The 54702-nt window shown below is 69.3% G+C and carries 54 protein-coding genes and 2 tRNA genes (1 of these 56 only partly in view); 41 read left to right on the top strand and 15 right to left on the bottom strand.

Annotated features, from left to right (window positions below; all coding sequences use genetic code 11):
* Nucleotides 1–201, bottom strand: the 5' end (the start) of a protein-coding gene (locus CK240_RS12425) for an IS1380-like element ISPme1 family transposase (protein WP_012112698.1). 1155 nt of this gene lie to the left of the window's left edge; the window shows 201 of its 1356 coding nt (coding positions 1–201); its start codon is at nt 199–201; its stop codon lies beyond the left edge, outside the window.
* Nucleotides 202–288: 87 nt separating this feature from the next.
* Between CK240_RS12425 and CK240_RS12420 the strand changes: the two genes are divergently transcribed.
* The 8 genes from CK240_RS12420 to CK240_RS12385 all read left to right on the top strand — a co-directional run bounded on the left by CK240_RS12420 (nt 289) and on the right by CK240_RS12385 (nt 8005).
* The gene (locus tag CK240_RS12420; protein ID WP_240517403.1) at nt 289–1173 is read left to right on the top strand and encodes a type 1 periplasmic-binding domain-containing protein; all 885 of its coding nucleotides are present in this window, start codon (nt 289–291) and stop codon (nt 1171–1173) included.
* A complete protein-coding gene (locus CK240_RS12415) occupies nt 1173–2534 on the top strand; it encodes an AAA family ATPase (protein WP_095640659.1) in 1362 nt (453 codons plus the stop codon). The genes CK240_RS12420 and CK240_RS12415 overlap by 1 nt, the downstream gene beginning before the upstream one ends.
* The gene (locus CK240_RS12410) at nt 2531–3043 is read left to right on the top strand and encodes a head-tail connector protein (RefSeq protein WP_095640658.1); all 513 of its coding nucleotides are present in this window, start codon (nt 2531–2533) and stop codon (nt 3041–3043) included. The genes CK240_RS12415 and CK240_RS12410 overlap by 4 nt, the downstream gene beginning before the upstream one ends.
* A gap of 131 nt (nt 3044–3174) precedes the next feature.
* Nucleotides 3175–4791, top strand: a complete 1617-nt coding sequence (locus CK240_RS12405; RefSeq protein ID WP_135058838.1) for a terminase large subunit domain-containing protein — start codon at nt 3175–3177, stop codon at nt 4789–4791.
* Complete coding sequence (locus tag CK240_RS12400) at nt 4782–5129, top strand: HNH endonuclease (protein WP_095640657.1); 348 nt, start codon at nt 4782–4784, stop codon at nt 5127–5129. Before CK240_RS12405 ends, CK240_RS12400 begins: the two co-directional genes overlap by 10 nt.
* Complete coding sequence (locus CK240_RS12395; RefSeq protein WP_095640656.1) at nt 5122–6372, top strand: phage major capsid protein; 1251 nt, start codon at nt 5122–5124, stop codon at nt 6370–6372. Before CK240_RS12400 ends, CK240_RS12395 begins: the two co-directional genes overlap by 8 nt.
* Nucleotides 6372–6926 carry an HK97 family phage prohead protease gene (locus CK240_RS12390; RefSeq protein ID WP_095640655.1) on the top strand — a complete coding sequence of 185 codons (555 nt, stop codon included), beginning with the start codon at nt 6372–6374 and terminating at the stop codon, nt 6924–6926. Before CK240_RS12395 ends, CK240_RS12390 begins: the two co-directional genes overlap by 1 nt.
* A complete protein-coding gene (locus CK240_RS12385) occupies nt 6926–8005 on the top strand; it encodes a phage portal protein (RefSeq protein WP_095640654.1) in 1080 nt (359 codons plus the stop codon). The genes CK240_RS12390 and CK240_RS12385 overlap by 1 nt, the downstream gene beginning before the upstream one ends.
* A gap of 309 nt (nt 8006–8314) precedes the next feature.
* Here CK240_RS12385 and CK240_RS18285 read toward each other — a convergent pair whose 3' ends face one another.
* Complete coding sequence (locus CK240_RS18285; RefSeq protein WP_135058837.1) at nt 8315–8602, bottom strand: hypothetical protein; 288 nt, start codon at nt 8600–8602, stop codon at nt 8315–8317.
* 188 nt (nt 8603–8790) lie between these two features.
* Here CK240_RS18285 and CK240_RS12380 point away from each other — a divergent pair, with 188 nt between their 5' ends.
* The 3 genes from CK240_RS12380 to CK240_RS12370 are packed head-to-tail and all read left to right on the top strand — an operon-like array spanning nt 8791 to nt 10721.
* A complete protein-coding gene (locus tag CK240_RS12380; protein ID WP_135058836.1) occupies nt 8791–9459 on the top strand; it encodes a hypothetical protein in 669 nt (222 codons plus the stop codon).
* Nucleotides 9460–9462: 3 nt separating this feature from the next.
* A complete protein-coding gene (locus CK240_RS12375; RefSeq protein WP_095640652.1) occupies nt 9463–9648 on the top strand; it encodes a hypothetical protein in 186 nt (61 codons plus the stop codon).
* Nucleotides 9645–10721, top strand: a complete 1077-nt coding sequence (locus CK240_RS12370; protein WP_095640651.1) for a tyrosine-type recombinase/integrase — start codon at nt 9645–9647, stop codon at nt 10719–10721. Before CK240_RS12375 ends, CK240_RS12370 begins: the two co-directional genes overlap by 4 nt.
* A 32-nt stretch (nt 10722–10753) precedes the next feature.
* Here the strand turns inward: CK240_RS12370 and CK240_RS12365 are convergent.
* A tRNA-Lys gene (locus tag CK240_RS12365) sits at nt 10754–10829 on the bottom strand.
* Between the two features lie 96 nt (nt 10830–10925).
* On the opposite strand from CK240_RS12365, the gene dapF reads away from it, so the two are divergent.
* The 9 genes from dapF to CK240_RS12320 all read left to right on the top strand — a co-directional run bounded on the left by dapF (nt 10926) and on the right by CK240_RS12320 (nt 19471).
* Nucleotides 10926–11762, top strand: coding sequence for a diaminopimelate epimerase (gene dapF, locus CK240_RS12360; protein WP_095640650.1), 837 nt, complete (start codon nt 10926–10928; stop codon nt 11760–11762).
* Complete coding sequence (gene mtaB / locus CK240_RS12355; RefSeq protein WP_095640649.1) at nt 11759–13009, top strand: tRNA (N(6)-L-threonylcarbamoyladenosine(37)-C(2))-methylthiotransferase MtaB; 1251 nt, start codon at nt 11759–11761, stop codon at nt 13007–13009. Before dapF ends, mtaB begins: the two co-directional genes overlap by 4 nt.
* 256 nt (nt 13010–13265) lie before the next feature.
* Nucleotides 13266–13790, top strand: a complete 525-nt coding sequence (locus tag CK240_RS12350) for a hypothetical protein (protein WP_095640648.1) — start codon at nt 13266–13268, stop codon at nt 13788–13790.
* Nucleotides 13791–13878: 88 nt separating this feature from the next.
* Nucleotides 13879–14790, top strand: coding sequence for a histone deacetylase family protein (locus CK240_RS12345; protein WP_095640647.1), 912 nt, complete (start codon nt 13879–13881; stop codon nt 14788–14790).
* Entirely contained in the window at nt 14787–15029 is a 243-nt protein-coding gene (locus CK240_RS12340) for an exodeoxyribonuclease VII small subunit (protein WP_095640646.1), read from the top strand. Before CK240_RS12345 ends, CK240_RS12340 begins: the two co-directional genes overlap by 4 nt.
* 2 nt (nt 15030–15031) lie before the next feature.
* Entirely contained in the window at nt 15032–15895 is an 864-nt protein-coding gene (locus CK240_RS12335; RefSeq protein ID WP_095640645.1) for a polyprenyl synthetase family protein, read from the top strand.
* Nucleotides 15896–15942: 47 nt separating this feature from the next.
* Nucleotides 15943–17865, top strand: a complete 1923-nt coding sequence (gene dxs / locus CK240_RS12330) for a 1-deoxy-D-xylulose-5-phosphate synthase (protein WP_095640644.1) — start codon at nt 15943–15945, stop codon at nt 17863–17865.
* 43 nt (nt 17866–17908) lie between these two features.
* Nucleotides 17909–18691 (top strand): hypothetical protein, encoded by a 783-nt coding sequence (locus CK240_RS12325; RefSeq protein ID WP_135058835.1) that lies wholly within the window; start codon nt 17909–17911, stop codon nt 18689–18691.
* A 168-nt stretch (nt 18692–18859) separates the two neighbouring features.
* Nucleotides 18860–19471, top strand: a complete 612-nt coding sequence (locus CK240_RS12320; protein ID WP_095640642.1) for an SH3 domain-containing protein — start codon at nt 18860–18862, stop codon at nt 19469–19471.
* Here CK240_RS12320 and CK240_RS12315 read toward each other — a convergent pair.
* Nucleotides 19461–20327: an SDR family oxidoreductase gene (locus tag CK240_RS12315; protein WP_095640641.1), complete on the bottom strand. Its 867-nt coding sequence runs from the start codon at nt 20325–20327 to the stop codon at nt 19461–19463. The genes CK240_RS12320 and CK240_RS12315 overlap by 11 nt on opposite strands.
* Complete coding sequence (locus CK240_RS12310; RefSeq protein WP_095640640.1) at nt 20324–21313, bottom strand: LLM class flavin-dependent oxidoreductase; 990 nt, start codon at nt 21311–21313, stop codon at nt 20324–20326. Before CK240_RS12310 ends, CK240_RS12315 begins: the two co-directional genes overlap by 4 nt.
* A gap of 79 nt (nt 21314–21392) precedes the next feature.
* Here CK240_RS12310 and CK240_RS12305 point away from each other — a divergent pair, with 79 nt between their 5' ends.
* The 3 genes from CK240_RS12305 (at nt 21393) to CK240_RS12295 (ending at nt 24754) form a co-directional block, all read left to right on the top strand.
* Complete coding sequence (locus CK240_RS12305) at nt 21393–22874, top strand: AMP nucleosidase (RefSeq protein ID WP_095640639.1); 1482 nt, start codon at nt 21393–21395, stop codon at nt 22872–22874.
* A 171-nt stretch (nt 22875–23045) separates the two neighbouring features.
* On the top strand, nt 23046–23348 hold the full coding sequence (locus CK240_RS12300; protein WP_090757072.1) for an HU family DNA-binding protein: 303 nt from the start codon (nt 23046–23048) through the stop codon (nt 23346–23348).
* A gap of 89 nt (nt 23349–23437) precedes the next feature.
* Nucleotides 23438–24754, top strand: coding sequence for an MFS transporter (locus CK240_RS12295; RefSeq protein ID WP_095640638.1), 1317 nt, complete (start codon nt 23438–23440; stop codon nt 24752–24754).
* A gap of 130 nt (nt 24755–24884) precedes the next feature.
* Here CK240_RS12295 and truB read toward each other — a convergent pair whose 3' ends face one another.
* Genes truB through rbfA form a run of 3 tightly spaced genes read right to left on the bottom strand, consistent with a single transcriptional unit; the run spans nt 24885 to nt 26987 of the window.
* Nucleotides 24885–25778, bottom strand: coding sequence for a tRNA pseudouridine(55) synthase TruB (gene truB / locus CK240_RS12290; RefSeq protein ID WP_095640637.1), 894 nt, complete (start codon nt 25776–25778; stop codon nt 24885–24887).
* A gap of 2 nt (nt 25779–25780) precedes the next feature.
* Complete coding sequence (locus tag CK240_RS12285) at nt 25781–26536, bottom strand: phosphodiester glycosidase family protein (protein WP_095640636.1); 756 nt, start codon at nt 26534–26536, stop codon at nt 25781–25783.
* A complete protein-coding gene (rbfA, locus tag CK240_RS12280; RefSeq protein ID WP_095640635.1) occupies nt 26520–26987 on the bottom strand; it encodes a 30S ribosome-binding factor RbfA in 468 nt (155 codons plus the stop codon). Before rbfA ends, CK240_RS12285 begins: the two co-directional genes overlap by 17 nt.
* 68 nt (nt 26988–27055) lie before the next feature.
* Here rbfA and dapB point away from each other — a divergent pair, with 68 nt between their 5' ends.
* Together dapB and CK240_RS12270 are read left to right on the top strand one after the other, a co-directional pair.
* Nucleotides 27056–27874, top strand: a complete 819-nt coding sequence (dapB, locus tag CK240_RS12275; protein WP_095640634.1) for a 4-hydroxy-tetrahydrodipicolinate reductase — start codon at nt 27056–27058, stop codon at nt 27872–27874.
* A 206-nt stretch (nt 27875–28080) separates the two neighbouring features.
* Nucleotides 28081–29376, top strand: a complete 1296-nt coding sequence (locus tag CK240_RS12270) for a D-amino acid dehydrogenase (RefSeq protein ID WP_095640633.1) — start codon at nt 28081–28083, stop codon at nt 29374–29376.
* A gap of 2 nt (nt 29377–29378) precedes the next feature.
* Here the strand turns inward: CK240_RS12270 and CK240_RS12265 are convergent, their stop codons facing one another.
* On the bottom strand, nt 29379–29591 hold the full coding sequence (locus CK240_RS12265) for a DUF1674 domain-containing protein (RefSeq protein ID WP_095640632.1): 213 nt from the start codon (nt 29589–29591) through the stop codon (nt 29379–29381).
* Nucleotides 29592–29647: 56 nt separating this feature from the next.
* Here CK240_RS12265 and CK240_RS12260 point away from each other — a divergent pair, with 56 nt between their 5' ends.
* Nucleotides 29648–31141, top strand: coding sequence for an RsmB/NOP family class I SAM-dependent RNA methyltransferase (locus CK240_RS12260; protein WP_095640631.1), 1494 nt, complete (start codon nt 29648–29650; stop codon nt 31139–31141).
* A 189-nt stretch (nt 31142–31330) separates the two neighbouring features.
* On the opposite strand, the gene CK240_RS12255 is transcribed toward CK240_RS12260, so the two are convergent.
* Together CK240_RS12255 and CK240_RS12250 are read right to left on the bottom strand one after the other, a co-directional pair.
* Nucleotides 31331–32041 (bottom strand): response regulator transcription factor, encoded by a 711-nt coding sequence (locus CK240_RS12255; RefSeq protein ID WP_095640630.1) that lies wholly within the window; start codon nt 32039–32041, stop codon nt 31331–31333.
* Nucleotides 32031–33923 (bottom strand): hybrid sensor histidine kinase/response regulator, encoded by a 1893-nt coding sequence (locus CK240_RS12250; protein WP_095640629.1) that lies wholly within the window; start codon nt 33921–33923, stop codon nt 32031–32033. The genes CK240_RS12255 and CK240_RS12250 overlap by 11 nt, the downstream gene beginning before the upstream one ends.
* A gap of 156 nt (nt 33924–34079) precedes the next feature.
* Between CK240_RS12250 and CK240_RS12245 the strand changes: the two genes are divergently transcribed.
* The 10 genes from CK240_RS12245 to CK240_RS12200 all read left to right on the top strand — a co-directional run bounded on the left by CK240_RS12245 (nt 34080) and on the right by CK240_RS12200 (nt 46737).
* The gene (locus tag CK240_RS12245) at nt 34080–36053 is read left to right on the top strand and encodes a long-chain fatty acid--CoA ligase (protein WP_095640628.1); all 1974 of its coding nucleotides are present in this window, start codon (nt 34080–34082) and stop codon (nt 36051–36053) included.
* A 110-nt stretch (nt 36054–36163) separates the two neighbouring features.
* Complete coding sequence (locus tag CK240_RS12240) at nt 36164–36922, top strand: ABC transporter ATP-binding protein (protein ID WP_240517407.1); 759 nt, start codon at nt 36164–36166, stop codon at nt 36920–36922.
* A 78-nt stretch (nt 36923–37000) separates the two neighbouring features.
* A complete protein-coding gene (locus CK240_RS12235; RefSeq protein WP_095640626.1) occupies nt 37001–37984 on the top strand; it encodes a branched-chain amino acid ABC transporter permease in 984 nt (327 codons plus the stop codon).
* A 92-nt stretch (nt 37985–38076) separates the two neighbouring features.
* Entirely contained in the window at nt 38077–39153 is a 1077-nt protein-coding gene (locus CK240_RS12230) for a branched-chain amino acid ABC transporter permease (protein WP_095640625.1), read from the top strand.
* A gap of 52 nt (nt 39154–39205) precedes the next feature.
* Nucleotides 39206–40489 (top strand): ABC transporter substrate-binding protein, encoded by a 1284-nt coding sequence (locus CK240_RS12225; protein ID WP_095640624.1) that lies wholly within the window; start codon nt 39206–39208, stop codon nt 40487–40489.
* Between the two features lie 52 nt (nt 40490–40541).
* Nucleotides 40542–41390, top strand: coding sequence for an ABC transporter ATP-binding protein (locus CK240_RS12220; protein WP_095640623.1), 849 nt, complete (start codon nt 40542–40544; stop codon nt 41388–41390).
* 11 nt (nt 41391–41401) lie between these two features.
* Nucleotides 41402–42172 carry a methyltransferase gene (locus CK240_RS12215; protein WP_095640622.1) on the top strand — a complete coding sequence of 257 codons (771 nt, stop codon included), beginning with the start codon at nt 41402–41404 and terminating at the stop codon, nt 42170–42172.
* Nucleotides 42169–43386 (top strand): phenylacetate--CoA ligase family protein, encoded by a 1218-nt coding sequence (locus CK240_RS12210; protein WP_095640621.1) that lies wholly within the window; start codon nt 42169–42171, stop codon nt 43384–43386. Before CK240_RS12215 ends, CK240_RS12210 begins: the two co-directional genes overlap by 4 nt.
* 25 nt (nt 43387–43411) lie before the next feature.
* A complete protein-coding gene (locus tag CK240_RS12205) occupies nt 43412–44890 on the top strand; it encodes a peptidoglycan-binding domain-containing protein (protein ID WP_095640620.1) in 1479 nt (492 codons plus the stop codon).
* A gap of 89 nt (nt 44891–44979) precedes the next feature.
* Entirely contained in the window at nt 44980–46737 is a 1758-nt protein-coding gene (locus CK240_RS12200; protein WP_095640619.1) for a peptidoglycan-binding protein, read from the top strand.
* A 64-nt stretch (nt 46738–46801) separates the two neighbouring features.
* Here the strand turns inward: CK240_RS12200 and ykgO are convergent, their stop codons facing one another.
* Both ykgO and CK240_RS12190 read right to left on the bottom strand, forming a co-directional pair.
* On the bottom strand, nt 46802–46927 hold the full coding sequence (gene ykgO / locus CK240_RS12195) for a type B 50S ribosomal protein L36 (RefSeq protein ID WP_090757091.1): 126 nt from the start codon (nt 46925–46927) through the stop codon (nt 46802–46804).
* Nucleotides 46928–47009: 82 nt separating this feature from the next.
* A tRNA-Val gene (locus tag CK240_RS12190) sits at nt 47010–47084 on the bottom strand.
* A gap of 147 nt (nt 47085–47231) precedes the next feature.
* Between CK240_RS12190 and CK240_RS12185 the strand changes: the two genes are divergently transcribed.
* Entirely contained in the window at nt 47232–48107 is an 876-nt protein-coding gene (locus tag CK240_RS12185) for an N-formylglutamate amidohydrolase (RefSeq protein ID WP_338048965.1), read from the top strand.
* On the top strand, nt 48104–48553 hold the full coding sequence (locus CK240_RS12180) for an NUDIX domain-containing protein (RefSeq protein ID WP_240517402.1): 450 nt from the start codon (nt 48104–48106) through the stop codon (nt 48551–48553). The genes CK240_RS12185 and CK240_RS12180 overlap by 4 nt, the downstream gene beginning before the upstream one ends.
* A 5-nt stretch (nt 48554–48558) precedes the next feature.
* On the opposite strand, the gene CK240_RS12175 is transcribed toward CK240_RS12180, so the two are convergent.
* Together CK240_RS12175 and pyrF are read right to left on the bottom strand one after the other, a co-directional pair.
* Complete coding sequence (locus CK240_RS12175) at nt 48559–49296, bottom strand: DUF998 domain-containing protein (RefSeq protein ID WP_095640618.1); 738 nt, start codon at nt 49294–49296, stop codon at nt 48559–48561.
* Nucleotides 49297–49347: 51 nt separating this feature from the next.
* Nucleotides 49348–50031 carry an orotidine-5'-phosphate decarboxylase gene (gene pyrF, locus CK240_RS12170; RefSeq protein WP_095640617.1) on the bottom strand — a complete coding sequence of 228 codons (684 nt, stop codon included), beginning with the start codon at nt 50029–50031 and terminating at the stop codon, nt 49348–49350.
* A gap of 148 nt (nt 50032–50179) precedes the next feature.
* Here pyrF and clpB point away from each other — a divergent pair, with 148 nt between their 5' ends.
* The 3 genes from clpB (at nt 50180) to CK240_RS12155 (ending at nt 54413) form a co-directional block, all read left to right on the top strand.
* The gene (gene clpB / locus CK240_RS12165; RefSeq protein ID WP_095640616.1) at nt 50180–52804 is read left to right on the top strand and encodes an ATP-dependent chaperone ClpB; all 2625 of its coding nucleotides are present in this window, start codon (nt 50180–50182) and stop codon (nt 52802–52804) included.
* A 119-nt stretch (nt 52805–52923) separates the two neighbouring features.
* Nucleotides 52924–53793: a protein-methionine-sulfoxide reductase catalytic subunit MsrP gene (gene msrP, locus CK240_RS12160; protein WP_095640615.1), complete on the top strand. Its 870-nt coding sequence runs from the start codon at nt 52924–52926 to the stop codon at nt 53791–53793.
* On the top strand, nt 53793–54413 hold the full coding sequence (locus CK240_RS12155; RefSeq protein ID WP_095640614.1) for a protein-methionine-sulfoxide reductase heme-binding subunit MsrQ: 621 nt from the start codon (nt 53793–53795) through the stop codon (nt 54411–54413). Before msrP ends, CK240_RS12155 begins: the two co-directional genes overlap by 1 nt.
* Nucleotides 54414–54702 lie beyond the last annotated feature (289 nt).

The following is a 54702-nucleotide window of genomic DNA, read 5'->3' as shown; positions in this document are numbered from 1 at the left end:
ATGGAGCGTGTTCTTCCCGGTGCGGCTGTCTCGCAGCGCCTCCGACGCCAGATTGGACAGGCCGAGCACGTCATCAAGCTCGCGCATCACCAGCAGGCCACCGTCTGAACTGATCTGCGCACCACGGAACTCCAGACGCACACGGCGGTCGAAATCAACCCGATCTCCCCGCGCCAAGCCCGCACCCTCCAGGTGATCCATGAAACGCGCCCCTCGCAGCCGTCAACGCCATGATTTATATGCGAAATATCACGATTACGACAGCGAAATCAGCGACTTACTTGGAGAATGTGGGTTTATCCGGCCAGCCTGATAAACCCCGCACCGCGTCGTCGCGCCACCTCGGCCGAAATGGAGATCAGGGCGCGGTTCCTGATCGACTATGCCGAGGCGCACGGTCCCGTCACCGTCCGCCAGCTCTTCTATCAGGCCACGGTCGCGGGCCTGCCCGGCATTGAGAAAACCGAAGATGGCTACAACAAGGTGCAGGCGCAGGTGCTGACCCTGCGGCGCGAAGGGCGGATGCCCTATCACTACATTGCGGACGCGACCCGCTACATGCGGAAGCCCCAGACCTTCGACGGCTGGGAGGATGCCCTGCGCGACACCGCCCGGTTCTATCGGAAATCGCTCTGGGCCGAGTCCACGGTGGATGTCGAAATCTGGTTGGAGAAGTCGGCGCTGGCTGGCGTGATCTACCCGGTCACGTCCGAGTTCGACGTGCCGCTGATGCCGACCGGCGGCTTCACGTCCGAGACGTTCGCGCATGGGGCCGTCGAGAGCATGAGGGGCACCGGCAAGACGCTGGTGATCTATGCGCTCTATGACTTCGACCGCAGCGGGCAGGACGCATCCGCTTCGCTGCAAGAGAAGGTCGAGCGGTTCGGCGCGGAATACGGCGTCCCCGTGGACTTCTACCACCTGGGCCTGACCTACGATCAGGTGACGAAAATGCGCCTGCCGACCCGCCCGGCCAAGCGCAACACCAAGGCCGATCAGCGGTGGCCCTACGAGTTCGCGGCCGAGCTGGACGCGATCCCGCCCGACGATCTGCGCGATCTGGTCCGCTGGGCTATCGAGCGGCACCTGCCCGCCGATGAACTGGAGCGGCTGAAAGAAATCGAGGCCGCCGAACGCGACACGCTGATGAAGTTCATCGGGAGGGCCGCGTGATGGGCTTTCATGAAATGGCCGCCATCGACAAGCGCCACCGCGAGGAAGTCGGGTATCGGCCCCGGCCCAATCTGTCCGGCCGGGCGCTGGACCTGGCGGGCGCGATCCGTCCCTCGCACAAGATCAAGCCGGTTCTGGATAGCCGCTATCTGGTCAAGGGCTGGCTGGATCGCGGTGCAGCGTCGGTTCTCTACGGCGACAGCAACGTGGGCAAGACGTTCTTCGCGCTCGACCTGGCGGCCCATGTGGCGGCCGGGGAGGACTGGCACGGACACCGCGTCCCTTCGGGCGAGAAATGGGCCGGGCCGGTGATCTACGTCGCCAGCGAAGGCGGGACCGGGATCAACAATCGCCTGGAGGCGATGCGCCGCACCCAGCCCGAGTTGATGCAGCGCGTGGACGCAAACGGCGACCTCTGCATCCTGTCCGCGCCGATTGACCTCTGCACGGCCGAGGACGCGGCCTATCTGGCCGAGGCGATCAGCGAGGAGTTCGACAACAAGCCGTCTCTGATCGTGGTAGACACGCTGGCCCGCGCGATGGGCAACGGTGACGAGAACACCGCGAAGGACATGGGGCAGTTCGTCCGCAACATCGACCTTCTGCGCGAGGCCACCGGCGCGCATGTCATGGTGATCCACCACAGCGGCAAGGATGCCAGCAGGGGCGCGCGTGGATCGGGGAGCCTTCGGGCCGCAGTCGATACCGAGATCGAGCTGACGCGGGCCGATGGCATCATCATGGCCGAAGCGCGCAAGCAGCGGGACATGGCCTGTGACGGCGTGTTCGCCTTTACGCTCAAGTCTGTGTTCCTCGGAATGGATGATGACGGGGATCGCGTTACCTCGGCCGTGGTCGAGCAGACGGACATTCAGCGGACGGACAAGCGGCAAAGACTGTCCGGCCGTGCCCAAGTCGCGCTCGACACGCTCAAGGAAGTCGTCGCGGACAAAGGGCGGATCATCAAATCGCCCAATCTGCCAAACGTGCCCGTTGTCGAGATGAACGCGTGGCGCGCGGCCTGTGACCGCGTGGGCCTGACGGACAGCGACGATCCGAAGACGCAAGCCCGCATCTTCCGCAGGCACCGCGACACCCTCATGGACAAGGACCGCATCCGCATCTGGGAAAGCTATGTCTGGCTTGCGGACAAGGCGGACAGGCAGCGGACACCTGCGGACAAGTCCGCGACGCAGGCGGACGGACACGGACACCCCCCTATAAGGGGTGTCCCTTGTCCGGCCACGTCCAGCACGTCCCACGACCCGAACCCTTCCCAAGCCAACACACCGCTTCCGCAGGCAGGCGCGCGCATCCCGCTGCCTGACCCAGACACCTTCGACCCGGAGATGTGGCGATGACCTACACCCGCACCCCGACGCTGGCTTCGCCCGTGAGCCTGGACGACGCCAAGCAACACGTCCGCGTCCTGGCTGATGACGACGATCTGCTGATCCAGAAATACGTTCTGGCCGCTGCCCGAGAGATCGAGGCTTATTGCGAGATCGCCCTGACGCGGCAGACGATCAGCCTGACCGTGCTGGCCGAGGGCGAGGCCGACATCATCGCCCTGCCTGTCGGGCCGCTGGCATCGGATGCCGAGGTGACGATCAACGGCGTTCCTGCCGGGACCGTCACCGGGCGCATGTGGCCGAGCATCACCCTGCCCACCGGCACCACCGGCCATGTCGTCATCAGCTACGACGCAGGCTTCGGTGACGACGCCCGCAGCGTCCCCGACGACCTGCAACTGGCGATCATGGAGCAGGCCGCGTTCACCTATGACAACCGGGGCAGCATGGACGTGAAGCCCGGCCTTGTGCCTGCGGCGGCGCGCATCGCGGCCCGATACAAGCGGGTGCGGCTGTGAGCGGATACAAGCCCACCGGCAAGCCACGCGGCAGGCCCCGCAAGGATGGGCTTCCAAGCGGCTCTGTGGCGGCTCTGGAGGCCGACAAGCAAGCGCGGCGTCAGGGACACGCGGCGCGGCGCAAGGCGGCTGTGGGAGTCGCTGCGGCGCTGTCTGGTCCCAATGCCGGGACTTCGGCGGTAGAAGGATACCGGCGTCCACCTGTTCCTTTCCCTCTCCCGAAAAAATCCGGGGAGGATCTGGCCGATCAGGCGATTGCCTTCCTTGAGACGCTGACCGTTCCAGAGGGTCCGAAGGCGGGCGAACCTCTGCAACTGGCCGAGTTCCAGCGCCGGTTCGTGCGCGGCGCCCTGGCTGACGGCGTGATGGTCGCCTGCTTAAGCATCGGAAGGGGCAACTCTAAGACCGCCACTTCGGCGGGCCTCGCCCTGGGCAGCCTCATGGGTGTGTGGGACAGCCAGCCCAAGCGGGAAATCCTGTTCGCCGCCCGGAACCGCGATCAGGCGCGCACCGCCTTCAACTTCGTCACCGGCTTCATCGACGGGTTGCCCGAGGAGGAGCGCGAGCAGTTCATCATCCGGCGCGGGTCCAAGCTGGAAGTCGAGTATCCCGGCAATGGCGGCGGGCTGATCCGGGTTATCCCTGCGGATGGCAAGTCGATCCTGGGCGGCGCCCCCACGCTGGCCCTGATGGATGAAAGAGCGGCTTGGGAACGGGAAAAGGGCGACAACCTCGAAAACGCCATCCTCTCTGGTCTGGGTAAACGTGACGGCCGGGCGCTGATCTTGTCAACTAGCGCGCCTGATGATGCGAACACATTCAGCCGTTGGCTCGATGATCCGCCCCCCGGAACCTACGTGCAGGAACACCGGCCTGCGTTCGGGCTGCCTGCCGATGATCTGCCGTCGCTGCTGGAAGCCAACCCCGGCGCGGTCGAGGGCATCGGCGCATCCCCGGAATGGCTGGTGGCGCAGGCGCGGCGGGCTATCGCTCGAGGCGGCTCTGCCCTGTCGAGCTTCCGCAACCTGAACCGGAACGAGCGGGTCTCGACCGAAGATAGGTCCGTCCTTGTGACGGTGGACGAATGGCTTGCATCCGAGGTGGACCCCGACGACCTGCCCCCGCGTGAGGGACCGTGCATCCTGGGCGTGGACTTGGGCGGTTCGCGGTCCATGTCCGCAGCGGCGTTCTACTGGCCGCAGACGGGCCGCCTGGAGGCTCTGGGCACCTTCCCCGGCAACCCCGGCCTTGCGGATCGCGGCGCGGCTGACGGCGTGTCCGACCGCTATGTGCAGATGCAGGAACGCGGCGAGCTGACGGTGATGGGCGAGGCCACGGTGCCCCCCGGTCCCTGGCTGGCCGAGATCGTCCGCAAGCTCGACGGCATCACCCCGGCCTGCATCGTGGGCGACCGCTTCCGCCATGCCGAGTTTACCGAAGCGATGGACAAGGCGGGCCTGCGTGTCCCGTTCGTCTATCGCGGCTTCGGCTGGAAAGACGGCAGCGAGGACGTTGAACGGTTCCGCAGGGCGCTGTTCGACGGCGAGGTGAAGGGCGTTCCTTCGCTGCTGCTGCGGTCGGCGTTCTCGGACGCCGTCGTTCTCAATGATCCGGCTGGCAACGCCAAGCTGGCGAAGGCCCGGAGCCTCGGCCGCATCGACGCGGCGGCGGCAACGGTGCTGGCGGTGGCGCAGGGTCAGCGGATGCTGGCGGCCCCCACGCGGAAAGCGAGGGTGGCATGGGCCTGAGAGACTACACCCGCCACTCCAAGCGCATCACGCGCGGCCCGCGCTGGAAATCCGTCCGCATGGCTGTGCTGGAGCGCGACGGCTTCAAATGCGTGGACTGCGGCAAGAGCCGGGGCCGCCTGGAGTGCGATCATGTCGTGCCCGTCCGGCTGCGGCCCGATCTGGCCTATGCCCCGGAAAATTGCGCCATGCGCTGTCCTAGCTGTCACTCGGCAAAGACTCGCATCGAGGTCGGGAACCCCCCGCCTTCGTATGACCGCCACGGCTGGCGGAAGGCTGTCAACGACCTGACGGCCGACACCAATCCCCTATCGAGCAAACGAGGACACAATGCTTGATTCTGTGAAGATCGCCCGGCGGCAAAGCGAAATCCGCCAGCAACTCTCGGCCCTGGTCGGCAAGCCCGATCCGAGCGAGGATGAAACCCGCCAGATGGAAGCCCTCGACGGCGAGTATCGCACCAACGAAACCCGCTACAGGGCCGCCCTGACCGCCGAGGACACCGAGCGGCGCGAGGCCGGGGCCGACCTGGACACCCGCGCCGGGCGGCAGTGGGATGATCTGGTCGCAGGCTTCGAGATGCGCCAGATCGTCGCCGCGCTGGAGGAAGGCCGCAGCCTGTCGGGCCAGACGGCCGAGATCGTGTCCGAGATGCGGAGCCATGGCGGCTATCGCGGCTATCCCATTCCGCTGGCGGCGCTGGAACAGCGCGAGCTGGTCGCGGGCACCACCACGAGCGCGGACGTGCCGAAGCCCGTCACGATCCGGCCGCTGATCGACCGCATCTTCCCGGCCAGCGTGGCGTCCCGCCTCGGCGGCGAGGTCATCAACATCACGTCCGGGGCGGTCGCCATTCCCGTCGCCACGGCGGGCGCGATTGCCGGATGGGCACCGACCGAAGGGGCCAACGTGCCGGGTCCGCAGCCGTTCGACTTCGCGGAGCGGATGCTGGAGCCGGATCACACCCTTGGCGTTCACATGCGGATCACCCGCAAGGCGCTCAAGCAGGCGGGCGACGGTCTGGAAGCGGCGATCCGGCGCGACATGAACGCGGCGGTGCAGACCGAGCTGGACCGCGCGATCCTGATGGGCAGCGGGGCCAACGGCGAGCCTTTGGGCATCATCACCGGGGCGGATACCTACGGCATCACCGAGACGGCCGTGGGGGCTGCGGCAAGCTGGGCGGCGTTCCGCGCGGCGGCGGTGGCCTTCATGGACGGCAACCTGGTCAAGTCGCCGGGCGACATTCGGATGGCCTTCGATCCGGCGATCTGGGCGGACCTGGATGACGCGCTGATCGCGGGCACGGCCGTGTCGCAGTGGGACCGGCTGGTGAAGCACGTTCCCGCCGGCCAGATCGCCCTGGCCCCGACGCTGCCCGAGGGCACGGCGGTGCTGACGACGAACACGGGCGGGATTGCCCCGTTTTATGTCGGCATCTGGGGCGGGCTGGACCTGATCCGCGATCCTTACTCGGACGCGCAGTCGGGCACCCTGCGGCTCACGGCGCTGATGACGGCAGATGTGGCCGTGGCGCGCGGGTCGCAACTGGCGATCCTCACGGGCATCGGTGAACCCTGATGCTCTGGGGCGGTCACAACGGCAGCCTGGAGCTGCGAGCCGAGGGCGGGACCACCCGCCTTCACGCCACGTTCCCTTATGGGGCCGAGGCGGAAATCGCGCCGGGGCGGTTCGAGCGGATCGCCCCCCGCGCCTTCGCCGCCCGGATCGAGGCGGGCGAGGATATCCACCTGCTGGCCGGTCACAGCTACGACCGGCCGCTGGCGTCCCGGTCGGCGGGCAACCTGCGGCTGACCGATGGCGATGACGCCTTGACCGTGGAAGCCGAGATCGAGGAAGGCACCACCTGGGCGCGGGACTTCCTGGCGGCTTATCGGGCTGGCCTGATAAAAGGGCTTAGCCCCGGCTTCCGTGTTCCCCGTGGCGGCGAGCGGATCGAGCAACGGGGCGCAGGCGTCCTGCGGACGATCACGGCGGCCGAACTGTTCGAGGTCAGCACGGTGACGCGGCCTGCTTACAGCCAAGCGCAGATCGAGGCGCGGGCCTGGGAGACGCATCAGGACCGCCAGCCGGTTCGCGTCCCCGTCTATGCGCTCAACCGATGGAGGGCATGATGGGGCTGATGAGCTTTTTCCGGCGGAACCCCGTTCCCGCGCGAAACGAGGTCGAAACCCGCGCCGTGGCGATGGGCTACACGGCCGATCTGGTCGCGGCCCGTCATGAATGGCTGTCGGGGCGGTCCAACGTGGCCGAGCTGACGGCGACGGTGCAATCCTGCGTGTTCCTCTGGGAAAGCGGCTTCACCCTGGCGGACGTGAAGGGCACCGACATGTTGGACCGGCGGACGCTGGCGATGATGGCCCGCGCACTGGCTTTGCGGGGTGAGGCGGTGTTCCTGATCCGCGACCGGCTGGTGCCCGTCACCGATTGGGACGTGAAAACCCTGCATGGCGAGCCGCGCGCCTATCGCGTGAGCGTGTCGGAGATCGGCGGCGGCACGTCCCAGACGGTGCTTGCGGGCGAGGTTCTTCACGTCCGCATCGGATCGTCGGCGGTGACGCCCTGGGCCGGGACCGCACCCCTTCACCGGGCGTCCCTCTCGGCCGAGCTGCTGCAAGAGGTCGAGGGCGCCTTGCGCGACGTGTATCGGGACGCCCCCTTGGGGTCGCAGATCGTGCCATTGCCCGAAGGGTCCAGCGAGGACATGGCCGCGATGCGATCCGCCTTCCGGGGCCGCAGGGGGGCCACCCTCGTCATCGAGGGCGTGGCTCAACAGGTCGCAGCCGGAATGCACCCGCAGCTCGGCCAGCGGCCCGAGGGCCTGACCCCTGACCTGCAACGGGCCATGACCACCGAGACGCTGGAGGCCGCGCGAGACGCGATCCTGATGAGCTACGGCGTCCTGCCTGGGCTGCTGAACCGCAGCACGACCGGACCGATGGTCCGAGAGGCGCAACGACACCTCGCGCAACTGGTCCTGCAACCGATGGCGATGCTGGTCGCGGACGAGGCCACGGCGAAGCTCGGGCAGCCGGTCAAGCTGGACGTGGTGCGGCCGATGCAAGCCTTCGATCACGGCGGCAAGGCGCGGGCGTTCGGCGCGATGCTGCAAGCCTATGCCACGGCCAAGGAGGCCGGGCTGGACGGCACCACCCTGCAAGACGCGCTGCAATTCGTGGACTGGCAGGACTGACGAGACAGGGCGCGGGCGTGCCCGGCGGTTATCTTTCCCGCCTATCGCCTGGGACTAGACGGTGAGTGTCCCGCTTCGACATGGCGAAGAACCCCGTCAAGGCGCGGCCCTTGCTTATCCTTCGGGGGCGCGGCGCAGGCTGGCACGACTAGTAACCGGGGCCATCCGCAGCGCGTGTAAGCGCATCGCCCGCGTCAGGGCAGGGGCCGGTTGCAGCGGGATGTTGCGGCCGGCCCCGAACTGTTTGCGCGCGGGCGCGTGGGGCGGACCGTAGCGGGAAGTGCCACTTGCCGACGTTAACACTTCGGATCAGTCGAAGGTGGAGGTCCAGCCCGGTTCGACTTCCTCAACCAAAATGAACACGTCAAAGCCGTTCGCCTCAACGCGCAGTAGTCGCTCGATCACCCTGTAATAGTGATTCCGCCCCTTAGTCTCACCTGACAGCTGGGACCATGAACAGAGAGTATCACCCGGCATGAAGGCGGGCGGATGATCCATCTCATGGAGATCAAACTCATGCAGTGGGGCAGGATCGTAGGCGCCGCCGGGGTTTTTGACATAAACCCGAGTGGAGTATGAGAGCGATTTTGCAGCCATAGGATTGCCTCATCGGTTACTGGCAGGGGTGCGGCTCACTGGAACGAGTCCGAAGACCTCTAGGACGATAGCTTGCGGCTTCGGCCTGAAACAAGCTTGCCACCAGCTTCTTTCGGAAAAAAAGCAAATGGGGTTGCAATGCCGCGTCATTTGTGGAATATACCAATGGAGGGCTTCGGAGGCACAACATGACTACTCCCGGCGAGATGGTGAAGCAGGCGGCAGCCGCCTTGGGAGTGCCCGAGATCACGCTGACGCAGATTGACCGAGAACTTGCCGCGAACGGCCTGCGCGCGAAGGGCGGCCGGGGACGAAGCGCCGCGAAGATGGATTCCGGTGACGTAACCAACCTGCTCATCGGGGCCGCAAGCGGCGCGATCATCAGGGAGACAGCCGAAACGGTGCGGACCTATGCTCACCTTTCCGGCAACCCCGCTCGCAAGTGGGGGCTGGAGGGGTTCTCGCTGCCCACTGTGCAGGCTCTGCCCGAGAATCACACGTTTGGCCAAGCCTTGAACGCCTTTGTCGCAAGCGCGGCCGCTGGCGAGTTCAAAAACGCTTACGACGCATTGCCGAAAAAGGAAGTTCAGGGCCGAGTGATTCCGCAGCTATATCAGGCGGAGTTTAGACTACACGGGCCGTCGCCGCAGGCGGTTATTCGCCTTTTTGTTGGCGGGAAGTTCAACGAAGAACATCACTACAACGCCGGTCCCCAGGAAGGCGACGACATCATGGCGTGGGCCGAGCGGTATCAGCGCGAGTTCGAGCGCAAGGGCTACGGCGACCTTTCGCGCGTCTATTACTTCACTGATAGCACCATCAAGAAGATGGGGCAGTTCCTGCGGGGCGAGGGCTGACGCATGGCCGCCCGTCCCGTCACCATCCCCAAGAACGAGTTGGCAGGCTACGCGCAAGTAATGCGCGAGGCCAACATCGAGCATTGGACGGTATCGGCCGAGCGACCGGACGGAACGCGAATCACCATCACGGCGGGCGCGGCGTCCAGCGGCCCCAACGAAATCGACAAGATGCTGGGGCTGGCATGAGCAAGCGCAATCCCTTCCCCGGTGCGACCATCGTTGACGACCCGCGCGGCGGCAAGCGCATCCGCCTTCGCAAGACAATCAAGGGCCGCAAGATCGACTGCTATCTTCCCGGTCCGTGGGCTTCGCGCTCAATGGTCGAGGCTTACAAGGCGGCGATCACGGGCACGTTCGAGCCGCCTAAGTCGCAGCACTCGCGCGGCACCTTCGACCACACCATTACCGATTACTTGTCGAGCAAATCGTTCTGCGAGCTGCGCGAATCAACCCGCTATCACAAGCGGCTGCGGCTGGACTGGATCAGGGAAAAAATCGGGGCCGCGCGCCTGTCCGATCTGCAACCTTACCATGTCGAACACCTGATGGATCTGAAAGGCGGACCGACTGCGGCGAATCGCCTGCACAAGGAACTGTCCGAAATCTACACCTATGCGCGCAAACGGCTTGGCTTTACCGGCGTTTCCCCGACCGAACAGGTTGACCGCCGCAAGATCAAGTCGGGCGGTTTTCATACTTGGACTGATGAGCAGGTTGCGCAATTTCGCGACTACCACGCCAGCGGCACGGATGCGCGGATGGCGCTTGAACTCATCATCGGCACCGGGGCCGCCCGTCAGGACGCGCGAGCGATGGGGCGCATGAACATCAAGGGCGGCAATATCTGGTATCGCAGGATCAAGACCGGACAGGACGTGGAGCTACCGCTGGAATACCTGCCCGAGCTTGTGGCCGAGCTTCGCCAGCTTCCGCCGACCCAAGCCACGTTCATCCTGAACCGCGACGGCAACCCCTACACGGTCGAGAGTTTCGGCAACTGGTTTGCCGACCAGTGCCGCGATGCCGGGTTGCCGGGCGAGTGCCGCGCGCATGGCCTGCGCAAGTATGGTGCGACCCGTCTTGCGGATCAGGGTGCTTCCGAATTTCAGATCATGGCCTTCCTCGCGCACAAGACCCCGCAAGAGGCGCGGCGCTACGTCCAAGCCGCAAACCGCGTGAAGCTGGCGGCCGGCGCGCTGGCGCTGCTTCCCGGCAACAATGTCCAACACCTTCGCCCGTTGGACAAAGCAGGTGCATAACCCCATGAAAGGAAACGATAAAATGAAAACAGTGGTGAGCCCAACAGGATTCGAACCTGTGACCCACTGATTAAAAGTCAGTTGCTCTACCAACTGAGCTATGGGCCCAACACAGGGCGCCTCATTACGGGGGGCTTCGGGGGTGGTCAAGGGCAAATTTCCGTCCATCTGGCGGAATCGTCGTCGCGGGCGTATATCGCCGCGATGAAACATCAGAATCCGGCCGGGCTCGGCTTCGTGAAGATGCACGGGGCGGGCAACGACTTCGTCATCATCGACTCGCGCGATGCCGCCCGGCGGCGGGTGACGCCTGCGCTGGCGCGGGCGCTGGGCGACCGCAACCGCGGCGTGGGCTTCGACCAACTGGCCGAGATCCGGCCGGACGACGGGGCGGACTACCGGCTGGAGTTCTGGAACGCCGACGGCTCGGAAGCCGGGGCCTGCGGCAATGCCTCGCGCTGCGTGGCCGCGCTGATGATGGCGGACCTCGGCCGCGACCGGCTGCGCTTTTCCACCCGGCGCGGGATGCTGGAAGCCGAGCGCCGCGAGGGCCGGGTCCATGTCAACATGGGCCATCCGCAGCTTCGGTGGGACGAGGTGCCGCTGGCGCATGAGACGGACACGGACCGCCTGCCGCTGGAAGGTGGTCCCGCGGCCGTCGGCATGGGCAACCCCCATTGCGTCTTCTTCGTCCCGGATGCCGGAACGGTGGCGCTGGAAACGCTCGGCCCCCGGATCGAGCATGACGCGCTGTTCCCCGAGCGCACGAATGTCGAATTCGCCTCGCTGACCGGACCCGACCGGCTGCGGATGCGGGTCTGGGAACGCGGCGCGGGCGTGACGCTGGCCTGCGGCTCGGGCGCCTGCGCGACGGCCGTGGCGGCGCACCGGCGCGGGCTGACGGGGCGCAAGGTGGTGCTGGACCTCGACGGCGGCACGCTGGCCGTGGACTGGCGCGAGGACGGGGTCTGGATGACCGGCCCCGTGGCGCGCGTCTTCGAGGGCGTGCTGTCCCCCGACTGGCTGGAGTCCGTCCGATGAGAGCGCCCCCGATCTTCGCCACGCTGGGCTGCCGGCTCAATGCGTACGAGTCCGAGGCCATGGCCGAGATGGCCGAGGCCGCGGGGCTCAGCGGCGCGGTGATCGTCAACACCTGCGCCGTCACCGCCGAGGCGGTCCGCAAGGCGCGGCAGGAAATCCGCCGTCTTGCGCGGGAAAACCCCGGCGCGCCGATCATCGTCACCGGCTGCGCCGCCCAGACAGAACCCGAGACCTTCGCCGCCATGCCCGAGGTCGCCCGGGTCGTCGGCAACCACGAGAAGATGCAGCCCGCGACATGGGCCAGCCTCGCCGCGCCCGACTATGGCACGGAACGGGTGATGGTGGACGACATCATGTCGGTGCGCGAGACGGCGGGCCACCTGATCGACGGCTTCGGCCGCCACCGCGCCTATGTGCAGGTCCAGAACGGCTGCGACCACCGCTGCACCTTCTGCATCATCCCCTACGGCCGGGGGAACTCGCGGTCCGTCCCCGCCGGCGTGGTCGTGGACCAGATCAGGCGGCTGCGCGACCGGGGCTTCAACGAGGTCGTGCTGACCGGCGTGGACCTGACCTCGTGGGGCGCGGACCTGCCGGGGCAGCCGCGGCTGGGCAACCTCGTGCGGCGCATCCTGAAGATGGTGCCCGACCTGCCGCGCCTTCGGATCTCCTCGATCGATTCGATCGAGGCCGACCCCGAACTGATGGAGGCGATCGCCACCGAGCCGCGCCTGATGCCGCACCTGCACCTGAGCCTGCAGCACGGCGACGACCTGATCCTCAAGCGCATGAAACGCCGGCACCTGCGCGACGATGCCATCGCTTTCTGCGAGGAAGCCCGCCGCCTGCGGCCCGGCATCGTCTTCGGCGCCGACATCATCGCGGGCTTTCCGACGGAAACCGAGGTGCATTTCGAGAACTCGGTGAAGCTGGTTCAGGACTGCGGCCTGACCTTCCTGCACGTCTTCCCCTACAGCGCCCGCCAGGGCACCCCGGCCGCGCGGATGCCCCGCGTCCCCGGCCCCGCCATCAAGGACCGCGCCGCGCGCCTGCGGGCGGTGGGCGAGGCGGCGCTGACCGCCCATCTGGCCGCGCAGGTCGGCCGCACCCACCGCGTCCTGACCGAAGGCCCCCGCATCGGCCGGACCGAGCAGTTCACCGAGGTGTCCTTTGCCCGCGACCTGCCCGAGGGCACGCTGCTGGATGTGACGATCGCCGGCCACGACGGCACCCGCCTGGTTGCCTGAGGCGCGCGCGCAGGGCCAGGGCCGTCCTGGCCGAAGCGCCGCATGGGGTATCTGGGTCAGGAAGAAATCCGCCCTTGGTCCCGCGCCCGGCGGCTTCTCTCTGATCCAAGTACCCATGCGGCGGTCCCGCAGGCGCGGCGCCGGCCTTTTCGCCGCGCCTTTCGGCAAAGGGGCGCCGGGTCCCGGGGAATGTCTTGCAGTGAGGCCCTGCCGCACCCATCGTTCTTGATCAGGGTGATGCTCGAGGAGGAGCGCCATGACGACCGCAGGGATCAGGACCATGATCGTCGCCGCAGGCCTTGCCGCAGCTCTTGTGGCGCCGGCCGTGGCGCAGGTCAGCCGGGCCGAGGGGCAGGCCATCGCCCGCAGCCTGGCCGGGCAGGGATATTCGGATGTCAGCATCGACGAGGATGACGGCGAGGTGACCGTCTCGGCCACCCGGGAAGGCGAAAGGCACAGCTTTTCCTGGGACCGGGACGGGGGGCGGCTTGAGCCTGTCGGCGGCGATGACGACGACGGCCGCCCGGACGACGATGGCCGCCGCGGTGCCGAGGCGGAGGATGACGGACCCGGGAACGGCTCCGGGGACGATGGGGACGGCGGCCCCGAAGGCGGCGATGGCGATGACGGCGGCCGCGATGGCGACGACGGCTCTGGCGGGGACGAGGGCGCTGGGGGCAACGACGGCTCCGGCGGCGATGAAGGCCAGGGAGGCGGCAGCGGCGAGGGCGGCGGCGAAAGCGGCGAAAGCGGCGAAGGCGGCAGGGGCGAGGAGGATTGAGCCGGCAGCGCGGCCGTTCCGTTCCTCAGGCCCAAGCTCCGGCAGGCCGCGGTTGCGCGGCCGGGCGGATGGCCGCGGGCCTGCCGGCATGGTGATCCTTTACACTCATCCCGCGTCTGCGCGGCACGTCACGCCGCCCGGCCACCCCGAGCAGCCCGCCCGCCACGGGGCGGTGTTGGAGGGGCTGGCCGGGCTGGACCTCGACCGCCGCGAAGCGCCGCCGGCCGATGCGGCGGATGTGCTGCGCTGTTATCCCGAGCGTTACCTCGCGCGGCTGAAGGCGGCGGTCCCCGCACAAGGGCAGGTGGCGCTGGACCCCGACACCTGGCTGTCGCCCGGCAGCATGGAGGCCGCGCTGCGCGCCGTCGGTGCGGCCTGCGCGGCGGTGGATGCCGTGCTGGCGGGCGAGGACGCCCGCGCCTTTGTCGCCATGCGCCCGCCGGGGCACCATGCGGAACGCGAGACGCCGATGGGCTTCTGCCTGCTCGGCACTGCCGCCATCGCCGCGAAGCGGGGGCTGGACCACCACGGGCTTGACCGGGTGGCGGTGCTGGACTTCGACGTCCACCACGGCAACGGCACGCAGGACCTGCTGTGGGACGAGAGGCGCGCCTTCTTCGCCTCGACCCACCAGATGCCGCTTTATCCGGGCACCGGCCGCGCGTCCGAGACCGGCGCCCATGGGCAGGTGATGAACCTTCCCCTGCCGCCCGGATCGGGCGGGGCACAGGCGCGGACGGCATGGCTGCAGGTCACGGACAGGCTGCGCGCCCATGCCCCGCAGCTTGTCATCGTCTCGGCGGGCTTCGACGCCCATGCGGCCGATCCGCTGGCCTCGCTGGAATGGGACGAGGATGACTTTGCCGCGATCACGGCCATGATCGTGGGCGCGGCGGGCGCGGCCCCGGTGGTCTCGGTCCTGGAAGGGGGCTATGATCTGGCCGCGCTGGGCCGATCCGCCCGCGCCCATGTCACCGCGCTGCAAGGAACCGCCTCATGACCGACGCCGAAATCGACGGGATGTCCTTCGAGGACGCGATGAAGGAACTCGAATCGGTCGTCGGCAAGCTGGAACATGGCGAGGCGACGCTGGAGCAGTCCATCGCCCTTTACGAACGCGGCGCGAAGCTGCGCGCCCATTGCGAGCGCCGCTTGCGCCAGGCCGAGGAACGGGTCGAGAAGATCATGCTCGCCGCCAATGGCGAGCCCGGCGGGACCACCCCGGTCGAAGGGCTGTAAGCATGCAGCAGAGGCTGGAGGAGGTGCAGCGCGCCACAGCGAGCGCCGTCGAGGCTGCGCTTGCGGACCTGCCGCCGGGCGACCTGACGGACGCGATGCGGTACGCCGCCACGGGGGGCAAGCGCGTCCGAGCCTTCCTTGTGCTGGAATCGGCGCGGCTGTTCGGGGTCGAGGACCTGAGCGCGATGCCGGTCGCCGTGGCGGTGGAGCTGCTGCACGCCTACAGCCTCGTCCATGACGACCTGCCGGCGATGGACGACGACGACCTGCGCCGGGGCCAGCCCACCTGCCACATCCGCTGGACCGAGGCGACGGCGATCCTTGCGGGCGACGCCCTGCAGACGCAGGCCTTCGCGCTGCTCTCCAACCCGGTGATCGGCCCGGCCGAGGCGCGCATCGCGCTGGTGGCGCGGCTGGCCGAGGCCTCGGGCGCGCGCGGCATGGTCTGGGGACAGGCGCAGGACATCGCGGCCGAGACGGCGGGGGCTCCGCTGGACCTTGCCGCCATCGAGGCGCTGCAGCACGCCAAGACCGGCGCGCTGATCCGTTTCTCGGCTACGGCGGGGGCGATCATGGGGGGCGCCGATCCCGCCCCGCTGGAGGACTATGCCCGAAATCTCGGGCTGGCCTTCCAGATCGCCGACGACATCCTCGACGTGACCGCCAGCGCGGAACAGACCGGCAAGCGCACCGGCAAGGACGAGGCGGCGGGCAAGGCCACCTTCGTGTCGCTGCTGGGGCTGGAAGAGGCGCGGGCGCGGGCCGCCGAGAGAGTGGCGCGCGCCGAGGCGGCGCTGGAACGCTACGGCGACAGGGCCGGAAACTTGCGGGCCCTGGCGCGTTTCGTTATCCACCGCCAGACCTGAGACCGACCGCCTTTCAGGGGGTCCGCCCGCCCGGAAGGGGCCAGCCCATGACCGACACGCCCGCGCGTCCCGCCACCCCGATCCTCGACCGCGTCGCTTCGCCCGCCGACCTCAAGGCGCTGAGCGACCGCCAGCTGCACCAGCTGGCCGACGAGTTGCGCGCCGAGACGATCAGCGCCGTCAGCGTGACCGGCGGCCACCTGGGCGCCGGGCTGGGGGTGGTGGAGCTGACGGTGGCGCTGCACGCCGTCTGGGACAGCCCGCGCGACAAGATCATCTGGGACGTGGGCCACCAGTGCTATCCCCACAAGATCCTGACCGGCCGGCGCGACCGCATCCGCACCCTGCGGATGGAAGGCGGCCTTTCCGGCTTCACCAAGCGGTCGGAAAGCCCGCATGACCCCTTCGGGGCGGGGCATTCCTCGACCTCGATCAGCGCGGCGCTGGGCTTTGCCGCCGCCCGCGACCTCGGCGGCGATCCGGGCGACGCCATCGCGGTGATCGGCGACGGCGCGATGAGCGGGGGCATGGCCTTCGAGGCGATGAACAACGCGGGCCACATGGGCACGCGGCTGTTCGTGATCCTGAACGACAACGAGATGTCGATCGCGCCGCCGACGGGGGCCCTGTCCACCTATCTGACCCGGCTTTACACCCAGCGGCCCTTGCAGGACCTCAAGGCCGCGGCCAAGGGGGCGGTCAGCCTGCTGCCCTCGCCCATGCAGGAAGGCGCGCGCCGCGCCAAGGAGATGCTGAAGGGCATCACCATCGGCGGCACCCTGTTCGAGGAACTGGGCTTCTCCTACGTGGGCCCGGTGGACGGCCACGACCTCGACCAGCTTCTGCCGCTGCTGAGGACGGTCAAGGCGCGGGCCGACGGGCCGGTCCTGATCCATGTGGTGACAAGAAAGGGCAAGGGCTACGCGCCCGCCGAGAACGCCGCCGACCGGGGCCATGCCCGCGCCAAGTTCGACGTGATCACGGGCGAGCAGGCCAAGGCCAAGTCCAATGCCCCCAGCTACACCAGCGTCTTCGCGAAGTCGCTGATCGCCCAGGCCGAGCGCGACGACCGGATCGTCGCGATCACCGCCGCCATGCCGGACGGGACCGGGCTGAACCTGTTCGCCGACCGCTTCCCGCGCCGCTGCTTCGACGTGGGCATCGCGGAACAGCACGCCGTGACCTTCTCGGCCGGGCTTGCCGCCGGGGGGATGCGGCCCTTCTGCGCGATCTATTCGACCTTCCTGCAGCGCGGCTATGACCAGGTCGTGCACGACGTGGCGGTCCAGCGCCTGCCCGTGCGCTTCGCCATCGACCGCGCGGGTCTGGTCGGCGCCGACGGGGCGACCCATGCCGGCGCCTATGACGTGGCCTTTCTTGCGAACCTGCCCGGCTTCGTCGTCATGGCGGCGGCGGACGAGGCCGAACTGGTCCGCATGGTGGCGACCGCCGCCGCGCTGGACGACCGTCCCTCGGCCTTCCGCTTCCCGCGGGGCGAGGGCACCGGCGTCGAGTTGCCCGAGCGCCCCGAGCCGCTGGAAATCGGCCGCGGCCGCATCGTGGCCGAGGGCGCCCGCGTCGCCATCCTGTCCTTCGGCACGCGTCTGGCCGAAGTCCTGCGCGCGCGCGAATCGCTGGCGGCGCGCGGGCTTGCCCCCACCGTGGCCGATGCCCGCTTCGCCAAGCCGCTCGACCGCGACCTGATCCTGCGGCTGGTGCGCGAGCACGAGGCGCTGATCACCATCGAGGAAGGCGCGGTCGGCGGCTTCGGCAGCCATGTCGCCCAGCTTCTGGCCGAGGAAGGCGTCTTCGACCGTGGCTTGCGCTTCCGCAGCATGGTCCTGCCCGACACCTTCATCGACCACGCGAGCCCCGAGGCGATGTATCGCGCGGCCGCCATGGACGCCCCCCAGATCGAGGCCAAGGTGCTCGACGTGCTGGGGGTGGCGAGACTGGACAGATACGCGTAACCTGTGATTGTGAAGGCGATTGCCGCATGATCATGGTTTGGCGATGAAGATTGCCGTCTGTTTCTTCGGGCTGTCCCGCTCGCTTGCAACGACCCATGAAAGCATCGCCCGGAACGTCATCGAGCCCTGCCGCCGGCGGGGCGAGACGGTCATGCTGGCGCATCTTTACCAACAGGCCCGCATCCAGAGCGCAAGATCCGGCGAGAACGCCGAGCTTGATCCGCACGACTACCGGCTGCTCGAACTCGACGCGGTCACGTTGTGCTTTACGGTGCCGCCGCAACTTGGCGGCATTCTCGAGGATATGAAGCCTCATGGCGACGCCTGGAACAACGACTTCTCAAGCCTGAGCAACCTTATCCGCCAGCTGTATTCCCTGTCGGCGGCCTTCAGGATGGCGCAGTGGCATGACCCGGACATCGTTCTGTTCTGCCGCCCCGACCTGATCTACCACGACAGCCTCGAACCGGTGCTCGAGGCGCTGGTGCAGGAAACGCGCGACATGGTTGCCCTGCCGGACTGGCATCACTGGAAGACGGGCTACAACGACCGCTTCGCCCTGTGCCGGGGCCCCAAGGCGGCGCAGGCCTATGCCGAGCGGCTGAACGTGGTCCATGATTATGTCGCCGCGAAGCGCAAGGCGCTGCATTCGGAACGGCTGCTGCGCTTCGCGCTGGAACGGGCGAAGATCCCGGCGATGGTTTTCCCCCAAAGGGCAAGCCGCGTGCGCGCCGGCGGCCTGCTGGTCGAGGAAGATTTCCGCAAGTCGAAGACCACCAGGCTTCCCTATCTGCAGGCGTCCCTGTCGGAAGCCCCCGCGACCTGAACGGCCCGGGCAGAAGGGCATGGCCCGGGGACCCGCGCCTGCAGCCTGCCGGTGCGGGTCCGGCCCGCTCTCATGCCTGTGTCGGCCCCGGGATTCATTCGTCATGGCGGCCGCGCGGGTGATCGGGCATCCTTCCGGGGGCCGTTGCCCGACTCCCCGAGGTTTTCCATGCGCCCTGCCGCCGCTCTTGCCCTGACGATCTCGCTGGCCGGTCCCGCCGGCGCGCAGACGATCCTGCCCACGCTTTATGACGTGACGGGCGTCAGGGCGAACGATGTGCTGAACATCCGGGCGATGCCCGACGCCTCGTCCTCGATCCTGTCGGAACTGCCGCATGACGCCAAGGGGGTCGAGGTGGTGGATGCGCGCGCCGGCTGGGCACGGGTCAACACCTTCGAACGCTCGGGCTGGGTCAACATGCGCTATCTCAGGGAACGCCCGGATGTGTGGAAGACGGGCGAGATCCCGGGCACGCTGAACTGCCTGGGGACCGAGCCCTTCTGGACGCTGCGGCAGGTCGGGACGAGCATCGTCTACGAGACGCCCGAGCAGTCGCGCCCCCTGCAGCGCCGGGCCGTGGTGGACAACCCCGCCCGGCGCGAGCCCGCCCGCAGCATCATCGCGGGCGACGACAACGGACGGTTGACCGTGGTGCTGACCCCCGGTCAGTGCACGGACGGGATGTCGGACCGCTTCTTCGGCCTGACGGCGACGCTGCTGTTCGAGGGTGCGGGCCAGTCCTCGCGGATGGAGAACGGCTGCTGCCGCATCACGCCCTGACGGAGTCCCCGGCCAGGATCGCGGCCAGCCCGCTGCGGTAATCCGGGTGGATCAGCCGGATGCCGAGCTCGCGCTTGATCCGCGCGTTCGAGACGCGCTTGCTTTCGGCATAGAAGCTGCGGGCCATCGGCGTCATGGCGGCCGTGGCGAAGTCCTCGGCGGGCGGCGGGGGCAGGCCCAGCAGGTGGGCTGCATGTTCCAGCACGTCCTCGGGCGGGGCGGGGTCGTCGTCGCAAAGGTTGTAGATCGCACCCGGATCGGGCTGGGCGATCGAGGCCGCCAGTACCTGCGCGATGTCCTCGGCATGGATGCGGGAAAACACCTGCCCCGGCTTGACGATGCGCCGGGCGGTGCCGTTGCGCACCTTCTCGAAGGGGCCGCGCCCGGGGCCATAGATGCCGGCAAGGCGGAAGATGTGCAGCGGCAGGCCACAGGCTGCGGCCAGCGCCTGCCACCCGGCTTCCGCCGCCACCCGGTCGCGGCCCCGGCGGGTCGAGGGCGCGAGGGGCGAGTCCTCGTCCACCCAGTCCCCCTGCCGGTCGCCATAAACGCCGGTGGTCGAGAGATATCCCAGCCAGCCGGCCGGGCTTGCCGCGATGGCCGCGCCGAAGTCGCGCAGGGCGGGGCATTCGCCCCCGTCCGGCCCGGCGCTGACAAGGATCGCGTCGGCGCGGGCGAGGGCGGCGCGGACCGCGTCCTCCTCGCCGGGCCAGCGCAGCGGCGTGGCGCCTGCCGCCTGGACGCGCGCGGGATCGTCGCGGGTGGTGCCGGTCACGGTCCAGCCTTCGGGCACCAGCCGTCGGGTCAGGAATCCGGCCGAGTAGCCGTGGCCCAGCACCACAAGACGCCGGGTCATGCGCGCGGCAGCCCCAGAACCTCGGCCCCGATCGCGAAGGAGCGGGCCCGCGCCTCGGGGTCCCAGATGTTGCCGGTCAGGATCAGCTCGTCGGGCTTGTAGCGGGCGACCATGGCGTCGATCTGCGCCTTGACCGCCTCGGGGGCGCCGACGGCGCTGACGCTCAGCACCCGGTCCACCATCGACTGGTATTGCGCGGGCACGACCGTGTCGAGGTCGTCCACCGGCGCGGGCAGCTTGCCCGGATTGCCGGTCCGCAGCCGGAAGAACTGGATCTGCGAACTGGTGCGTAGCCGCCGTGCTTCCTCGTCCGTGTCGGCGGCGATCAGGTTCGCCGCCAGCATGAAGCGCGGCTTGTCCCCCCAGGGGCCCGGCTGGAAGCGGTCGCGATACAGCGCCACCGCGTCATCCAGCGCGTCGGGCGCGAAATGCGAGGCAAAGGCATAGGGCAGCCCCAGCGCCGCCGCGAGGCTCGCGCCGTAAAGCGACGAGCCAAGGATCCAGACCGGCACGTTCGTGCCCTGGCCCGGATGCGCGGCCACGGCCGCGCCGGGGCGCTCGGGGCCGAGATAGTGCAGCAGTTCCACCACGTCGTTGGGGAAGTCCTCGTTGCGCGAATGGCCGCGCCGCAGCGCGTGCATCACCGCCCCGTCGCCGCCGGGCGCGCGCCCCAGCCCGAGGTCGATGCGCGGCCCGTGGATGGTGGCCAGTGTCCCGAAGGCCTCGGCCACCGCCAGGGGCGCGTGGTTCGGCAGCATGATGCCCCCCGCCCCCAGGCGGATGGTCCGGGTATGATCGGCGATATGCCCGATCAGCACGGCCGTCGCCGCGCTGGCGATTCCCGGCATGTTGTGATGTTCGGCCAGCCAGTAGCGCTTGTAGCCCTGCGCCTCGGCGGCCCGGGCAAGCGCGACGCTGCTGGCGATCGCAGCCTTTGCGTCCGAGCCCTCGGGCACGGGGGCGAGATCGAGAATAGAGATGTCCATGCCCCCGAGATAGGGCCGCCTCCGCCGTCTTGCCAGTGCCACGGCCCGCTGACACTCTCGGCCTCAAAGGAGCCTGCCCATGGACCAGATATCCCGCCTGCTGCCCGTCGAGACCCCGCCTCCGGTCGAGCGCGAGTATTTCGACGATCCCCACGCGGCCGTGGAGCGCCTGATCCAGCTTTACGACCGCGCGACCGGCTGGCTGCTGGACCGCTTCGTCGGCACGCTGCGGGGGGGACCGCCGCCGGCCGCGCGTTTCCGCGCCTTCTACCCCGAAGTCCGGCTGACCACCTCGAGCCACCAGCAGGCCGATTCCCGGCTGGCCTTCGGGCATGTCACCCTGCCGGGCAGCTATGGGGCGACCATCACGCGGCCCGACCTGTTCCGCGACTACCTGGTCCAGCAGATCGGGCTGCTGATCCGCAACCACGAGGTGCCGGTCTCGGTCGGGGAAAGCGACACCCCCATTCCGGTGCATTTCGCGGTCGCCACCCAAAGCGACCTGAACGTGCCGCAGGAAGGCGTGCTGGACTATTCCCTGCGCGACATCTTCGACGTGCCGGACCTCGTGACGATGAACGACGACATTGTGAACGGGGTGGCCGACGCGCTTGTGGACGGGACGCGCCACCTTGCGCCCTTCACGGCGCAGCGGGTGGATTACTCCCTGGCGCGGCTCGCGCATTACACGGCGACCGCCCCCGACCATTTCCAGAGCTTTGTGCTATTCACCAACTACCAGTTCTACGTGGACGAGTTCGAGGCCTTCGCCCGCAAGGCGCTGGCCGACCCCTCGTCGGGCTACACCTCCTTCGTGGGCCCCGGGAACCACATGATCGAGCGGCCGGACGATGCCTCGGTGCCGGTCGCCAAGACCCCGCAGATGCCGGCCTATCACCTCAAGCGCCCCGACGGGCAGGGGATCACGCTGGTCAACATCGGGGTGGGGCCGTCCAACGCCAAGACCGCGACCGACCACATCGCCGTGCTGCGCCCGCACGCCTGGCTGATGGTCGGCCATTGCGCGGGGCTGCGCAACAGCCAGCGGCTGGGGGATTACGTGCTGGCGCACGCCTATCTGCGGCTGGACCACGTGCTGGACGACGACCTGCCGGTCTGGGTGCCGCTGCCGACCCTGGCCGAGGTGCAGGTGGCGCTGCAGGAGGCCGTGGCCGAGATCACCGAACTGGACGGCTTCGAGCTGAAGCGGATCATGCGGACGGGCACCGTCGCCACCATTGACAACCGCAACTGGGAACTGCGCGACACCCCCGTCCACCGGCTCAGCCTCAGCCGCGCCATCGCGCTGGACATGGAAAGCGCCACCATCGCGGCCAACGGCTTCCGCTTCCGGGTGCCCTACGGCACGCTTCTGTGCGTCAGCGACAAGCCCCTGCATGGCGAGTTGAAGCTGCCCGGCATGGCGACCGACTTCTACCGCACGCAGGTGTCCAGCCACCTGCTGATCGGCATCCGCGCGATGGAAAAGCTGCGGGCCACCCCGGTCGAGCGGCTGCATTCCCGCAAGCTGCGGTCCTTCCACGAGACCGCCTTCCTGTGACCTCGGGTCCGGAAAGGCCGTTTTCGGGCCATCTGCCGCCATCCGGCGCAAGGAAGGACCGAAAAGGGCTTGAAATATTGGGGCAAACGGGCTGTAGCAGGGCCATGCCAGCTTGACTGGCGCCGGACATGCCCGCCCGAACGCGCGCGCCACACGAGGAGACAGGTTCCAATGGCCCAAGCCGCCCCCGCCAAGCCCATGACCAAGACGCAGCTGGTGGCTGCTCTGGCCGAGGAAATGGGCAGCGACAAGAAGACCGCGTCCGCGGCGCTGGACGCGCTGGGCGCGCTGGTTGCCCGCACCGTCGCCGAAGGCGGCGCGCTGACGCTGCCGGGGATCGGCAAGGTCGCCTGCCGCGCCCGCCCCGAGCGGCAGGTCCGCAACCCGCAGACGCAGGAAATGATGACCAAGCCCGCCGACAAGGTGGTCAAGGTCACCATCGCCAAGTCGCTGAAGGACAGCGTCAACGCCTGATCCGCTCAGGACTTTCGGACGAAGAAAGGGGGTCGCGCTTGGGCGCGGCCCCTTTTTGCAAGGAGAAATGGCATCCGGAGGAGTGCAGGATGAACGTCACGGTCGATGAGGCGCTGGCCCAGGCGGGCGCAGGGCGCTTCCAGCGTCGGCTGATGGGGATCTTCGGGCTGGTCTGGGCGGCCGACGCCATGCAGGTGGTGGCGGTGGGCTTCGCCGCGCCCTCGATCGCGGCGAGCTTCGGGGTCGAGATGCGGACCGCGCTGCAAAGCGGGACGCTGTTCTTCCTCGGGATGTTCCTGGGCGCGGCGCTCTTCGGCAGGCTGGCGGACCGGATCGGGCGGCGCAACGTCCTGATGGTGACGGTGGCCTGCGACGCGGTCTTCGGCATCGCCTCGGTCTTCGCACCCGGCTTCGGCTGGCTTCTGGCCTGGCGCTTCCTGACGGGGATGGCCGTGGGTGGCACCCTGCCGGTGGACTACGCGATGATGGCCGAGTTCCTGCCGCCGAAGAACCGCGGCCGCTGGCTGGTCTGGCTGGAAGGCTTCTGGGCGCTGGGCACGCTGGTCGTGGCGCTGACGGCCTGGTTCGCGGCCACCTTTGCGGTCGCCGCACCCTGGAAGCTGATCTACCTCGTGGCGGCGCTGCCTGCCTGCCTCGGGATCTTCCTGCGGCTCTGGGTGCCGGAATCACCCATGTACCTGCTGCACCGGGGGCGCGAGCCCGAGGCCCGCGCCATCCTCGACCGCATCCGCACGGCGAACGGGGCGCCCGCCCTGGCGTCCCAGGCGCGGCTGGTCCTGCCGCCCGCGGCGCCCGTCCCCGCAGGCGGCATCTTCTCTGCGGGACTGGCGCGGACCACGCTGGCGGTGCTGGCGGTGTGGTTCCTGGTCTCGCTCAGCTATTACGGCGTCTTCGTCTGGCTGCCCGGCAAGCTTGCGACCGAGGGCTTCGGCTTCGTGCGCGGCTACGGCTTCCTCGTGATCCTCGCGCTGGCGCAGCTGCCGGGCTATGCGCTGGCGGCCTGGGGGGTCGAGGCCTGGGGGCGGCAGAGGACCCTGCGGATCTTCCTTGTCCTCTCGGCGCTGGGCTGCCTGCTTTTTGTCACCGCCACAACAGGCGGGGTCGTCGCGGGCGCGCTGATGCTGATGAGCTTCGCGCTGCTGGGCACCTGGGGCGCGCTTTATGCCCTGACTCCCGAGGTCTACCCGACGACGCTGCGCGCAACCGGCATGGGCACGGCCGGCGCGCTTGCTCGGCTGGGGGGGCTGGCTGCACCCTCGCTGATGGCGGTGCTGGCCACGCGCGACTTCGACGCCATGATCGGGCTTTTCGCGGCGCTTCTGGTGCTGGCGGCGGTGCTGTCCTTCGGGATCGGGCGGGAAACGCGCGGCGTCTCGATCGCCTGAGGCGGCGCTTGCGTCGTCGCCGCATGGGTATTTGTGTCAGGAAGAAGCCCCCTTGCCGCCAAGGGCCAAGGCAGGTTCTTCCTGATGCAAATACCCATGCCGGCAGTCGCACAGGCGCAGCCCCGCCAGTTCAGGACTGGACGAACACGCGCGAGGGATGGACCTCGCCGCCCATGTAACGGCCGATGGCGAGCGCGCGGCCCCCGTGGCTGACCCAGACCTCGGCCCCGTAATCGGCGGTGCCCAGCACCTGCCCCGGATTGCCGTTCCGCAGCCGAGCCGCGCCCTGATCCGTGGCGCGCATCTCGGGCAGATCCAGCGCCGACTGGATCGGCAGCAGCGCCGTGTCGAGTTCCGCCTGCGCCGCGCGGTCCACCCGGTCGAAGGGGATCGCGCCCCCCACGTCGAAGGGTCCCGACCAGACGCGCCGCAAGCGCTGCACATGGCCGAGGCAGCCCAGCGCACGGCCGAGGTCGCGGGCGATGGCGCGGACATAGCCGCCCTTGCCGCAGACGAGGTGCAGGTCGGCCTGATCCTCGCGCACGGCCGTCAGCGTCAGGTCCTCGACCCACAGCGGGCGGGCGGCCAGCGTGAATTCCTCGCCCTCGCGCGCGAGGTCATAGGCGCGGGCGCCGTCCACCTTGACGGCGGACACCGCCGGGGGAACCTGCAGGATCTCGCCCCGGAAGGCGGGCAGGGCGGCCTCGATGGCCTCGGCCACGGGCCGCGCGTCGGACCGGCGCAGCACCTCGCCCGCCGCGTCGTCGGTCGAGGTCTCGGCGCCCCAGGTCACCGTGAAGTCATAGGCCTTCAGCGCGTCGGTCAGCCAGGGGACGGTCTTCGTGGCCTCGCCCAGCGCGACCGCCAGCAGGCCCGTCGCGTCGGGGTCGAGCGTCCCGGCGTGCCCCGCCTTCTTCGCGTCGAGCGCCCAGCGCACGCGCCCCACCACGTCGGTCGAGCCGACCCCCGCGGGCTTGTCGATCAGAAGCCAGCCCGAGACGTCCCGTCCCTTCTTCCGCGCCATTCTCAGGACCCGCCCACATAGCCGATGATCGGCCCCATCCGCCGGCCCCAGTCCGCGCGGCGAAGCCCCGGCGCATAAAGCCGGCTGATCGAGCCATCGAAATACAGCGCGTTGCGGGCGCCAAGCCCGTCCCGGAAGAAGCGGGCGAACTGGTGAAAGGTCACGGGCGCGTCCGAGATCGCGAACCAGGCCGTCTTCATGTCGCGCGACACGCCGACGCCGTTGCGGATATAGCGGCTGTCGCTTTGGGGCAGGAAGCGCGGGTGCAGCGCGCCGTCGATGACCAGCAGGGGCCCCGACTGCGTCGCCAGCCGGCACTGCGGCTGGACATCGGCGAAGCGGCGGCTTTCGATCACCTGGAAGGGCGCCTTGGCGCCGACGCAGAAGACGCCGTTCGGCAGCAGGCCGAAGTTGCCGTCGCCTCCGGCGGTCACGACCCGGCCCGCTTCCTCGGTGTCGGACCGGAACAGCCCGACCGGCGCATAGTCCGGGTGATACATGCCCGCGTTCATGGCAAAGCCCAGCACCTCGCCCGCCCCCAGCGTCCCGCGCACCGCGCTGAAGTCGCCCAAGGGCTTGCCGTCCGGCCCGTTCAACCACAGCCGCATCCCGTCCTGCCCGTCCGCGGTGACGGTGCAGACGGAATAGCGGGTGCCCTCGAACTCGCGCGTATCGCAGATGTCGGCCATGGCGGGCAGCGTCATCGCCACCAGCGCGCCGACCGCCAGCCCGAGCCGGCGCTTAAGCCTGCCGATCATCGTCCGCGTCGGTCCCGGTGTCACGGGCGAGGTCCGCGCCCTCGTCCCAGTCCTCGTCGCCCTCGACGTCGCGGCGCACCCGCTCGTCGGCGAAGATGCGGCGGGTGTCGTCCATGCGATCGAAGGTCTCGTCCAGCACGAAGCGCAGGTTCGGCGCGTATTTCAGCGACATGTCCTTGGCGACCAGGTGGCGCAGCTCGCGCGTGTTGCGGCGCAGCGCGGCCAGCGCCTCCTGCGCGTCGTGGCCGCCCAGCGGCAGGACATAGGCCGTCGCCACCTTGAGGTCGGGCGAGGTCCGCACCTCGCCCACGGTGATCGAGTGCCGGTTCAGGTCCGGGTCATGCACGTCCCCGCGCAGCAGCACGTCCGAGAGCGTGCGGCGGATCAGTTCGCCCACCCGCAGCTGGCGCTGCGACGGGCCGGGACCGGTGTTGAAGCGATTGGAAGCCATGCGCCCCATCTAGGGGGTCGCAGGCCGCCCCGCAACGGGCTAGACCCGCGGGAAACACGGGGGATGCGATGGGCGCGGAGCAGAACAGGCCGGGGATCGTGGTCGCGGGCGTCTCGGGGCGGATGGGGCGGATGCTGGTGCAGGCGGTGCTGGACTCGCCCGATTGCCGCCTGGTCGGCGCGCTCGAGCGCGAGGGCCATGCCTGGATCGGCCAGGACCTGGGCACCGCGATGGGCGGGGCGCCGCTGGGCCTTGCCGTCACGGATGACGCGGTGGCGGCCATCGCGCAGGCGCAGGGGCTGCTGGACTTCACCTCTCCGGCCGCGACCGTCGCCTATGCGGAGCTGACCGCGCAGGCGCGCGCGGTCCACGTGATCGGCACCACCGGGCTGTCCGAGGATGACCTGACGCGGATCCGGGCCGCCGCCCGGCACGCCCCGATCATCCGCGCCGGCAACATGAGCCTGGGCGTCAACCTGCTGGTCGGCCTGACCCGGCGCGTGGCCGCGGCCCTGGGCGAGGACTGGGACATCGAGATCGTCGAGGCGCACCATCGCCACAAGGTCGATGCGCCTTCGGGCACCGCGCTGATGCTGGGCGAGGCCGCGGCCGAGGGACGCGGCGCCAAGCTGGACGAACTGCGGGTGCCCGCACGCGAGGGGATGACGGGCGCGCGCAGGTCCGGCAGCATCGGCTTTTCGGCCATCCGGGGCGGCGACATCGTGGGCGAGCATGACGTGATCTTCGCCGCACCGGGCGAGCGGGTGGTCCTGCGCCACCTCGCCACCGATCGCGCCATCTTCGCGCGCGGCGCCTTGCGGGCGGCGCTGTGGGGCCAGGACAAGGGTCCGGGCGAATACGACATGGCGGACGTGCTGGGTCTCTGATCTTCTGCCGGGACATCTTGCGGCAGGAACGCGGCCCGGCCGGATAATTTCGGCGCGGTGCTGCGGCGCAGCGCAAGATCGTCTCGCGATGTCTGGTTTCCATCGAACATCCTTGCGGCAAGTGGCCGCAGGGGACGCAAGATCGGCAGCACATTTCCGCCGTTCCGCATGATCCTTCCCCAAATGTCCTTGGGGAAGGTCGGGCCATGAAGATCGTCGTTCTGGGCGCAGGCGTCATCGGGGTGACGAGCGCGTGGTATCTGGCCCGCGCCGGCCATCAGGTCACGGTGGTGGACCGCCAGCCTGCCGCCGCGATGGAAACGTCGTTCGCCAATGCGGGCGAGATCTCGCCGGGCTATTCCACGCCCTGGGCCGCCCCCGGCATCCCGCAGAAGGCGCTGCGCTGGATGTTCCAGCGCCATGCGCCGCTGGTGCTGCACGCCTCGGCCGATCCCAGGCGCGCCAGCTGGATGGCAAAGATGCTGCGCAACTGCACCGCGGACGCCTATGCGGTGAACAAGTCGCGGATGATGCGGATCGCCAATTATTCGCGCGACTGCCTGGGCGCGCTGCGGGCCGAGACGGGCATCCATTACGACGAGCGGACGCGCGGCACGCTGCAGGTCTTCCGCGACGCTTATCAGGTCAAGGCCGTGCAGAAGGACATCGAGGTGTTGCGCGCCGACGGCGTGCCCTTCGAGGTCCTGAACGCCGAGGGCTGCGTCGCGGCCGAGCCGGGGCTGGCCTTCTCGCGCCACCTGCTTGCGGGCGGGCTGCGGCTGCCGAATGACGAGACGGGCGACTGCCACGTCTTCACCCAGCGCCTTGCGGCACTGGCCGAGGCCGAAGGCGTGACATTCCATTACGGGACGGCCATCGAGGGGCTGGAAGGCTCGTCCTCGCGCATCACGGCGGTGCGGACCTCGGCCGGGCGGCTTGTGGCGGATGGCTTCGTGGTGGCGCTGGGCAGCTATTCGCCGGCGCTGGTCGCCCCCTTCGGGATCAGGCCGCCGGTGCATCCGGTCAAGGGCTATTCGCTGACGCTGCCCATTGTGGACGAATCCCGTGCCCCCGTCTCGACGGTGATGGATGAAACCTACAAGGTCGCGATCACCCGCCTGGGCGACCGCATCCGGGTGGGCGGGCTGGCCGAACTGGCTGGCTTCGACCTGTCGCTGTCGCCGCGCCGGCGGGCGACCCTGGCCAAGTCCGTGGGCGAGTTGTTCGGCGGGGCGGGCGACCTCGACCGGGCGAGCTTCTGGACCGGGCTGCGCCCCATGACGCCGGACGGGACGCCCATCGTGGGCGCAAGCCCGGTCGGCAACCTGTGGCTGAACACCGGGCACGGGACGCTCGGCTGGACCATGGCGGCAGGCTCGGGCCGCGTGCTGGCCGACCTGATCAGCGGCCGCACCCCCGAGATCAAGAGCGACGACCTGGGCTACGCCCGCTACGAGCGCCGCAAGCCGCTGCGGCTGGCGGCGGTGCCCCAGGCGGCCTGAGGTCAGAAATCGACCGCGAGGCCCTTGCGTTCATAATCGCCGTAGCGGACGGGCTCGGGCCCGTCGCGGCCCCCGAGTTCGGTCGGCAGGTCCAGTGGTGCGGCGTTGCGGCGGCGCTCCTCGGCCTCGGCCAGCGCGCGGCGGGCGGGCGGGGGCAGGTGGGCCCATTCCGGGCGGTCCTCGGGCGGGACGATGGGATCGGCAGGCTCGGTCATGGAAAACCCCGCGCAGAGTGGATAGGTCTGCCTTTCACCTAGGGACCGTGGGGACGATGGACAAGCGAGACGATCAGCCGAAACCCGGCCCCGAGGCGCGGCCCCTGCGCAGGCAGAGGGCGGTTCCGGCGGAAACGCCGCAGGGGGCGCCGCCCCCGCCGCCTGCGGCGGCCCCCCCGGGGTATTTGGGTCAGGAAGAATCCGCCAGGGAATCATCCGGCAAGGACGCGGGGAAGCGGCGGCGCACGGACCGCAGGCGCCCCGGCGAGGCGGGGCAAGGCCCGTCCCGGAAGGGCAAGCGCCCGGGGCAGGCAGCCACCCCCCATGCGGCGCGGTCCGGGGCGCTGCGGCTTCTGGCGGCGGTGCGAGAGGGCGCCACGCTGGCCGAGGCCGAGGGGACCCTGGGCGAGCTGTCCCCGCCTGAACGCGCCCGCGCCCGCAGGCTCGCCGCTGCGACCCTGCGCCATCGCAGCCGGGCCGAGGCCGTGCTGGCGCCGCTGCTGGTCCGCCGCCCCCGTCCTGAAACGCTGGACCTGCTGCAACTGGCCGTGACCGAGATGCTGGGCCAGGGCGAGGCCCCTCATGGCGCCGTCAACGCCGCCGTGGCGCTGGCGCGCGCGGGCGGCCCCAAGGCCAAGGCTGCCGCCGGAATGGTCAACGCGGTCCTGCGCCGCGCGGCCGAGGCGCAGGCGGTCTGGGATGCCGCGCCCTCGCCGCGCCTGCCGGGCTGGCTGCGCAGCCCCGTCGTCGCCCGCTGGGGCGAGGTCACTGCCCTTGCCATCGAGGCCGCGCATGAACGCGGCGCGCCCCTGGACCTGACGCCCCACGGAGCCACGCCCGGCGAGGCGCTGCCGACCGGCAGCCACCGCCTGCCCGCAGGCACGCAGGTCACGGCTCTGCCGGGCTATGCCGAGGGCCAGTGGTGGGTTCAGGACGCCGCCGCCGCCCTGCCGGTGCGGCTGCTGGCGCCGCAGGCGGGGGAGCTTGTCGCCGATCTTTGCGCCGCGCCGGGCGGCAAGACGATGCAGCTTGCGGCGGCAGGGGCGCGTGTCACCGCCATCGACCTGTCGCCGCAGCGACTCGCGCTGGTGGCCGAGAACCTCGCCCGGGTGGGTCTGTCCGCCGGCATGGTGGCCGCCGACGCGCTGGACTGGCGGCCCGAGGCGCCGCTGGACGCGGTGCTGCTGGATGCGCCCTGTTCGGCCACCGGCACCATCCGCCGCCATCCCGAACTGCCGCTGATCCGCGACGGGGCGATGATCCCAGACCTCGTGCGCCTTCAGGCGCGTCTGATCGACCATGCGCTTTCGCTGCTGAGGCCCGGCGGGAGGCTCGTCTATGCCGTCTGCTCGCTGCACCCGGCAGAAGGCGAGGCGCAACTGGATGCCGCCCTTGCCCGCCATCCGGGGCTGCGGGTCGAGCGGCCCGATCCCGCCCAATGGGATGCGGACTGGATCACCGGGGCGGGCGCCATCCGCACCCGGCCCGATCATTGGCCGGATCTCGGCGGGCTGGACGGGTTCTTCATCGTGCGGCTGATCAGGCCTTGAGCGTCAGGGCAGACCGCGCTTGCGGCTTTATGGCCAGCAGGGGGCTCTTTCCTCTTTGCCCGAATATCGTCCGGGGCTTGCGAGCGCCCGGAAAACGGTCCGGTGGACCGTTTTCAGCGAGCAAGGGGCCGGCAGGCCCGATCGGGGGTGGAAAACCCCTGCTCGCGGCGGTGACGCAAGGCCACCGGCTCAGCTCCACCCGACCTCCGACAGAAAGATATATCCCGCGCCATAGATCGTCTTGATCAGGCGCGGGTTCTTGGGGTCCTCGCCCAGCTTGGTCCGCAGGCGCGAGATCCGAACGTCCATCGCCCGGTCGAAGCTGTCCCCCGCCGTGCCGCCCAGCGATTCAAGCATCTGCGTCCGGCTGATGAGCCTGCGCGGGCTGTCGAGGAACATCCGCAGCATCTCGGCCTCGGCATGGCTCAATGGCGTTTCCGCCCCGTCCGGGCCGGTCAGCAGGTAGCGGTCGAAATCCGCGCTCCACCCCGAAAAGCGGGCGGTCTGGCCGTTGCGGGCGGCCTCGCGCGCGGGCTTGCGCAGGCGGGCGCGGATGCGGGCCACGACCTCGGCCGGGTCGAAGGGCTTGATGACATAATCGTCCGCGCCAAGCTCCAGCCCAGTCACCCGGTCCTGCACCTGCGCGCGGCCCGAGATGATGATGATCGCCGCGCCCGACTGCGTGGCAAGCCTGTGGACCAGCGCCAGCCCGTCGCGGTCGGGCAGGCCGAGGTCGATCAGGCAGGCGTCGGGGGCCATGCGGCGCAGGGCGGCCTCGAATTCGGTCGCGCGCCCGAAGCCGGCGGTGCGGAAGCCCGCCTCCTCCAGCGCGTCGGCCAGCAGGCGGCGGATGTCGGGCTCGTCGTCGAGGATCGCGATCAGCGGCGGGTCACTTGTCATCGGGCAGGCCTGCGAAAAGGGCATTGAGGGCGGCGGCGTCGAAGGGCTTGGTCAGCACGGGATGGCTCAGGCCCTGCCGTTCGGGATCGTCGGGGGGACGGGCGGTCATCAGGATCAGGGGCGGGCCCAGCGCGCCCAGGTCCGCGCCCGAGCCGTCGCCCAGCTGCAGGTCGGACAGGATCACCGACAGCCCCGGCAGGTCCGCCAGGGACCGCGCCTCGGACAGCGAGCCCGCCTCGATCACCTGGTGGCCCATGCCGGTCAGCATCTCGCGCAGCGTTTCGCGGATCAGGTCGTCGTCATCCACCAGCAGCACCAGCCGCCGCGCGACCCGCTGGAAGGGCAGGCGCAGCCGCACCCGCGCGCCGCCGCCCGGCGTGTTGTCCAGGCGCAGCGTGCCGCCCGCCAGCTTGGTCTGGTCGTAGACCATGGGCAGCCCGAGGCCCGAGCCCTGGGCGGCCTTGGTGGTGAAGAAGGGTTCGGTCGCCCGGCCCAGCGCCTCGGGCGAGAAGCCGGGCCCTGAATCGGTGACGGTCAGCTCCAGCCAGCGGCCGCGCACGCGGGCCGACAGGCGGATCGCGCCATGGGTGCTGCCCGAGCCGACGCCGGTGCCGGCAATCGCGTCCCGCGCGTTCAGGATCAGGTTCAGCAGCGAATCCTGCAAGGGCCCGGGGTCCAGCAGCACCGCGCCCCCGGGCAGGTCGCAGTCAAGCTCCAGCGCGATCCCCCGCCCCAGCGAGGGCCGCGCCATTGTCGCCAGCTGCTCCAGCAGCGCGGGCAGGTCCACCGGCTCGGGCGTCAGCCGCCGCGGGCCGGTGATCGTGGCGATGCGGTCCAGCAGCACCGCGCCGCGGCGGGCGGCGGCCAGGGTCCCCTGCACGTCGGCGGCGGCCTCGGGCGGCAGCGCCATCCGCGCAAGCCGGCCCTGAAGCCCCAGGATGATCGTCAGCAGGTTGCCGAAGTCATGCGCGAGGCCCGAGGACATCTGCGCGGCCAGTTCGCGGCGGGCGGCATGGGTCAGCGCCTCGCGGGTGTTCACCTCGGCGGTGACGTCGGTGGACAGCACATAGGCGCCCCGCCCTTCGCGGTCGGGGGTGAAGGCCACCCGGATGCGGCGGCCCGACTCGGCATGAGTGACCTCGATCACCTGCGGCCCCCCCGCCAGCGCGCGGGCCAGGGCAGGGCGGATGCGGTCAAAGGTTTCTCCCAGCACCTCGGCCGCGGTGCGGCCCACGATGTCGGCAGGGGCGCCGGGAAAGACCGTGCCAAGCTGCTGGTTGGAGAAGGTATAGCGGCCCTCGGCGTCCACATGGGCGATATGGGCGGGCACCATGGCCGTGACCTGCCGCGTCCGCGCCTCGGCCTCGGTCAGCACGCGCTTGGCTTCCTCAAGCGCGGCGTTGGTGGCGGCGAGCTGCCGGTTCGCGGCCGACAGCCGCTCGGCATGGCTGAGAAGCTGGCCGGACAGTTCCTCGGACCGTGCGCGCAGCAGCGATTCGGTGCGCTTGATCTCGGTGATGTCGGTATAAACCGCGATCCAGCCGCCCTGCGCCAGCGGCGCGCCTTCGACCGAGATGGTGCGGCCGCTGGCGCGCGTGCGTTCCAGGTAATGCGGCTGAAAGGTGCGGGCCTGCTCGACCCGCAGCCGCACGGCGTCCTCGGGATCGTCCTGATGGCCGTATTCGCCGCGCGCGACCAGATAGGCGATGGTGTCCTGGAAGCTCGCGCCCGGCTGGACCAGGCGGTCGGGCAGGTCGAACATCCGCTGGTACTGCTGGTTCGACAGCGCCAGCCGCAGGTCGGCGTCGAAGATGGAAATCGCCTGCTGAATCAGGTTCAGCCCGGATCGGGTCAGTTCGTCGTGGCTGTCCAGGGGCGTCATCTGCCTATCGCTAGCACCGCAGGGTCCGTCGCGGAAGCCGGTAACAATTCGTTAGGATCGGGCAAAACTCGGGCAAGATTCGGCGGCCAGACAGATTGTCGCGGGCAGAGGGGGAGCTTTGCCTGCAACGGCCGGGTGCCGTAAAAGGGAGTGAGGATGAAAGCAGTCGCTGCGCCCGACGCGGGCCTGCGGTCGATCCCTGCGCTGCTGGCGCGGAACGCCGCAACGCTGGGCAACCGGCCCGCCTATCGGGAAAAGGAATTCGGCATCTGGCAATGCTGGACCTGGTCGCAGGCGCAGGAGGAGATCCGCGCCCTTGCGATGGGCTTCCTGGCGCTGGGTCTGAACCGCGGCGATCACGTCGCCATCATCGGCCGCAACCGCCCCGCGCATTACTGGTCCATGGTCGCCGCCCAGATGTGCGGCGCGGTTCCCGTGCCGCTCTACCAGGACGCGGTGGCCTCCGAGATGGCCTATGTGCTGGGCCATTCCGGCGCCCGCTTCGTCGTCTGCGGCGACCAGGAGCAGGTGGACAAGGTGATCGAGGCCGAGGGCGAGGCCCACACGGTCGAGCAGATCATCTACACCGACAAGCGCGGGATGCGGAAATACGACCATTCCCGCATGAACTGGCTGCGCGACGTGCAGGCCGAGGGCCGCGTCGCCCACCAGCGGTTCGAGGCGGAACTGGACGCCCGCATCGCGGAACTGGACTACGACAGCACCTGCGTGATGCTGTACACCTCGGGCACCACCGGCAAGCCCAAGGGCGTGGTGCTGTCCAGCCGCAACGTCATCGAGACGGCGCGCAATTCCTCGGAATTCGACAAGCTGAAGCCGACCGAGGAGGTGCTGGCCTATCTGCCGATGGCCTGGGTCGGGGACTTCATCTTCTCGGTGGGCCAGGCCTACTGGACCGGCTTCTGCGTGAACTGCCCCGAGGGGGCGCACACCATGATGACCGACCTGCGCGAGATCGGGCCCACCTACTTCTTCGCGCCCCCCCGCGTCTTCGAGGGCCAGCTGACCAACGTCATGATCCGCATGGAGGACGCGGGCCGGGTCAAGAAGTGGCTTTTCGACCACTACATGCGGCTGGCGCGCCGCGTGGGCACCGCCCTGACCGACGGCCGGCCCGTGGGCGCCGTCGACCGGCTGCGCTATGGCCTGGGGAACCTGCTGGTCTTCGGCCCTCTGAAGAACACGCTGGGCTATTCGCGCATCCGCGTAGGCTATACCGCGGGCGAGGCCATCGGGCCGGAAATCTTCGACTTCTACCGCTCGCTGGGCATCAACCTCAAGCAGCTCTACGGCCAGACCGAGGCCACGGTGTTCATCACCCAGCAGCCGGACGGGCAGGTGCGCGCCGATACGGTCGGGGTGGCTTCGCCCGGCGTGGAACTGAAGATCGCCGAGAACGGCGAGGTCTTCTACCGCTCGCCCGGCACCTTCGTCGAATACTACAAGAACCCCGAATCCACCGCCTCGACCAAGGACCGCGAGGGCTGGGTGGCCACGGGCGACGCGGGCTTCTTCGAGCCCGGCTCGGGCCACCTGCGGATCATCGACCGCGCCAAGGACGTGGGCCGCATGGCCGACGGGTCGCTGTTCGCGCCCAAGTACGTGGAAAACAAGCTCAAGTTCTACCCGAACATCCTGGAAGCCGTGGTGCTGGGGAACGGGCGCGATTACTGCACCGCCTTCATCAACATCGACCTGACGGCGGTGGGCAACTGGGCGGAACGCAACAACATCGCCTATGCCTCCTACCAGGAACTCGCCGGCCACCCGCAGGTCTACGAGACGATCCGCAGGCACGTCGAGGAAGTGAACGCCTCGGTCGCGCAGGACCCGATGCTGTCGGGCTGCCAGATCCACCGCTTCCTGATCCTGCACAAGGAACTGGACGCCGACGACGGCGAGATGACCCGCACCCGCAAGGTCAAGCGCGGCGTGATCGCCGAGAAATACGCCGACCTGATCGCCGCTTTGTATGACGGGCGCACCTCGGTCTATACCGAAACCGAGGTCACCTACGAGGACGGCCGCAAGGGCCGGCTCAAGGCCACGCTGCGGATCGAGGACGTCCGCACCACCCCCACGTCCGCGCAGAGGATGGCCGCCGAATGAGCCCGACCTCCCCGACGATCCTGTCCGAACTCGCGCCGCCCCCCGCCGCGCCCGCGCCCGGCACCGATGGCTACATCACCGCCGACGGCCGCAAGATCGGCGGCGTGCTGATGGACCTGCGCCACATCACCCTGCGCTTCGGCGGCGTGACGGCGATCAAGGACATCTCCTTCGACATCCGCGAGGGCGAGATCCGCGCCATCATCGGCCCGAACGGCGCGGGCAAGTCCTCGATGATGAACGTCATGTCGGGCTTCTACGTCCCGCAGGAAGGCGAGGTCTGGTTCCGGGGCGCAAAACGCCCGCCCATGCGGCCCTACCAGGTGGCCCGCCAGGGCTTGGCGCGGACCTTCCAGAACATCGCGCTGTTCGACGGGATGTCGGTTCTGGACAACATCATGACCGGGCGGCTGACGATGATGAAGTCGTCGCTGCTGGAGCAGGCGCTGTGGTGGGGCCGGGCCGAGGCCGAGGAAACCCGCCACCGCGAGCAGGTCGAGAAGATCATCGACTTCCTCGAGATCCAGAATATCCGCAAGACCCCGGTCGGGCGGCTGCCCTATGGCCTCAAGAAGCGGGTGGAACTCGCCCGCGCGCTGGCGGCGGAACCGAAGCTGCTGATGCTGGACGAGCCGATGGCCGGCATGAACGTCGAGGAGAAGGAGGACATGTCCCGCTTCATCCTCGACGTGAACGACGAGTTCGGCACCACCATCGCCCTGATCGAGCATGACATGGGCGTGGTCATGGACCTTTCCGACCGGGTGGTCGTGATGGACTACGGCCGCAAGATCGGGGACGGCACCCCCGACGAGGTGCGCAACAACCAGGAAGTCATCGATGCCTACCTGGGGGTCGCCCATGACTGACCAAGGCCCGCACAAGCCCTGCACGGCCGATGCACAGGTCATGCACATCCCGTGCAGACGCAACCGAGGGACCCGCTGATGGACCAGCTTCTCTACGCCTCCGAGGTCCTGGTGAACGGCCTCATGACCGGGGTCATGTATTCGCTGGTCGCCCTGGGCTTCGTCCTGATCTTCAAAGCCTCGGGCGTCTTCAACTACGCGCAGGGGGTGCTCGCGCTCTTTGCCGCGCTGACGCTGGTCGGCATCCAGCAGGGGCAGGTGCCCTTCGCCCACCTGATCAACGCGATCACCGGCAGCCACATCTCCTCCTTCGGCTGGACCGTGCCCTCGCTGCTGGCGATCCTGCTAACGGCGCTGGTGATGGTGGGCCTTGCCATCCTGATCGAGACGCTGGTGCTCAAGCACCTCGTCGGGCAGGAGCCGATCATCATGTTCATGGCGACGATCGGGCTGGCCTATTTCCTGGAAGGCCTGGGCGACATCATGTGGGGCGCCGACGTCAAGACGCTGGACGTGGGACTGCCGCAGGGGATCTCGGAAACGGCCGAGGCCTGGACGGCGGCGCTGACCGGCTACGGCTTCTTCATCGACCGGCTGGACATCTGGGCCACGGTCATCGCGGCGCTGCTGGTCGCGGCGCTGGTCGCCTTCAGCCAGTACACCAAGCAGGGCCGCGCCATGCGGGCGGTCGCCGACGACCACCAGGCGGCGCTGTCGGTCGGCATCTCGCTGCGCTTCATCTGGGTCATGGTCTGGTCCATCGCGGGCTTCGTGGCGCTGGTCGCGGGGATCATGTGGGGCACCAAGTCGGGCGTGCAGTTCTCGCTGTCGCTGATCGCCCTCAAGGCCCTGCCGGTGCTGATGCTGGGCGGCTTCACCTCGATCCCGGGCGCCATCGTCGGCGGCCTCATCATCGGGGTGGGCGAGAAGCTGTTCGAGTTCTATGTCGGCCCGCTGGTCGGCGGCGCGACCGAGGCTTGGTTCGCCTATGTCCTCGCCCTGATCTTCCTGGTCTTCCGGCCGCAGGGCCTGTTCGGCGAACGGATCATCGAGCGTGTGTGACGCCGCGCCTTCTTCATCTTCTTTGTGGAAATATCCTCCGGGGGTCCGGGGGTGGAAAACCCCCGGTGCGACCGTGACGAAAGGACCGACCGATGCTTTATCGTGAAGCCGGCGACTTCAAGACCAGCTACCGGGACGACAGCCAGACCTTTCCGCTGAAGCTCGACCGGATGGGCTACTGGGTGACGCTGGCGGTGGCCTTCGGGGTGATCCCCTTTGTCATCACCGACTACTGGGCCAATGCCGTGCTGGTGCCCTTCCTCATCTACGCCATCGCCGCGCTGGGGCTGAACATCCTGGTGGGCTATGGCGGGCAGGTGAGCCTCGGGACCGGAGGCTTCATGGCGGTGGGCGCCTATGCGACCTACAAGCTTTCGACCGCCTTCCCGGAAATTTCGCTGCTGATCCACATCCTGCTTGCGGGCGGGATCACGGCGGCGGTCGGCGTGTTCTTCGGCCTGCCGTCGCTTCGCATCAAGGGCTTCTACCTTGCCGTTGCGACGCTGGCCGCGCAGTTCTTCCTTGTCTGGCTCTTCAACAAGGTGCCGTGGTTCTACAACTACTCGGCTTCGGGGCAGATCACCGCGCCTGAACGCACCTTCATGGGCTATGTCATCAGCGGCCCGGCGACCTCGGCCTCGGCGAAATACCTCGTCTGCCTCGTCTTCGCGGTCGGGCTGGCCTGGGTGGCGCGGAACCTCACGCGCGGCACGGCGGGGCGCAAGTGGATGGCGATCCGCGACATGGACATCGCGGCCGAGATCATCGGGGTGAACCCGCTGACCGCCAAGATGAGCGCCTTCGCCGTCTCGTCCTTCTTCATCGGCGTCGCGGGCGCGCTCCTGTTCTCGATCTACCTCGGCGCGGCGGAAGCCAGCGAGACCTTCGGGATCAACAAGTCCTTCCTTGTCCTGTTCATGGTCATCATCGGCGGCCTCGGGTCCATCTTCGGCAGCTTCGCGGGGGCGGCCTTCCTGGTCGTGCTGCCGGTCTTCCTCAAGAACGTGCTGGTGGGCGCGCTCGGCTGGCCCACGGACCTGGCGGCCCATCTCGAACTGATGATCGTGGGCGCGCTGATCGTCTTCTTCCTGATCGTCGAGCCGCACGGGCTGGCCCAGCTCTGGCGGCTGACCAAGGAAAAGCTGCGGCTCTGGCCGTTCCCGCACTAAGCAGACCCGGGCCGAACCCGGCGCAACCAAGAAATCTTCTGGGAGGAACCTGATGAAACTTCGCTTTGCCGCCGCCGTCGCCGCCGCCATGCTGGCCGCCGCGCCCGCCTTGGCCGACCTGACCGTGCCGAACCTCAGCTACCGGACCGGCCCCTATGGCGCGAACGGCAACCAGTATGCCGACGGCTTCAACGACTACTTCACCCTGCTGAACGAGCGTGACGGCGGCATCGGCGGGCAGAAGGTCCTGACGCCGGAATGCGAAACCGCCTACAACACCGAGAAGGGGGTCGAGTGCTACGAGTCGACCAAGGGCTCGGGCGCGCTGGTCTACAACCCCTTCTCGACCGGCATCACCTATCAGCTGATCCCCAAGGTGTCGGCCGACGGAATCCCGATGCTGACGCCGGGCTACGGGCGCACCTCGGCCAAGGACGGCAGCGTGTTCCAGTGGGTGTTCAACCCGCCCGCGAACTACTGGGACGGCGCCTCGGTCATCGTCAAGCACCTGCTGGACGTGAACAACGGCGACCTGAAGGGCAAGACCATCGCGCTGGTTTATCACAACTCGGCCTTCGGCAAGGAGCCGATCCGCACGCTGGAGGAGCTGTCGAAGAAGCACGGCTTCACCCTGACCCAGATCCCCGTCGATCCCCCGGGGCAGGAACAGAAGTCCCAGTGGCTGCAGATCCGCCGCGAAAAGCCCGACCACGTGATCCTGTACGGCTGGGGCGTCATGAACCAGGCCGCCATCCAGGAGGCCGCCAACGTCCGCTATCCGATGGAGAACCTGATCGGCATCTGGTGGGCCGGCGGCGAGGTGGACGTCGAGCCTGCGGGCGCGGCCGCCAACGGCTACAAGTCGGTGACCTTCAACGGCGTCGGGATGGACTATCCCTTCTATGACGAGCTGAAGACCCATGTGCTGGATACCGGCAAGGCCTCGGGCGGCGGCGCGCATGTCGGCAAGGCGATGTATTCGCGCGGCATGTATGCGGCCCTCGTGATCGCGGAAGGCATCAAGAAGGCGCAGGAGCTGGCCGGCACCGCCGAGATCACCCCCGCCCAGATGCGCGACGGGCTGGAAGCGCTGGAGATCACCGAGGCGCGGATGGCGGAACTGGGCCTGCCCGGCTTCGGCCAGCCGATCCAGCTGAGCTGCCAGAACCACGGCGGCACCGGCATGGGCATGATCCAGCAGTGGGACGCTTCGGCCAAGCAGTGGAAGCTGATCACCGACTTCATCCAGCCGGACGAGGAAGTGCTGGCCCCGCTGATCCAGGCCGACGCCCAGGCCTTTGCCGCGGAAAACGCCATCCAGCCGCGCTGCAACTGACGCCATCGCCCCGGCGGTCCGCCGCCGGGGCATCCCCCTTGAGGAGCCCGAGATGCTGGACGCTGCTGCCACCGCCCCCACGACGACCGCCCGCGCGGGCGAGACGCTGCTCGAGGTCAACAACATCGAGGTCATCTACAACCACGTCATCCTTGTGCTGAAGGGCGTCAGCCTGTCGGTCCCCAAGGGCTCGATCACGGCGCTGCTGGGCGGCAACGGCGCGGGCAAGACCACGACGCTGAAGGCGGTGTCGAACCTGCTGAAATCCGAGCGGGGCGAGGTCACCAAGGGCGCGATCACCTATCGCGGCGAGAACGTCACCGACCTGGACCCTGCCGCGCTGGTCAAGAAGGGCGTCATCCAGGTGATGGAGGGCCGCCACTGCTTCGAGCACCTGACGGTCGAGGAAAACCTGCTGACCGGCGCCTATACCCGCACGGACGGCGCGGCGGCGGTCCGGCGCGACCTGGAGATGGTCTACGAATATTTCCCCCGCCTGAAGGAGCGGCGGAAGTCCCAGGCCGGCTATACCTCGGGCGGAGAACAGCAGATGTGCGCCATGGGCCGCGCGCTGATGAGCCGCCCCGAGACGATCCTGCTGGACGAGCCGTCCATGGGCCTTGCCCCGCAGCTGGTCGAGCAGATCTTCCAGATCGTGAAGAAGGTGAACGAGGGCGAGGGCGTGACCTTCCTGCTGGCCGAGCAGAACACCAACGTGGCCCTGCGCTATGCCCATTACGGCTATATCCTGGAAAGCGGCCGGGTGGTGATGGACGGCGAGGCCGCCGCCCTGCGCGAGAACCCCGACGTCAAGGAATTCTACCTCGGCATGGCCGAGGAGGGGCGCAAGTCCTTCCGCGACGTGCGCTCCTATCGCCGCCGCAAGCGCTGGCTGGCCTGAGGGACGGGCTGATGGACGACCACAGCGACGACTGGATCGACGCCGCGCGCCTCGACAGCCCCGGCACGGGCGGGCACCGGTCCTATGTCGGGCCGCCCGACCAGTATGACTTCATGGGCGCGACCCAGTTCCGGCTGCTGACCGGGCTGGGGCTGCGCGAGGACCACCACCTGCTGGACCTCGGCTGCGGCTCGCTGCGGGCGGGGCGGCTTCTGATGTTCTACCTGCGGCCCGGGCGCTATCACGGGATCGAGCCGAACGGCTGGCTGATCGACGACGCGCGCGCCCGCGAGATCGGCGCCGACGCCTTCGCGCTGCGCCGCCCGCGCTTCGACGGCAACGCCGCGATGCGGATGGATGTCTTCGGCCGCGGCTTCGACTTCATCGTGGCGCAGTCGGTGTTTTCCCACACGGGCGGCGAAATGCTGGACCGGGCGCTGGCCAATGCCGCGCCGGTGCTGAACCCGGGCGGGCAGTTCCTGTTCACCGTTCTGGACGAATCCACCCCGGCGTGGCCGGTCCTCGCACCCGGTGCCGGGGCCGAGGGCTGGATCTATCCCGATTGCGTGGGATTTGCGCGCGAGGACGTGCTGGCGCGCTGCGCCCGCGCGGGCCTGTCGGCGGAACCGCTGGACTGGTTCCACCCGCGCCAGCGCTGGTACCGCGCCGTGCCGCAGGGCACGCCCCTTCTGACGCCCGAGCAGCGCGCCCTGCTGGGAACGGGCGCGGTGCTGTTCGATCCCCGTTTTCCGACGGACAATCTGCCGAGGACACCCGCGTGAGCCATTACGACGACCTGGAAATCCGCAGCAGCGACGAGCGCGAGGCCGATCTGGCCGAGGCGCTGGCCCGCGCCGTCTCGAACGCGCAGACGGCGCCCGCGCTGGCGCGCGCCCTGCGCGACGTGGACCCGGCCCGGATCCGCAGCCGCGCCGACCTCGCGCGCCTGCCGGTGATCCGCAAGTCCGAGCTGTCCGAGGCGCAGAAGAAGCGGCCCCCCTTCGGCGGCTATGCCACGCGCCGCCCGCACGAGTTCAACCACGTGTTCCAGTCGCCCGGCCCGATCTACGAGCCGGGCCGGGTGGATGGCGACTGGTGGCGGCTCGGGCGCTTTGCCTTTGCGGCGGGGCTGGGCAGCAGCGACATCCTGCAGAACTGCTTCGGCTATCACCTGACCCCCGCCGGGATGATGTTCGAAAGCGCGGCCCGGGCGGTCGGCGCGGCGGTCCTGCCCGCGGGCACGGGCCAGACCGAACTGCAGGTCCGCGCCGCGGCCGACATCGGCACCACGGCCTATTCGGGGACGCCCGATTACCTGAAGGTGATCCTCGACAAGGCGGACGAGATGGGTGTGGCGCTTGGCTTCACCCGCGCGCTGGTGTCGGGGGGCGCGCTCTTCCCCTCGCTGCGGCAGGGCTATGCCGACCGGGGCATCGCCACGCTGCAATGCTATGCGACCGCCGATGTCGGCCTGATCGCCTATGAATCCGAGGCGATGGAGGGGATGATCGTGGACGAGGGCGTGATCGTCGAGATCGTCCGTCCGGGCACGGGCGACCCGGTGCCGGAGGGCGAGGTGGGCGAGGTGCTGGTGACCACGCTGAACCCCGATTATCCGCTGATCCGCTTCGCCACCGGCGACCTGTCGGCGGTGATGCCGGGGGAAAGCCCCTGCGGGCGCACCAACATGCGGATCAAGGGCTGGATGGGCCGCGCCGACCAGACCGCCAAGATCAAGGGCATGTTCGTCCGCCCCGAGCAGGTCGCGGCCCTGGTCGCCCGCCATCCCGACGTGTCACGCGCCCGTGTCATCGCCGACCGGCGGGATGAAATGGACGTGATGGTCGTGCAACTGGAAACCCTTGAACAGAACCCCGCGCTATACGAAGCGACGGTGCTGGATGCACTGAAGCTCAAGGGCCGGGTCGAGCTGGTTGCCCCTGGATCGCTGCCGAATGACGGCAAGGTGATCGAGGATCGGCGCAGCTACGGCTGAACACGGCCCCAGGAAGGGGAATGACATGGTCGGAAACGGGATGACGGGGCGGTTCGCCGCCCTTGTGGCGGCGGGTATCGTGCTGGGGGCGCCGCTGGGCGCGGTGGCGCAGCAGCCGCCGGTGGTGATGCCGGGCGGCGTGGTCCCAACGGCCGAGGACGAGGCGCTGTGGGGTTCGGCACAGGCCCTGGGCACGGCCGAGGCTTATCGCGACTACCTGACGCGCTTCCCCGCCGGCGCCCATGTGCCCGAGGCGCGGGCGCGGCTGGGCCAGCTTCTGGCCGGTTCGAGGCCCGTGGCGACGACCGCCCCCGCGGCGCCTGCCGCGACCCTTCCCGGCGCGCCGGCCCCCGTGGTGACGTCCCCCGTGGTCACGCCCCCAGCGGCGACGGCCCCCGGGATCACGGCTCCGCCGCCGCCCGCCCCCGTGACCTCGTCTCCGCTGACGCCCGCGACCGAGGTGCCGCCCGCGCAATCGCCCGCCCAGGCCGCCCGCGCCGAGGTGCAGGCCGCCGAGGGGTCCGGGACCGAGGCGACGCTGAACCTCAGCCTCGAGGACCGGCGCGCGATCCAGTCGCGGCTGTCGGTCCTGGGATATGACACGCGCGGCGTGGACGGGGTGTTCGGCTCGGGCACGCGCCGGGCGATCCGCGACTGGCAGACCGCGCAGGGCCAGGCCTCAACCGGCTACCTGACGGCGGCCCAGGCGGCGGAACTGCGCACGGGCACGCCCGCGCCCGCGACGCCTGCGCCCTCGGTCCCGGCCACGGGGGCGACGGCGGACACCGAGGCCGCGCTGGAACTGACGTCCACGCAGAAGCGCATCATCCAGTCGCGCCTGAACCTGCTTGGCCATGACACGCGGGGGATCGACGGCGCCTTCGGCTCGGGCACCCGGCGGGCGATCACCGCCTGGCAGCAGGCCAACAACCTGCCCGCGACCGGCTACCTGACCCGCGCCGACGCGGATGCGCTGATGAACGCGGGCACGACGCCCTCGGGCCGTCCCGTCAGCGACGAGGAAACGGCGGCGCGCGACGAACTTGCGCTGAACCTGACCCGCGAGGACCGGGTCGCCGTCCAGCAGGCGCTGGTGCAGGCGGGCCATGACACGCGCGGGGTGGACGGCACCTTCGGTTCGGGCACGCGGCGGGCGATCCGGGACTGGCAGACCGCGCAGGGCGATGCGGTGACGGGCTACCTGACGGCGGCGCAGGTCCGCACGCTGCGCGGGGGCACTTCGGCGCCCGCGGTGCCGGTGGTGACGCCCGGCCGCGGGGCCACGGCCGAGGACGAGGCGCGGCTGGATCTCGGTTCCATCGACCGGACCGAGGTGCAGTCGCGGCTGAGCGCCCTGGGCTATGACCCCAATGGCATCGACGGGCGCTTCGGCCCGGGGACGCGGCGGGCGATCTCGGCCTGGCAGGGCGACAACGGGCTGGCCGCCACGGGATACCTGAACGCCGACCAGCTGAGCACGCTACGCGCCCAGCGGCGGAACTGAACGGGGGGACGGGACGGGGCCGAAGGAAACCCGGGCCCCGTCCCGATCCTTGTGCCCTGGAACGCACCGGGGGAACCATCGTGACGACCATGCCGCTTCGCCTTGCCCTTGCCGCCTGCCTGCTTGCGCTTGCCGGGGGCGCGATGGCCGAGGACCGCGCGGTGGTGATCGCCAACCGCGATTATGACCGGTTGCCCGACGTGGCCGAAATCCACACGGAGGCCGCGGTCGCGGCCCTCCGGCGGCAGGGCTATCGCGTGACCGAAGGACGCGACCTGACCGCGGACGAAATCCGCGCCGCGCTGCGGGTGCTTCTGTCCGGCGATCCCGACCCCGGTGCGCGGATCGTCGTGCTGATGGGGCGCTTTGCGCGGTCCGGGGACGAAAGCTGGTTCCTGGGGCGCGAGGCGGGGCGCGAATCGCTTTCAACGGTGGGCGCAGTCGCCGTGCCGCTGTCGGCCGCGGCCGAGCTGATGGACGGCACCGGGGGGCCGGCGGTCCTGCTGCTGGGCACCGACGGGCGCGACTTCGACACGGGCGACGGGCTGCGGCCCAGCCTGGGCCGGTTCGCCCTGCCCGCCGGGGTGACGGCGATCATGGGATACACCGACGGCATCGGCCGCGCGGCCGAGGTGCTGGCGCGTCCCGGCGCGACGATCGGGCAGGCCCTGGCGCAGGGCGATTCGCTGCGGCTTCTGCCCGGAGGCGGGGGCTCGCGCCCGGTGGTGGTGGCCCCTGGGCCCGCGCCTGCCCAGCCGGGCGAAGCCGAGGCCTGGGCACGCGCCGTGGTCGTGGATGGGCCAGCGGGCTGGCGCGAGTATCTGGAGAAATATCCCCAGGGGGCGCATGCCGCCGAGGCCCGCAGGCGGCTGGAGGAGGCCCCCCGCCGGCTTGAGGACGTGGTGGAGCCCGGGGCCGAGGAGATGGCGGCCTGGACGCGGGCCAAGCGCACGAACTCGGCCGAGGGCTATGCCGAGTTCCTGGGCAAATGGCCGCAAAGCCTTTTCGCGGGCGCGGCGCGGGGGCGCATGGCCGAGTTGCAGGCCCCCGCCGCGCCCACCGGCAGCCCCGCGGCGGCCGAGGCGGCGCTGAACCTCGACCGGGCGCAGCGTGCGCAGATCCAGCGGCAGCTGAGGCTGCTGACCTATGACACCGACGGGATCGACGGCAGTTTCGGGCAGCTCACCCGGGCGGCCATCGCGCGGTTCCAGCGCAACGCGGGCGCCGAACCCACGGGCTACCTGACGGGCGCGCAGGTCGATCTGCTGTCGCGGCAGGCCGGCGAACGCGCGCGCCGGCTGGAAGCAGAGGCGCAGGCGCGGCAGGCAGCCGAGGCGGCGGCCGAGCGGCAGTCCTGGGAGCGAAACCGCAACCGGGGCGAGGCAGGCGCGCGCGACTACCTGGCCCGCTATCCGCAGGGGCTGTTTTCAGCACAAGCGCAGGCGGTGCTGGCCGAAGCGGCGCAAACGGACCGGGGCGAGGAGGCCGCCTGGGCCCGCGCGCGTGCCGCAGGCAGCGCCGCCGCCTGGCGCGAGTTCCTGGACAAGTATCCCCGCAGTCCGCGCGCCCCCGAGGCAAGGGCGGCAATCGAGGCGATGGACAGCCAGAGGGCGCGCGACCAGGCCGCCGAGGCGGAGCTGGACCTGGGCGCCCCCATCCGGCAAGCCGTCCAGATCCGGCTGAACGCCCTGGGGCTGGACGCCGGCGACCCCGACGGCAGCTTCGGTCCCCAGACGCGGGCGGCCCTGCGGCGCTATCAGGCGGCGCGCAACCTGCGGCCCTCGGGTTATCTGAACCAGGCGACCATGGTGCGGCTGCTGGCCGACACGCTGCTGGGGCAGGACTGAACGGAAAACGCCCGCAGCGCGGGGCTGCGGGCGTTCCGGTCGATCGGACCAGGCCGAAGGGCGATCAGCCCTGGCGCGCCTTGAAGCGGCGGTTGGTCTTGTTGATCACGTAGACGCGGCCTTTGCGGCGCACGATCTGGCAGTCCCGGTGACGCTCTTTCAGCGAACGCAGCGAGTTGCGAACCTTCATCGGTTTTCTCCCTCTTCGCGGCGCTCGCATCGCGCCTTGAAACTGAAATGCCCCCGGTGACATGCCGGGGGCGGCGAAAGAATGGTGGGCGGTACTGGGATCGAACCAGTGGCCACTACGATGTCAACGTAGTGCTCTACCGCTGAGCTAACCGCCCGTGCCAGGTGATCCTGTTCCTTGCGGAACGGAATCGCGTTGGTCCGCGTGTCTATAAGGCCAGTGATCCACAGCTGCAAGTGCCCTTTTTCAGGAACGGAGGCTCGGCTATACAGCCAGACGCAAGGACGATGAGAGGCCGCAGCCGATGATCCCGATGCCCGCCGCGACCGGCCCGAGTTTCGATGTCATGCGGCCGGCAGACTGGACGGGGGGCGTGATCTTCGCCTCGCCCCATTCCGGCCGCGACTATCCCGGCTGGTTCCTGGCCGAATCGATGCTGGACCCGCATGTGCTGCGTTCGTCCGAGGATGCCTTCGTGGACCGGCTGATCGCGCCCGCCGTGGCGGCTGGCGCCGTCACGCTGACGGCGCGGGTTCCGCGCTGCGTGGTGGACCTGAACCGGGGCGCGGACGAACTGGACCCGGCGGCGATCGAGGGCACGCCCTCGCGCCGTGCCGATCCGCGCATCCAGTCGGGCCTGGGGGTGATTCCCCGCGTGGTGGCGCAGGGTCGCGCGATCCGGCGCGGCAAGCTGAGCGGGGCGGAAGCCCAGCGGCGGATCGAGGCGCTGTGGCGGCCCTATCACGCGGCGCTCGAATCGCTGATGGCCGAGGCGGTGGCGCGCCACGGACGGGCGATCCTGATCGACGTCCATTCCATGCCGCGCGAGGCGCTGCTGCACCTTCAGGCGCCCCCGCCCGAGATCGTGCTGGGCGACCGCAACGGCGCCTCGGCCGACCCCGCCATCAGCGAGGCCGTGCACGGCGCGCTGGTCGAGGCGGGCTTCCGGGTGCGCCGCAACTCGCCCTTCGCGGGGGCCTATGTGGCGGCGACCTATGGCCGGCCGCTGCGGGGGCAGCATGTGGTGCAGGTGGAAATCGACCGCTCGCTTTACATGGACGAGGGGGCGGTCCGGCCCCATGCGGGCTTTGACGGGCTGGCCGCGCGGCTGGCCGGCGTGATCGCGCGGATCGCGCGGCTGCCGCTGGACGGCACCGGGCTGCCGCTGGCCGCCGAATGAAGGGGACCGATCCCGCGCTCGCGCCCGAGCGGATGCGGTGGAAGGGGGCGAAGCTGGTCCTGACCTGCGGGGACAGCCTGCTGGTCCTGCGCCGCGACGACATCCCCACGATCAACTGGCCCGGCTGCTGGGACCTGCCCGGCGGCGCGCGCGAGGGCGACGAATCGCCCCAGGCCTGCGCCCTGCGCGAACTGCTCGAGGAAACCGGCCTTCGGCTGGACCCGGCGCGGCTGGGGGCGGCCCATGCGCGCGAGCTGCCGCACAGACCGGGACACGCGGGCTGGTATTTTCACGCCGAGATCACGCCCGCCGAGGCCGCAAGCGCGGTCCTGGGCGATGAGGGGGCCGAGCTGCGGCTGATGCCGGTGGCCGAGTTCGTGGCGCACCCCGCGGCCGTTCCGCATTTCCCCGCCATCGTGGCCGAGATGCTGGAACTGCGGCGCTAAGGGTTTCAGGGCGCGGGCCTTCCCGTCTCGGCATGGGCGAGCGCGCGGACCACGGGCTTCATCGCGTCGCCCTTGACCATCCAGGACGTGGCGAATGCGAAGGTGGCGATGGTTTCCAGCCAGAAGACCGGCCGCAGGGGCGTCAGCTGCGTCTTGACCGGCTCGGGCGACAAGAGGATCAGCCCGATCAGCGCAAGTGCGGCCAGGATGATCCAGCCGCAGGCGCGATAGATCCGGTTGCTGGCGGTCTTTTCCGGGTCGGGATGCGCACCCCGCACGAACAGCACCAGGCAGAACAGCGCAAGCGCCCCGAAGAACAGCGCCGCCCCCAGCCAATGCAGCGTGCTGGCCGCTGAAAAGCCCAGGACGCACTGGCTGAGCGTGCAGGCGACCGGCTGGCCCGGGGCGGTCGGGATCAGCGCCACGGCCAGCGCCCCCAGCGAGGCCGCGCGCCCGGCCATCAGGTCGCTCAGCCATTCGCCGGGCCGGGGGCGGTAGCCCTCGTAGCTCCACAGGAAGACGGCGATGGCCGACAGGATGCCGACGAAGACCTCGCGCATGGGGGAATAGTAATAGGCCGAGATGCTGGGCAGCAGGCCGTCGCCCCAGATCAGGCTGTAGGCCAGAAGCGCGGGCGGCAGGAAATAGCCCAGCAGGCCGATGGCCCGCCGCACCCGCAGGAAGGACAGGACGAGGTCGTTCTCGGCCCGCTCCACCCGCCCCCCCGGATCGCCGTCAAGCATCGTCCCCGCCGCTCCTTGCCCCAAGGGTTGCAGGCTATCACGATTCTCGCGTCAGCGGGCGATTTCCGACAGGATCGCCTGCGCCGCCGCGCGGGGGTCCGCCGCCTGCCAGACGGGGCGGCCGACGACGATGTGATCGGCGCCCGCAGCCAGAGCGGCGGCGGGAGTCTCGACCCGCTTCTGGTCGCCGAGCGCCGCGCCCGCGGGACGGACGCCGGGGGTCACGATCAGGCGCGAGCCGGGCAGGGCGCGGATCGCCTGCGCCTCGCGCGGGCTGGCGATCACGCCGTCGGCCCCGGCCTCATAGGCGCGGGCGGCGCGTTCCACGGTCAGGTCGTGCAGGTCGCCCGCCTGCATCATCCCGGCGTCGAGGTCGGCGCGGTCCAGCGAGGTCAGGATCGTCACGGCCAGGATCTTCAGGTCCGAGCCCGCCGCGCCTTCCTTGGCCGCGCGCACCACATGGGGGTCGCCGTGGACGGTCAGGAAGTCGAGGTCGAACTGCGCGAGGCCGCGCACCGCGGCTTCCACCGTGGCGCCGATGTCGTAAAGCTTCATGTCCAGAAAGATGCGCTTGCCCTGTTCCTGCTTGAGCTCGTTGGCCAGCGCCAGCCCGCCCCCGGTCAGCATCCCCAGCCCGATCTTGTAGAAGGACACGGCGTCGCCCAGCGTCTTCGCCAGTTCGAGCCCGGCCAGCGCGTTGGGCACGTCCAGCGCCACGATCAGTCGGTCGTCCATGCGGCACCCCCTTGAAGCGGATGGCTTATCCCACGGAACCGCGTTTCTTGAAAGCCCGTTCGGTCCTGCCCATCTGATGGTCAAAGACCCGCGAGGGGCCGTGCCATGACGGGCGGCGCAAGGCGGGGGCTGAAAGGGAGATTTGCCGATGGACATGGAAAAGTTCACCGAGCGGTCGCGCGGGTTCCTGCAGGCCGCGCAGACGATCGCGATCCGCGAGGGCAACCAGCGCGTGGTGCCCGAGCATCTGCTGAAGGCGCTGATGGACGATGATCAGGGGCTGGCCGCCAACCTGATCGCCCGCTCGGGCGGGGACGCCCAGGCGGTGCGCCGGGCGGTCGACGAAACGGTGGCCAGGCTGCCCAAGGTTTCGGGCGGGGACGGGCAGGTGTATGTCGACACCAGCCTCGTACGGGTGATGGACGAGGCGCAGAAGATCGCCAAGCAGGCCGGCGACAGCTTCGTGCCGGTCGAGCGGGTGCTGATGGCGCTGGCAATGGTGAACACGCGGGCCAAGGACGCGCTGGATGCGGGCAAGGTTTCCGCGCAATCGCTGAACGCCGCGATCAACGAGATCCGCAAGGGGCGGACGGCTGATTCCGCAAGCGCCGAGGACACCTTCGAGGCGTTGTCGAAATATGCGCGCGACCTGACGGAAGCCGCGCGCGAGGGCAAGATCGACCCCATCATCGGCCGCGACGAGGAGATCCGCCGCGCCATGCAGGTCCTGTCCCGCCGGACCAAGAACAACCCCGTGCTGATCGGCGAGCCGGGCGTCGGCAAGACGGCCATCGCCGAGGGCCTCGCGCTGCGCATCGTCAACGGCGACGTGCCCGAAAGCCTCAGCAACAAGAAGCTGATGGCGCTGGACATGGGCGCGCTGATCGCCGGCGCGAAGTACCGCGGCGAGTTCGAGGAGCGGCTGAAGGCCATCCTGAAGGAGATCGAGGCCGCCGCAGGCGAGATCATCCTGTTCATCGACGAGCTGCACGTGCTGGTCGGCGCGGGCAAGACCGATGGCGCGATGGATGCCGCGAACCTGATCAAGCCGGCGCTGGCGCGGGGCGAGCTGCACTGCGTGGGCGCGACGACGCTGGACGAGTACCGCAAGTATATCGAGAAGGACGCGGCGCTGGCCCGGCGCTTCCAGCCGGTGTTCATCTCGGAGCCCACGGTCGAGGACACGATCTCGATCCTGCGCGGCATCAAGGAGAAGTACGAGCTTCACCACGGCGTCCGCATTTCCGACGCCGCGCTGGTTGCCGCCGCGACCCTGAGCCACCGCTACATCACCGACCGCTTCCTGCCGGACAAGGCCATCGACCTTGTCGACGAGGCCGCATCCCGCCTGCGGATGGAGGTGGATTCGAAGCCCGAGGAACTGGATCAGCTCGACCGGCAGATCCTGCAGATGCAGATCGAGGCCGAGGCGCTGAAGAAGGAAGACGACGCGGCCAGCCGCGACCGGCTGGAACGGCTGGAAAAGCACCTGTCCGACCTGCAGCAGCAGTCGGCGGAGCTGACGGCCCGCTGGCAGGCCGAGCGCGACAAGCTGGAAGGCTCGCGCAACATCAAGGAGCAGCTGGACCGCGCCCGCGCCGAGCTGGAGCAGGCCAAGCGCGAAGGCAACCTCGCCCGTGCGGGGGAACTGAGCTACGGCATCATCCCGGGGCTGGAACGCAAGCTGGCCGAAACCGAGGGCCATGACGACGGTCCGCTGGTCGAGGAAGCGGTACGCCCCGAGCAGATCGCCGAGGTGGTGGAACGCTGGACCGGCATCCCGACCAGCAAGATGCTGGAAGGCGAGCGCGACAAGCTGCTGAAGATGGAGGAGGTGCTGGGCAAGCGCGTCATCGGCCAGTCCGAGGCCGTGACGGCTGTCGCGAACGCCGTCCGCCGCGCGCGCGCCGGGCTGAACGACCCCAAGCGTCCGCTGGGCAGCTTCCTGTTCCTGGGCCCGACCGGCGTCGGCAAGACCGAGCTGACCAAGGCCATCGCCGAATACCTGTTCGACGATGACTCGGCCATGGTCCGCATCGACATGAGCGAGTTCATGGAAAAGCACTCGGTCAGCCGGCTGATCGGCGCCCCGCCCGGCTATGTCGGCTATGACGAGGGCGGCGTGCTGACCGAGGCCGTGCGCCGTCGTCCCTACCAGGTGATCCTGTTCGACGAGGTGGAAAAGGCGCATCCCGATGTCTTCAACGTGCTGCTGCAGGTGCTGGACGACGGCCAGCTGACCGACGGGCAGGGGCGCACCGTGGACTTCAAGAACACGCTGATCATCCTGACCTCGAACCTGGGCGCGCAGGCGCTGAGCCAGCTTCCCGAGGGCTCGGATTCCTCGGCGGCGCGGTCCGAGGTGATGGCCGCGGTCCGGGCGCATTTCCGGCCCGAGTTCCTGAACCGCCTGGACGAGATCATCATCTTCCACCGGCTCAGCCGCGCCAACATGGACGGGATCGTCGCCATCCAGCTCCGCGGGCTGGAAAAGCGGCTGGCGGATCGCAAGATCACGCTGGTCCTGGATGATGCCGCCCGCCAGTGGCTGGCCGACGAGGGCTATGACCCGGTCTTCGGCGCCCGGCCGCTGAAGCGGGTGATCCAGCGGTCCCTGCAGAACCCGCTGGCCGAGATGCTGCTGTCGGGCGAGGTGACGGACGGCCAGACCGTCACCGTCACTGCCGGGCCCGAGGGTCTGGTGGTGGGCAACCGCCTCAGCACGGGCGCGCGTTCCCCCGGCGACCGCCCGGCCGACGTCGTGCTGCAATGACGGGGCGGCCCCGGCCTTCGCGGGCCGGGGCCTTTCCCTTGCCGGGATCGTGATGGCGCGGGCAGGATCGTTGCAGGTCCTGTCCGCGTTTTTCGCGGTGCCACCCGAGGGGAACCACCATGAAGCTGTCCTGGTCCGACGTGACGCCCGAAGCGCTGTTCCTGAACCGGCGGTCCTTCATCGCAAGTCTCGGTGTCGCGGCGGCTGCCCCCGCGCTGGCGGCGGTCGAGAAGCCCAACAGCTTCGAGCAGATCACCAACTACAACAACTTCTACGAATTCGGCTTCAGCAAGACCGACCCGGCCGACAACGCGGGCCAACTGACCACCGACCCCTGGGCGGTCGAGATCGGCGGGCTGGTGGATCGGCCCGGCAGCTATTCGGTGGCCGACCTTGCCCCTGCGAACGCGGTCGAGGAACGCATCTATCGCCTGCGCTGCGTCGAGGCCTGGAGCATGGTGATCCCATGGCTGGGCGTGCCGTTGGCGGGCGTGCTGGAAAAGGCGGGCGTGCAGCCGGGGGCCAAGTTCGTGGCGTTTGAGACGCTTTATCGTCCCGAGGAGATGCCCGAGCAGCGCCGCCGCAGCATGGATTGGCCCTACCGCGAGGGGCTGCGACTGGACGAGGCGATGCATCCGCTGACCATCCTGGCCACCGGGCTTTACGGCAAGCCGATGCCCAATCAGAACGGCGCCCCGATCCGGCTGGTCGTGCCGTGGAAATACGGTTTCAAGTCGATCAAGAGCATCGTGAAGATCACCCTGACCGACCGCCAGCCCGTCACGACCTGGCAGGCGATGCAGCCGCGCGAGTACGGCTTCTACGCCAATGTGAACCCGCAGGTGGACCACCCCCGCTGGAGCCAGGCGACCGAGCGGCGCATCGGCGCGGGCCTGCTGGGCGGCCGGCAGGAAACGCTGATGTTCAACGGCTACGGCGACCAGGTTGCGCAGCTTTATGCGGGCATGGACCTGGCGCGGGACTACTGATGGACCGCATCCGCCGCCTGCCGACGGGCGTCGTCTGGGCGCTGGGCGCCCTGCCGCTGGCCCTGCTGGTCTGGGACACGCTGGCGGGGAAGCTGGGCGTCGATCCGGTGCGCGACATCGAGCATCGGCTGGGCCGCACGGCGGTCTATTTCCTTCTCGCCTCGCTTTGCATCACGCCGATCCTGCGGATGGGCCGGGTGAACCTGGTCAAGTTCCGCCGCCCTCTGGGCCTGCTGGCCGCCTCCTATGCAGGGCTTCATCTGCTGGCCTGGGCGATTCTCGACATGGGTCTGCTGTGGCCGCAGATGCTGAAGGACATTGCGAAGCGGCCCTATCTGACGATCGGGATGGCGGTGTTCGTGATTCTGCTGCTGCTGGCGGCGACCAGCTCGAACAAGGCCATCCGGCGGTTGGGGCCCCTGAGGTGGAGAGCGATTCACCGCTGGGTCTATCTGGCCGCGCCGCTCGCCGTCTTTCACTGGCTGCTCGCCTACAAGGTCTGGCCCGGAAAGCCCCTTGCGATTCTGGGCTTGGTGGCGATCCTGCTGGCCCTGCGGCTGCCCTGGCTGCGGGACGGGCACCAAAAGGTTAAGAAGACGGTAATAAAATCAGGTGGATGAAAGTTTTTTGACGGTCTGCTGAAACTTTTCCGAAAAATCCGCTTGCCCTGTCTGATTGTTCCCCCTAGATACCGCTTCACCGAACGGCGGGGACGCTGGGAGGGACGGGGAAGCCGGGAGGCGGAACCGGGGGGTCCTGGGTGGCGCCGCGGAAGATTGTCGAGAAGGTTCTTGACGGTGGGCTGCGGGATCGCTAGATAGGGTTCCTGCCTCGGCGACGGGGCGACTGGAAATTCGGGACGGACTGGCTGTTGGCGCCAAGTAGGATTGGCGACTGCGGTCTGTTTTG

Source organism: Paracoccus salipaludis (genome assembly GCF_002287065.1).
Lineage (GTDB): Bacteria > Pseudomonadota > Alphaproteobacteria > Rhodobacterales > Rhodobacteraceae > Paracoccus > Paracoccus salipaludis.
This window is presented reverse-complemented; position numbering and strand designations above follow the sequence as displayed.

What these genes read in the sequence shown, in the direction of transcription:
- CK240_RS12390 (WP_095640655.1), top strand. Translation starts at nt 6,372, where the DNA reads ATGCTCTGGGGCGGTCACAACGGCAGCCTGGAGCTGCGAGCCGAGGGC.
- CK240_RS12180 (WP_240517402.1), top strand. Translation starts at nt 48,104, where the DNA reads ATGAAGGGGACCGATCCCGCGCTCGCGCCCGAGCGGATGCGGTGGAAG.
- mtaB (WP_095640649.1), top strand. Translation starts at nt 11,759, where the DNA reads ATGAGAGCGCCCCCGATCTTCGCCACGCTGGGCTGCCGGCTCAATGCG.
- CK240_RS12375 (WP_095640652.1), top strand. Translation starts at nt 9,463, where the DNA reads ATGGCCGCCCGTCCCGTCACCATCCCCAAGAACGAGTTGGCAGGCTAC.
- CK240_RS12255 (WP_095640630.1), bottom strand. Translation starts at nt 32,041, where the DNA reads ATGACAAGTGACCCGCCGCTGATCGCGATCCTCGACGACGAGCCCGAC.
- ykgO (WP_090757091.1), bottom strand. Translation starts at nt 46,927, where the DNA reads ATGAAGGTTCGCAACTCGCTGCGTTCGCTGAAAGAGCGTCACCGGGAC.
- CK240_RS12260 (WP_095640631.1), top strand. Translation starts at nt 29,648, where the DNA reads ATGGACAAGCGAGACGATCAGCCGAAACCCGGCCCCGAGGCGCGGCCC.
- CK240_RS12410 (WP_095640658.1), top strand. Translation starts at nt 2,531, where the DNA reads ATGACCTACACCCGCACCCCGACGCTGGCTTCGCCCGTGAGCCTGGAC.
- CK240_RS12350 (WP_095640648.1), top strand. Translation starts at nt 13,266, where the DNA reads ATGACGACCGCAGGGATCAGGACCATGATCGTCGCCGCAGGCCTTGCC.
- CK240_RS12395 (WP_095640656.1), top strand. Translation starts at nt 5,122, where the DNA reads ATGCTTGATTCTGTGAAGATCGCCCGGCGGCAAAGCGAAATCCGCCAG.
- CK240_RS12400 (WP_095640657.1), top strand. Translation starts at nt 4,782, where the DNA reads ATGGGCCTGAGAGACTACACCCGCCACTCCAAGCGCATCACGCGCGGC.
- CK240_RS12215 (WP_095640622.1), top strand. Translation starts at nt 41,402, where the DNA reads ATGGACGACCACAGCGACGACTGGATCGACGCCGCGCGCCTCGACAGC.
- CK240_RS12230 (WP_095640625.1), top strand. Translation starts at nt 38,077, where the DNA reads ATGCTTTATCGTGAAGCCGGCGACTTCAAGACCAGCTACCGGGACGAC.
- dxs (WP_095640644.1), top strand. Translation starts at nt 15,943, where the DNA reads ATGACCGACACGCCCGCGCGTCCCGCCACCCCGATCCTCGACCGCGTC.
- CK240_RS12420 (WP_240517403.1), top strand. Translation starts at nt 289, where the DNA reads ATGTGGGTTTATCCGGCCAGCCTGATAAACCCCGCACCGCGTCGTCGC.
- dapF (WP_095640650.1), top strand. Translation starts at nt 10,926, where the DNA reads ATGAAACATCAGAATCCGGCCGGGCTCGGCTTCGTGAAGATGCACGGG.
- truB (WP_095640637.1), bottom strand. Translation starts at nt 25,778, where the DNA reads ATGGCGCGGAAGAAGGGACGGGACGTCTCGGGCTGGCTTCTGATCGAC.
- CK240_RS12415 (WP_095640659.1), top strand. Translation starts at nt 1,173, where the DNA reads ATGGGCTTTCATGAAATGGCCGCCATCGACAAGCGCCACCGCGAGGAA.
- CK240_RS12220 (WP_095640623.1), top strand. Translation starts at nt 40,542, where the DNA reads ATGCTGGACGCTGCTGCCACCGCCCCCACGACGACCGCCCGCGCGGGC.
- dapB (WP_095640634.1), top strand. Translation starts at nt 27,056, where the DNA reads ATGGGCGCGGAGCAGAACAGGCCGGGGATCGTGGTCGCGGGCGTCTCG.
- CK240_RS12320 (WP_095640642.1), top strand. Translation starts at nt 18,860, where the DNA reads ATGCGCCCTGCCGCCGCTCTTGCCCTGACGATCTCGCTGGCCGGTCCC.
- CK240_RS12300 (WP_090757072.1), top strand. Translation starts at nt 23,046, where the DNA reads ATGGCCCAAGCCGCCCCCGCCAAGCCCATGACCAAGACGCAGCTGGTG.
- CK240_RS12285 (WP_095640636.1), bottom strand. Translation starts at nt 26,536, where the DNA reads ATGATCGGCAGGCTTAAGCGCCGGCTCGGGCTGGCGGTCGGCGCGCTG.
- CK240_RS12250 (WP_095640629.1), bottom strand. Translation starts at nt 33,923, where the DNA reads ATGACGCCCCTGGACAGCCACGACGAACTGACCCGATCCGGGCTGAAC.
- CK240_RS12235 (WP_095640626.1), top strand. Translation starts at nt 37,001, where the DNA reads ATGGACCAGCTTCTCTACGCCTCCGAGGTCCTGGTGAACGGCCTCATG.
- CK240_RS12345 (WP_095640647.1), top strand. Translation starts at nt 13,879, where the DNA reads ATGGTGATCCTTTACACTCATCCCGCGTCTGCGCGGCACGTCACGCCG.
- CK240_RS12335 (WP_095640645.1), top strand. Translation starts at nt 15,032, where the DNA reads ATGCAGCAGAGGCTGGAGGAGGTGCAGCGCGCCACAGCGAGCGCCGTC.
- CK240_RS18285 (WP_135058837.1), bottom strand. Translation starts at nt 8,602, where the DNA reads ATGGCTGCAAAATCGCTCTCATACTCCACTCGGGTTTATGTCAAAAAC.
- CK240_RS12225 (WP_095640624.1), top strand. Translation starts at nt 39,206, where the DNA reads ATGAAACTTCGCTTTGCCGCCGCCGTCGCCGCCGCCATGCTGGCCGCC.
- clpB (WP_095640616.1), top strand. Translation starts at nt 50,180, where the DNA reads ATGGACATGGAAAAGTTCACCGAGCGGTCGCGCGGGTTCCTGCAGGCC.
- CK240_RS12340 (WP_095640646.1), top strand. Translation starts at nt 14,787, where the DNA reads ATGACCGACGCCGAAATCGACGGGATGTCCTTCGAGGACGCGATGAAG.
- CK240_RS12270 (WP_095640633.1), top strand. Translation starts at nt 28,081, where the DNA reads ATGAAGATCGTCGTTCTGGGCGCAGGCGTCATCGGGGTGACGAGCGCG.
- rbfA (WP_095640635.1), bottom strand. Translation starts at nt 26,987, where the DNA reads ATGGCTTCCAATCGCTTCAACACCGGTCCCGGCCCGTCGCAGCGCCAG.
- CK240_RS12305 (WP_095640639.1), top strand. Translation starts at nt 21,393, where the DNA reads ATGGACCAGATATCCCGCCTGCTGCCCGTCGAGACCCCGCCTCCGGTC.
- CK240_RS12155 (WP_095640614.1), top strand. Translation starts at nt 53,793, where the DNA reads ATGGACCGCATCCGCCGCCTGCCGACGGGCGTCGTCTGGGCGCTGGGC.
- CK240_RS12385 (WP_095640654.1), top strand. Translation starts at nt 6,926, where the DNA reads ATGGGGCTGATGAGCTTTTTCCGGCGGAACCCCGTTCCCGCGCGAAAC.
- CK240_RS12380 (WP_135058836.1), top strand. Translation starts at nt 8,791, where the DNA reads ATGACTACTCCCGGCGAGATGGTGAAGCAGGCGGCAGCCGCCTTGGGA.
- CK240_RS12205 (WP_095640620.1), top strand. Translation starts at nt 43,412, where the DNA reads ATGGTCGGAAACGGGATGACGGGGCGGTTCGCCGCCCTTGTGGCGGCG.
- CK240_RS12265 (WP_095640632.1), bottom strand. Translation starts at nt 29,591, where the DNA reads ATGACCGAGCCTGCCGATCCCATCGTCCCGCCCGAGGACCGCCCGGAA.
- CK240_RS12310 (WP_095640640.1), bottom strand. Translation starts at nt 21,313, where the DNA reads ATGGACATCTCTATTCTCGATCTCGCCCCCGTGCCCGAGGGCTCGGAC.
- CK240_RS12200 (WP_095640619.1), top strand. Translation starts at nt 44,980, where the DNA reads ATGCCGCTTCGCCTTGCCCTTGCCGCCTGCCTGCTTGCGCTTGCCGGG.
- CK240_RS12245 (WP_095640628.1), top strand. Translation starts at nt 34,080, where the DNA reads ATGAAAGCAGTCGCTGCGCCCGACGCGGGCCTGCGGTCGATCCCTGCG.
- CK240_RS12185 (WP_338048965.1), top strand. Translation starts at nt 47,232, where the DNA reads ATGATCCCGATGCCCGCCGCGACCGGCCCGAGTTTCGATGTCATGCGG.
- CK240_RS12370 (WP_095640651.1), top strand. Translation starts at nt 9,645, where the DNA reads ATGAGCAAGCGCAATCCCTTCCCCGGTGCGACCATCGTTGACGACCCG.
- CK240_RS12175 (WP_095640618.1), bottom strand. Translation starts at nt 49,296, where the DNA reads ATGCTTGACGGCGATCCGGGGGGGCGGGTGGAGCGGGCCGAGAACGAC.
- CK240_RS12240 (WP_240517407.1), top strand. Translation starts at nt 36,164, where the DNA reads ATGGACCTGCGCCACATCACCCTGCGCTTCGGCGGCGTGACGGCGATC.
- pyrF (WP_095640617.1), bottom strand. Translation starts at nt 50,031, where the DNA reads ATGGACGACCGACTGATCGTGGCGCTGGACGTGCCCAACGCGCTGGCC.
- CK240_RS12295 (WP_095640638.1), top strand. Translation starts at nt 23,438, where the DNA reads ATGAACGTCACGGTCGATGAGGCGCTGGCCCAGGCGGGCGCAGGGCGC.
- CK240_RS12325 (WP_135058835.1), top strand. Translation starts at nt 17,909, where the DNA reads ATGAAGATTGCCGTCTGTTTCTTCGGGCTGTCCCGCTCGCTTGCAACG.
- msrP (WP_095640615.1), top strand. Translation starts at nt 52,924, where the DNA reads ATGAAGCTGTCCTGGTCCGACGTGACGCCCGAAGCGCTGTTCCTGAAC.
- CK240_RS12315 (WP_095640641.1), bottom strand. Translation starts at nt 20,327, where the DNA reads ATGACCCGGCGTCTTGTGGTGCTGGGCCACGGCTACTCGGCCGGATTC.